The sequence below is a fragment of the Exiguobacterium sp. 9-2 genome (genome assembly GCF_036287235.1).
GTDB lineage: Bacteria > Bacillota > Bacilli > Exiguobacteriales > Exiguobacteriaceae > Exiguobacterium_A.
On record NZ_CP142850.1, the window covers coordinates 2,674,015 to 2,731,685 of the forward strand.

The following is a 57,671-nucleotide window of genomic DNA, read 5'->3' on the forward strand; positions in this document are numbered from 1 at the left end:
GACAAACTCTGCTTCCTTATAGGCTTCGAAGTTGTCCGTCGTCGCGTGTAAGTTCAATTCCTTATGTTGAAGGAATTTTTCGATTTCTGCGTCAACAATTGGTGACTTACGATTGTTAACCATTTCGACCCGTTCTTTAATGATATCAATCGATGTGACTTCATTATGTTGTGCGAGTAATACGGCCATCGATAGACCGACGTATCCTGTTCCTGCTACTGTGATTTTCATAGCACCATCACTCAATTTCTTGTTTGATTTTTTGTTTCTGCTTAAAACGTTCTAAGGCATCCTGCCAAGTCGGAATTTTATAACCTGTACTTTCAACAGAAGAGAGTGACAATATACTTTTCATCGGTCTTTTGGCTTTTTGCGGAAATGCATCAGAGTTACAAGCTAATACTTCCACAGCTTTCTCTTTAAGAATTTCTTGGGCAAAGGCGTGCCATGAACAAACACCTTCATTTGAGAATTGATAAATTCCGCCTACTACCTCTTGGTTTACGATAAACCACATGAAACGTGCTAAGTCTTCTGAAAAAGTAGGTCTTCCCAATTGGTCAGATACTACATTTAATTCACTTATTGATTCCGATAGCTTTAACATCGTGTATACAAAATTATGACCATGAATTCCAAACACCCACGATGTTCGAATAACAAGTCCATCTTCCGCTAAAATCTCTTGAACAGCTTTTTCTCCAGCTAATTTTGCTTTACCGTACTCATTTAGAGGATTAACAGCATCTGAAGTTTCATAAGACGTTTCTTTTGTACCATCAAAAACATAATCCGTACTTACATAAATCATTTTGGCATTGGCTTTTTTAGCAGCTTTTGCAATAATCTCAGTCCCTGTCTCGTTCACTAACCAGTTCTGTTTCTTGCCCTCATCTTCTGCCGCTTCAACATTCGTATATGCAGCAGCATGAAGAATCCAGTCTGGTTGAATCGAGTTCACGATGGTTTGGACTGCTCTTTCATTCGTGATATCAAGTTCTGATTTTGTAAAAGCAGTAACCTCAAAAGCTGAAGCGTCGATTAACTCAACAAGATCTTTTCCTAATTGCCCATTGGCACCTGTTATAATGACTTTCTTCATTTAACTAGTGTCGCTTTTTCTTTGAGTGGACGCCACCAAGCTTCGTTTGCTAGATACCAGTCGATAGTTTCGATAATTCCTGTATCAAATGTATATTTTGGTTTCCAACCGAGTTCTGTTTCTAATTTAGCTGGATCAATCGCATAACGACGATCATGTCCTAAACGATCTTCTACATACTTCACTAGGTCAGAAGAAACATTCAAACGTTCCACAATCAAGTCTACGATTTGGTTGTTTGTTCGTTCGTTATGTCCACCCACATTGTAAACTTCACCCGATTTTCCGTTATGGAAAACTAAATCGATTGCCGCACAATGATCGGTTACATGCAACCAATCACGGATATTTTCACCATCACCGTAAATCGGCAATTCTTTTTGATCCATTGCATTGGTAATCATCAATGGAATGAGTTTTTCAGGGAAATGGAATGGACCATAGTTATTCGAACAGCGTGTAATATTGACATCCATGCCGTATGTTTCAAAGTAAGACCGTACTAACATATCTGCTCCTGCTTTAGAGGCCGAGTAAGGGCTGTTTGGTGCAAGCGGCGTATCTTCAGTAAAGTATCCTTCTGCACCTAAAGAACCGTACACTTCGTCTGTCGATACTTGTACATATTTTTTTAGATTATGTTTCCGCGCAGCGTCGAGTAACGCAAGCGTTCCTTGAATATTTGTTTCAACAAAAACTTCTGGATTCAAAATACTGCGATCAACGTGCGACTCAGCTGCAAAGTTGATGATTCCATCTATATCATGCTCTTGAATTAATTGATCTAATAATTGACGATCAGTGATGTTTCCTTCTACAAACACATAATTTGGATTGTCCATAACATCAGCTAGGCTGTCTTTATTGCCTGCATATGTAAGCAAATCTAGGTTAATGATTTTATAAGTAGGATATGTATGTAACATATGACGGACAAAGTTACTTCCAATGAATCCAGCTCCACCTGTAACGATAATATTCATGATTATTTCCCACTCCATTCAAAGTTGTTTTCTGCTTGTTCAAACGTCGGATGTTTTGTATCTTTATCCGAAAGAATTGGATTAGAAATTGGCCAGTTAATATTTAGTGCTGGATCATTCCACTGAATTCCTCGGTCGTGTTCAGCTGAATATAATTCGTCAACTTTGTAGAAAACATTCACGTCCTCAGTCAACGTGCAAAAACCATGTGCAAATCCTTTCGGAACCAATAGTTGCCGTTTATTATGCTCGCTTAAAATAAAGCCTTCCCACTCGCCATAAGTAGGAGAATTTTTACGCATATCCACAACGACATCATAGATGGCCCCTGTACCTACACGAACTAATTTTGTTTGTGCTTTTGGGTTTAATTGATAGTGCATACCTCGCAAAACACCAGCCTCTTTCGATAACGAATGGTTATCTTGAATGAAATTATGTTTAATACCTGCCGCATGAAAAGTTTCTTCGTTATAACTTTCCATGAAAAAACCACGGTGATCACCAAATACTTTTGGTTCAAGTAATAATACGTCTTCTAATTTACTTTTAATTACTTTCATAATTGAATACCTTCTTCCTGAGTAAATCGGTCTTTCACAGTGTTAGCGACATGCAAAAGGTATTGCCCATATGCATTTTTCTTTAAAGGTTGTGCTAAATCAATCAATTGTTCTTTTGAAATGTAACCCATGCGATACGAAATTTCTTCTAAACAAGCAATCTTTAATTTTTGTCTACGCTCAATAGTTTCGATAAAAGTAGACGCTTCAAGTAACGACTCATGAGTTCCTGTATCAAGCCATGCGAAACCTCGACCGAGAAGCTCAACACGTAATGAATTGTCTTCTAAATAGCACTTATTCAAATCAGTAATTTCAAGTTCTCCTCGAGGAGAAGGTTTCAAGGATTTTGCAAATTCGACCACCCGATTATCATAGAAATAGAGCCCAGTAATGGCGTAATTACTTTTAGCGACTTTTGGCTTCTCTTCAATTGAAATAACATTTTGTTGCTGATCAAATTCAACAACACCAAAACGCTCTGGGTCGTGTACATGATATCCAAACACAGTAGATCCTGACTGTAAGGAAGAGGCTCTTTGTAGAAGTTCTGTGAAGCCATGACCATAATAAATGTTGTCGCCTAAAACAAGCGCCACTGAGTCACTTCCAATAAACTCATCGCCTATAATAAATGCTTGTGCTAAACCGTCAGGAGATTCTTGAACTTTATAAGATAGTGTTAACCCCAGTTCTTTCCCATCTCCAAGAAGTTGTTCAAATCGTGGAGTATCTTCTGGCGTAGATATAATCAAAATTTCTTTGATTCCAGCTAACATTAGTGTTGACATAGGATAGTAAATCATTGGCTTATCGTAAACAGGTAAAAGTTGTTTTGAAATTGATTTTGTTAACGGGTATAAACGAGTTCCACTTCCACCAGCAAGAATAATACCTTTCATTTCTAATCACCTCATATAATTAATAATCAGATTTCTTTTATTTAATACAAAATAAAATATGAATAAACACATCGCAATTATGATTATTTTAAATGTCATGCCAGTATAGAAAAGGTATAGTATCGAAATTAAAATTATTAACTCATAAAGATTCCTTTTCATCATGTTAATATTTAACATTATATCTAAATATACATCCGCAATTAATGATTTTAATATAACCGTCATACTTAAAGATAAAATTAATAACGTAATATTTGGATAAACAAATGAAAATAAATATGCAAAAACAATATTAACGATACTAGTAAAAAAGTTTATTATAAATAAAATTTTTTCTCTTCTATAAACCTTTAAATATGTTGAATATATTAAATTCATTTTTCCGTCATAAATTACAATTGGCAATAGCATGAGCAAAAAAGGAAGTCCATTTTTATATTGTGGTAACCATGAATTTACTAAACTATAAAATGGGATGTATAAAAATATAGAACTCAATAAAACTAAGCTTAACGTTTCTTTTAACTTCACAAAAATTTTTTTTGCATCTTCCTCTGCGACTCTTCTTAAAGCTGGAAATAACACTAAGCTAATTTGATTTATAAACATCAACAAAAAGCTTATAAAAACTAGTGAAAAAGAAATTATCCCAAATGTTTCTATACCCCATTTTTTATCAATAAAATATCGACTTGAGCCAATTATCAAAAGACCTGATAAATTTGAAAATAGCAATGTTATACCTACTTTTATATTGTTTAAGATCTCTTTTGATAAAATATAGTTATTAATATGTTTAATTGATTTTATTCTTATTTTTTGTTTATAAATATATATTAAATATAGTAAATTAAATATTTTACTAACGAAAAAACTTGCAATATAAAACAAAAAATTTGAATTCCCTATAAAAACCAAAATTAATATAAGTAACATTAAGATAACTTTTTCAAAAATTACTGATTTAGAATACTCTTTTATCATATTTGCAGTCTGTAATATATAAGTGAAGAATGAAACACTGTTAATTATAGGAATACTTGCAGCTACCAAATATAATACAAAAAGTCGATTAGAATCAGATTCCATAAATTCGAAAATAAAGAATAGAAATGTACTTGAAATTAATATTTGAGTAAAAATCATAATCCCAAATTGACTTTCAATATTTCTGGTATTTATCTGATTTATTTGTATTCCACCGTATCTCAAATAAATTCCATCAATTAATCCGAAATGAAATATTCCAACATAGCCTACGTAGAATAAAAACAATTGCCAATACCCAAAATTTTGAACATCAAGAAATTTTGGTAATAGTAAAATTAAAATCATATTTAGAATTAGAGAAAAGAGTTGAGAAGAAAATATATGGATTATTCCTACTTTTATGTTTTTAACATCAATCAATGTTTTTCACCATTTCAAATTCGAATTTTATTTTTCCCATTCTTGATTTCTTGTAATCTTTATGAGCCTTAAAAATTAACTTTATTTTCTTTATTTTCTGGTCTTCTAAAAAGATTATTTTTTGTAAGTGATTTATTATGCCAGCTATTAGTTTTAAATTTTCCAAGTTATTTTTTTTATTCTTCTTTTTATAAAAATATAATCTATTTCTATAAATATAATAATGCCTTAATGGCGAATGTTGAAAAAAAACCTTCCCCATTTTTTTCTTAGTTTCACCTAAATATTGATTCATTTTAGAATCACTAACTATTACAGTATCTATATTTTTATTTTTCAAACTAAAACAGTAATCAAAGTCTACTCTATCTATAAAATAGTTTATATCAAATCCACCTATAATTTTAAAAAACGATAGATTTATGAAACTTCCAGACGAAATTGTCCAATCTACCTTACGTATTTCCAAAATGTCATTGCTATCTTCTTTATTAGTAACTACATGATCATAATGTATTTCGGGCGAATAAACCCCTATTTTTAAATTTTTATTTTTCTCTATAGTCTCCATAATAATTTTGATATTTTCCTTTTCAAAAAAACTATCTTGATCTAACAAACATATATAATCCATTTTTAAGTCAATAGATAATTTGCACATTTCATTATACGCTTGAGATAATCCATCGTTACTCTGATTCCCTATATACTTCACGTTGTACAACATAATTTTGCTTTTTGTTTTTTTTATTGTTTCTAAGTCTTCTGTATTATCATATACAATAATTTCATCAAAAATCTGTTTATATATTTCTATCTTTTTATAATCCTCTTCTTTCGGATTATAAAAAACAACACCTGCAGCGTATTTCATATACTCATCCTTAATCAGAAGTAAATTTTTGAAATATTATCATTATAAATATCTGGAGTTTTTTTTGAATGGTTATACCATTTGTATGGCGCTATTATCGTCTTTTCTTTATTGTAAGATAGATAAGATCCCCACCACGAAAATGAACTATTTGAAATAATAAAATGATCGCAATTATACATTAATCTTAAATTTTCGTAATCGTTAAATCCTTCAACATATTCTACGTTCGAAGGAAGATTAAATTTCTCTTTTACTAAATTTACATCATCACTGAATATAAATAGTTGAGCCTTTGGAAACTTTTCTTTCATAACTTCTATGCTCTTTAAATAATATTCCTCTGTACAAATATTTAATAATTTGGAATTAGTATAGTCTGATCCGACTCTCATACTTACAGCTATAGATTGAGTTTTATTTATATTTTTTAAAACTTCCTCTTCTCTTTTAGACGGAGTTCTTTTAACCCTAAATGTTTCAAAAATTGTATCTTTCACTTCTTCAAAATACTTTTCACTTTGAAAATAACCGTATACCCACTTATTTTTTTCTTTATGAACTAGTTTAGATTCTTTATAAAAATAGCTATCAAAATTGTATAATAGGTTGAATTTTCCTAATAAATAAAACATTGTTATACCAATTTCATCATTCTTCTTTATTAATTTTATAGCTCTTTGAATATAACGATAAATATTTCTTGATAATACATATTTATATCGGTCTTTTTTAGGTATTAAATCCCAGTTTAAATTTTTAATGTATTTTGTAGCTTCAATATTATCAAATGAGAATGAACGAACTTTATATTTTTCGTAAGAAGACAAATCTACATATATCTCTTCGTCATATTTTTTTGATAATTTTATTGCATATGCCATTTGAAATAATTGATTTCCTAAACCACCTATTGATCTTAAAATGATCAATTAAAACACCTCAATACTGTTTTAAATTGTAGAAATAAAATCTTTAAATTTTTTACTGTAATCTCTTTTTAAAAGCTTTGAACTTATTTTAACTTCTATGTCTGTATTGAAATATTTAAATGCTTCTTTAATAACTAAATCTTTCTCAAAATCTTTTAACTCTCGATCTATATAGAAGATAAGATGTCCTCGCTTATTTTGTATTGCTTGATAATTTAATGTAAGATCTGAATTTAAAGCTAAATTTTTAAAAATATAATAAAAAGTAAGACTAGGATATTTGTTCTTAAAACCACTAATAGACTTACCAACTCTCCCTTGTACATCATCAATAATTGGGTGACTGACTCCACAGCTACATTTTTTTTCGTAATTTATTTTTACGCTATCACCCAATTTATATCTTATTATAGGAAAAGATTTAGAAAGTAAATTAGTTACTATAACTTCTCCTTTTTCCTCCTCTACTATTACATTTTCGCTAGTAATATGCATATTCCCATTTTTACATTCAAATGCAATTATTCCAGTTTCCGCTGCACCATACTCACTTATCATCTTTTTACCAAATGCTTTTTTTACTTCTTCTTGATAACTATCATAAATTTTTTCTGACGTTCCTTTTACCATCTTAAGATTAGTAACTTTAATATTTAGCGAATTTAATGTTTTAGCTACTTCGTAAATCATTGAGGAGTATCCCTCAAGATATTTTGCTTTTTTTAGTTTCAAAGAAAAATCAATGATTTCTTCTTTTTTATAAGAGAAAATCCTGAATCTGTTTAATAAAAAATCTAATAATTTTATTTTTCTAATTGATTTCCCAGAAAAATCATAACCCCAAAAATATCCGTTTTTCTCCCATGGTTTTACTCCATGCCATGAATATCCTCTAAGTTGAGCTGCTCTATGCCTAGCATCCCACTCCTTAGTTCTATAGAAAATTAATGGTTCTCCAGTACTACCAGATGTTTCAGAAAATATTAATTTTCCTACTCCCTGAGTAATCTGAATATCAGAATTATGTTCGAGCAACTCTTTTTTAGTAATTGCAGGTATTTTATCCAAATCTTTAATACTTTTAATTCTTACATCTATATTTTTATATTTCTCATTTAAATAACTTGAATTATTAATTGCAAATTGTATCAATTCATTGAATTTTTTTACCTGATATTCTTCTGTTTTTTTATTATCCCAGTATTGAGATTTTTTTAAAAAATCAAACGAATTAAACAGTAAGTTATTTCTAAAAGCCACACCCAATTTAAATATAATTTCATTTATTTTTCCCAAATAAATCATCCTTTTGTAAAAACTTTTTTTACAATCCAATAAAATGTTAGATAAACTGATTTCATAAAATTCAAATCTTCAATTTTTCTATATACATACCAGTGGTATTTCACCAGATCAATTTTGTTGCTTGAAATTGATCCTGACCTAATTCTATGGCTAGATAAAGTTTCTCCTACGTTGTGTAGTTTCCCTGATTTTTTAATGACTTTTAACCACATAACGTAATCATTTCTTTTTTTTATATCTTCAATATATGTTTTCCCTAAGGATTGACAGTCGTAGATTACAGTAGAATTACCACAATTGTTTTTTAATAGTTTTTCATAAGTCATAGAAGTTGGATAAAGAACTTCTTTATTTAAATCTATGTCATTTTCATCTATTTTATTATAGTTAGTACAAGTAAAAGTTAATTTATTCTCTCTCATATATTTCAATTGAATTTCTAGTTTGTCTTCAAACCAAACATCGTCACTATCTAAAAATGCTAAATATTTTCCTTCAGCTTTTTTTATTCCAGTATTGCGAGCAACGGCAGCACCGGAGTTCTTATCCAATAAAATATACTTTATTTCACTAAATTTTTTTTGGTAATTTTCGACTATTTTTTTTGTTTCATCTTGCGAACAATCATCTATTATTATTATTTGAAAATTTTGATATGTCTGTTTTAGTACAGAGTCAATTGTTCTTTTTAAGTATTTTGCTGAGTTATATGTTGGAATAATCACTGAAACCATTTCCTTGTTATTTGACAACTTTTTTTCACTCAAGACAGCTTTCACCTTCCGATTTATAAATTGATTGATCAAAATCTATAGTTTGATATTCAAAACTAACTTTCGAAAATTTTTTGTCATAAACTAAATCGCCAAATATTTTGTTGACAGTATTATTTTTTTTCATAATTTTAAATATTATCATATTAAAAATACTTGTTAAAATATATTTTTTCTTCTTAGATTTTCTTATTTTTTTATAAATATCTGTTGTACAAACATATTTAGTGTTTTGTGGATGGAAAATTCCACTGATTTCCTCTTCTACTATATTAAAAATAAAGTTATTCAAATTTTCTATATGAATCATACTTCTTTGGTTGTTTATATTTGGGAAAATAAATGTTTTACTAGATATTTTGGACAACTTAATGTAATTACCGCTGCAACCAAATCCATAAATCATAGGTGCTCTTATTATTGTAATTTTAAAATTTTCATCTTCCATATTACCTAGAACTTTTTCGGCATCAAGTTTTGATTTCCCATAATCATTAGTTGGATTCAAAGGAGTGTTACTATTAATTACACCTTGATCTACACCAAATACACTCATTGAACTAAAAAAAATAAAATGTCTTACTCCGGATTGTTTTGCTAAAGTAGCTATGTCTCGAGTTAAATTTACATTCACTTTATAATATTCTTCATAATGAACTTTTCTTTTATGCACTATTGCTGCTGTATGAATTACAGTATCGTATTTTCTAAAATCAATTTTTAAATATTCTTTATTTTTAATTGAAGCAGACTCTATATTTTTTTGCTTACTTTTAAAAAAACTCACTACCTCTTTAGATACATAGCCGTTTTTTCCAGTCACCAAAATATTTCTGTTTCTCATCTATTTATCCTCTTACCATTTACTTCGTTTAACGTCATCTTATTTGGACCACCTTCAACTACTCCATCACTTTTTATTACACTGAATATAGTTTCAATAAAACAACGTGTATCCATCACAATCCCCATTCGGCTCACATAATCTCCATCAAGTTTTGCCTTCACTTCAATCGGTAATTCGTCACGACCATTGATTTGGGCCCATCCTGTCAAGCCTGGCAATGTATCATTCGCTTTATATTTATCACGTTCGTCTATTAAGTCATATTGATTCCATAAAGCAGGTCGGGGTCCAACAAAACTCATCTCACCTTTTAAGATGTTAAACAATTGTGGTAATTCATCTAAGCTTGTTTTACGTAAGAACTTCCCGACGCGCGTAATATAAACATCCGGATCAGCAAGCAAATGAGTCGGTGTATCTTGTGGTGTTTCAATATACATAGTCCGGAACTTCAAAATGTTGAAATGACTTTTCTTCAACCCAACTCGTTTTTGTTTGAAGAAGACAGGTCCTCGTGATTCAATTTTTATCGCCCCCATGATGCATAAAAACACTGGTATCAATACGATACATGCCACAAGTGCTAGGATGAATCCTAACAATCGTTTCACTGTCATATAACTCATTTGCTTTAGCTCCTTATGTTCATACTGTTTTTTGTTTTTTTAGCGCAACATCGTTTGCAATATCAAGTAACGTATTGCGTAGTTGCAATGGATTCAGTTGATGATTTTCAACCATACGAAGTATTTCTTCAATCGGTTCAGCTTGCTTCGTTCGGCCTACAAAAATCTTTGGATAAATCGCTTCTGGATCGACTTCTCCATCTTTTAATAATTCCTCATACATTTTTTCTCCTGGTCGAATCCCTGAGAATACGATTGGCATCTCGTCTTCCGTAAAGCCACTTAACTCAATCATGTTTTTCGCAAGATCAACGATTTTGACTGGTTCACCCATATCAAGGACGAAAACTTCTCCACCGTCTGCTAGAATGCCTGCTTGAATGACCAAACGACTGGCTTCCGGAATCGTCATGAAGAATCGCGTCATCTCTGGATGGGTCACCGTGACTGGTCCCCCCGCTTCAATTTGTGATTTAAAGAGTGGAATGACGGACCCACGACTTCCAAGAACGTTTCCAAAACGAACGACAGCAAACTTTGTCTGACTCCGTTTCCCTAAGTCTTGAATGATCATCTCGGCAATTCGTTTCGTCGACCCCATGACGTTCGTCGGATTGACCGCTTTATCCGTTGAGATCATGACAAACCGCTCAACTTGATGACGATCGGCTACTTCTGCGACGTTTTTCGTACCATAGATATTGTTTTTTACCGACTCATACGGATTTACTTCCATTAACGGCACATGTTTATGAGCGGCTGCATGGAAGACAACATCCGGTCGGTGTTGTGCAAACACTTCGTCGAGACGCATTTGGTCTTGTACATCGGCAATGATTGGCACAAGATTGATTGCTGTCTGTAAACTGCGCAGTTCCCGTTCAATTAAATAGATACTGTTTTCGCCGTGACCGAGTAATATTAACGTCGTCGGATTAAATTGAATGATTTGGCGACAAATTTCTGATCCAATCGATCCACCGGCTCCTGTGACCAGGACCGTTCGTCCTTCAATTTCACTTCGAATCCCCGAGATGTTCAGTTCAACCGGTTCGCGTCCGAGTAAATCTTCAATCGATACATCGCGAATCGCGTTGACCGAGACTTTCCCCGTCACGAGTTCTTCAATCATCGGTAAGGTTTGAACGTTCTTACAGAGTGTCTTCGCTTCCGTGATCAGTTCGATTCGCCGTTGCTGTGACAACGAAGGAATCGCTAAGACGATGGCTTCAATTTTATGTCGCTCGATGACTGCCTTTAAATCCTCCGTCGTTCCTGCAACTTCAATTCCTTGAATCACGAAATGCATGTTTTTCGGATCATCATCGACAAAAGCAACTGGCTTCAATTCATGAAACGGTGAGGCATAGAGTTGACGAACCAATGCCCGCCCTGCACGCCCCGCACCAATGACCAACGTTCGTTTTCGTGACTTGATCATACGCCGTGGCAGAGCATATTTCCGCCAGTGCTGTCCGATTCCAAGCAAACGTAATGCTACGCGGATCGCTCCAAGTAACAGTAAAGAAATACAAAAACTTAATAGTGTGATACGTTCTAAGACTTGACCAAAGAATAGAACTTGGTACACTATTAAGCCGATTGAGCTGAGTGCCAGAGACAATGATAATGTCATTGCCTCCTGTACACTCGCATATTTCCAGTTAACACGGTACAGTTTCATAAGAAACGCGACTGTGATGAAGAGTAAAGCAAATACCGTCGCTGACTGAACTAAATCACGACTGTCGATCAATAAAAATAATTCCTTTGGATATAAGAAAAAATATGTAAAGCTCATCGCAACCATTAATGCACAGGCATCCATACATGCCAGTAAAATCGTTCGGTAATAGTAATACTTCTTCACGAACATTCACTCCTTTCAACTAATATTTGGAATGCTGATTTTCAGACAAGCGATCGTGTTTTGCGTGCTTGCAACAGTTCTTCCATCATTTCTGCTACGTCTGCTCCTAGGTCTTCTCGATTTAACGCAAATTCAAGTGTCGTTCGAATGAATCCTAATTTTTCACCAACATCATACCGTTTGCCATCAAATTCATAAGCAAAGACCCGTTGCATTTCATTGAGTCGCGTAATCGCGTCCGTCAATTGAATTTCGCCACCTGAACCAACTTGTTGTGTTTCAAGATATTTAAAGATTTCTGGTGTGAGTAGATAACGACCTAAGATCGCCAAGTTCGACGGAGCTGTTCCAGGCACTGGTTTTTCGACGAATGATTTCACTTTATGTAATTGCTCTGAGATGCTCGAGCTTGGATCGACGATGCCGTATCGGTGCGTATCTTTTTCAGGAACTGGCTGCACACCGATGATTGAACTATTCGTGATTTCATACTGTTCGATTAACTGTCGCGTACACGGAACTTCAGCCTGCACGATATCATCACCAAGCATGACAACGAATGGCTCATTGCCAACGAATGCTTTCGCTTGAAGAATCGCATCCCCAAGACCTTTTGGTTTCGATTGACGAATGAAATGAATATTAATCTTCGTTGTCTCTTCGACTAAGTAAAGTAATTCTGATTTATTCTTCGAAATCAGGTTCGCTTCCAGTTCCGGTACGGAATCAAAGTGATCTTCGATCGCGCGTTTCCCTTTACCAGTGATAATCAAGATATCTTCGATTCCTGATTCAATGGCTTCTTCAATGATGTATTGGATTGTTGGTTTATCAACGATCGGTAACATTTCCTTCGGCATCGCTTTTGTCGCTGGCAAGAAACGTGTTCCGAGTCCCGCTGCTGGAATAACTGCTTTTTTTACTTTAATCACATAATCATCTCCTATATATAATTTCGGTTTCCCAAATTATATCTAACATTCCATTCTTTATGTAAAATACAATAACACAGGAAACATGCTGTTTTCCATAAAGTTTTCCATAATTTCATAATGTAAGCGTTAACACAGAAAAAAGAGAGTGCCAATTCACTCTCTTTTCCTCACCCTGACAAAAAATGTTATACCCACTGCCCTTTCCAATTCTTCTCGACAGGACTCGGGGGATTGATTGTCACGAGTTGGTTCAAGAGAACGGCTTCATTGTTTTCATAAATTTCATCGATCAACCAATCTTCGAATGTTTTCTCAAGCATCCGTTCGCATTGTTTCCAATAGAATGGACGTTTCTCGAGATGATGCGCATCACTTGCAACAAGATGGGCTAATCCATTCTCAAGCAAGGCAATCGCAAACCGCTGGACATCCTTTCCGTATTTGCCGATCAGACTAGCACACGTCACCTGACTGATGGCACCGTTTGATATCAATTCAAACAGTAATGACGGATTCTGAATAATCGCCTTGTTCTTTTCCGGATGGGCAACAACGGGAATATAACCATCAGAAATCAATTCTGCAAAGACTTGGCGCGCATACGATGGAATCCCGCTTGACGGAAACTCGATCAAAATATAGCGTGAATCGTTGAGTGTCAGCGCTTGCCCTGCTTCTAACGCTTCCATCAACTCACCGATCAACCGGATCTCATGACCTGGATAGACGGTTAACGGAATATCACGTTGTTTCAACAAGACATTGAACTCATCAACCGTCAACTGAACATCGACATCTTCTGTTTCGAATTGTGGGTGATAGAGGTGTGGTGTCGCGATGATCCGCGACACCCCTTCTGCAACGGCTTGTTCGGCTAACTGTAACGCGTGTTCGACACTAGCCGGACCGTCATCGACGAGCGGCAAGATATGACAGTGGATATCAACCATATAAATGTCCCTCACTCATAGGAATAGTAGTATTGGTATGCTGAATCATCCGTCAGTTCACGACGGTTCAAGACGACACCGAGAATTTTTGCTTCGGCCAGTTCAAGCTGTTCTTTCGCTTTTAAGACGCGTTGACGATCAGATGTCGTACAACCGACGACAAGGACAACACCATCCGTTAGTTTTGAAGTAATCCGACTATCGGCGACTTGTAGTAATGGTGGTGCATCAAAGATGATGATGTCGAATTCTTCGCGTAGTTGTTCCGTTAGATGCTCCATTGCCCGTGACGACAAAAGCTCCGCTGGGTTCGGTGGAATCGGACCCGCTGTCAAAATCGATAGGTTATCGACTTTCGTCGGCAAGATCGCTTTTTCTTTTTCCGCTTGGCGTGTCAACAGACTCGAAAGTCCGAGACCATTTGCTACACGGAACGTATAATGGACCGTTGGACGACGCATATCGGTATCGATGATCAACACTTTTTTCCCTTGTTGCGCGTAAGCGACAGCCAAGTTTGATGACGTCGTTGATTTTCCTTCACCTTGTGTTGCTGACGTGACAAGAATCGCTTGAATCTCACGATCGACAGCCATGAATTCAATGTTCGTCCGAATAGTACGGTACTGCTCAGCGACAGGCGACTTCGGTTGCGTGACCGTAATCAGTTTTCGTGCGTCTTTATTCATTTTGCTCTTCTTAGCCATGTTGTTGGACCGCCTCTCGTTTTGCTGCTTTTGACGATGACTTGAATACTTTGCTATCGATATCCGGGATACTACCGAGAACTGGTAGATCAAGAATTTGTTGGACCTGGTCTTCTGTCCGGATGCGACGATCGAGTACTTCACGTAAGAATGCAAGACCGACACCGAGTAAGAATCCGACGACTGCAGCGATCGCTGTATTTAAAATGATATTCGGACTAACGGGTGACGTCGGGATGCCTGATTTCGATAAAACAGTAACGTTATCAACGCTCATTAATTTTTGAACATCTGAACTAAAGACCTCTGCAATCGAGTTAGCCATGTTTGATGCAAGTGCTGCATCCGTACTTTGGACCGAGACGTTAATGACCTGTGAGTTTTGTTCACTTTCGACCGTGACCATATTATTTAATGCAGCTACATTTGTCGGTGCGTTCGGAACTTCCTTCTGAACCTGTTCTAAAATCGCTGGGCTTTTGATGATGACCCGATATGTATTAACCAATGTGACAGACGACTGGACGGACTGTGCATCGATAACTTCGTTTTCTTGTTTTTTGGGAGTGACAAGAATCTGTGTTCCTGCTTGATACGTTGGCTTAATTAAAAAGCTACTGACGGCAAATGAGATGAGAGCGGCGACGATCGTCAACGCCAAGATGCGCCAGAACGATTTACGTAAAATCGAAAATAATTCCTGCAAGCTAATCGTTTCATTCATGGTCTAATTATTCTCCTTTATTTGTCTAATTCAGTGACTTTCCTACATCAACTAGGACTCAGTATAACAAATATTTGGGAAATGGTTGATGTTTTTTTAGGAAATGTCATACGTTTATTGAAAAACATTGCGTATAATAAAAGATGAATTGTTACTTTTTACATTCATTTCCGTATCTCGACATAGGAGGAATTTCTTTATGCATCGCTCGTTACAAGCGCTACAATTCTATACATCCCACTCGAAGGAGGATATCGCACGACTTCATGAACGAATTCGTTCGAGTCTGGCTTCGACCGAATCCTTGACGGATACAATGATCCGAATCACCGGTCAACCGCCACTAATTCCTTATGACGAAGATATCGTCACGGTCGACGAATGGAATGCCTTCCTCGCCGGAAAACATCATGCGACATTAGCTGACTTTTACGGTACATTAGTTGCTCGTCCAATTTTGGACGAAGATGGTCCACTTCCGAACAAGGAAGAAGAACCACTTCCAACTCTTTCACGAAGTCAACGTGAACCGGAACCAAAACGCCGTAAAAAAGAGAAAGAAATCAAGCATGCTGGAACAAAACGACCATTACCTTGGGGCTGGATCGCGCTATTGATTCTTTGTTTCTTACTTGGCGCAAGTGGAACTTACGTCTACTCGACTTACTTTGCAGGTTCTGCAGATACGACACCAAAAGCCACTGTCGAAAAACCAATCACAGTTGAGAAGACAAAGGAAAAGAAATCAAAAGTAACAAAAGAGACTGCCGCTGTTGATGATGTTCTATACGTCAAAACACGCTCGAGCAACATCTACCGAGAAGAAGGAATGACGACATTACTCTACGAAGCGGACTTCGGTGATGGATATCGTATCGTCAAGAAAAATGACGGTGTGACTGAAATTGAATTATCGGATGATTTAACTGGTTATATTAAAACGTCCGATACAACAAAAAGACTCGAGGGTGAGCCACTCGCTGACGAAACACTTTTGACGTGGGCAAACGATAACCTCGATACGAGTTTTGTGACGGGTACACTCATTGACCTTATCGGCAAAAGTGGTGAAGAACTGAATAGTCTTTATGGACCGGCTAATCGGACCTTCAACGATGAATTGCATGACTACCTGTTTTACGGAAAGCATTTCTTTGTCTTGAAGGACAACAAAGTCATCGCGATTGATTGGACGGAGACGACTATTACGAATGAGCAATTAGCCTCACTCGCACCACTTCAACTAGAGACTGACACGACAGGACTCGTCACGAGTAACTCCTATCGTCTTCAGCGTTTTGCAAAAGATGGGACAATCAGCCGGATTCGTCTAGCGGAACAATCGTTCTAAACAAAAGCACCGAATCTCACGGATTCGGTGCTTTTGTTCATTCCATATCAAGTGAATAACGTAATGCCGTTTGTGTTTCTTTTAATGAATCTTCTGTCGGGTGCCAGTAATAAATTCCGTCGCCTTCTTTTCCACCCGTTCCTTCGAGTTTCAAGTTCTTTTGGTTACGGAAGGCATCCATGTAGTCAAAAGCAAGTGTCCGCATCGGCTTGAACGAAACGTTTGTTTGAGCGTTCTTCCCGACGACGTCCATGATCGCATTGAATTTACTGACTGAAACGTCGGACGACAACTTGTTTGCGACTTGGGCGATGACTTCGCGTTGTCGCAACTGACGACCAAAGTCACCACGTGGATCTTCATAACGCATCCGTGTGAACTTCAATGCTGATTTTCCATCTAAGTTGACTTTACCGACCGGGAAATGTGTCCCGCTGACCGTAAAGTCCAAATCATTATTGACCGTCACCCCACCGACAGCATCAACCAGCGACGTAAATCCTTCCATGTTAATTTCCGCATAATAGTTGATTGGGATATTGAGGAATTTTTCGACCGTCTTGATTGTCATCTCTGGTCCACCAAATGCGTACGCGTGGTTGATTTTATCGTTCGTACCATGACCGACGATATCAACCTTCGTATCCCGGGGAATACTGATCAAGCGACTTTCATTTCGTGTCGGGTTCAGTGTCATGACCATGATTGAGTCACTGCGTCCGCGCTCGCCTGGTCGTTGATCGACACCGAGTAATAGTACCGAAACCGGCTTTTGATCTTCGACGACTTTATCTCCCGTATTCTTGACGGGTGACTGAATTTTTTTGACCGTCTGGTCGACTTGATAATATGTATAGCCAATGAATCCGCCGACACCGACGACGAGAACCAGTGCAATCAATAGCATGATTTTCAGTGGCGTCCAGCGTTTTTTCACCTTACGTTTTTTCTTTACTCGTTCCAACTGCGTCCATTCCCTTCTGTGTTTTGCTTCTCGTTAATATCGGTTGTGTATGACAAGACTTACAGCCTGAGTATAACGAAATTTGAGATCGATTTGTCAAAAACGGGAAAAGATGAAAAAAAGAGCCTACTACAAAATAGACTCTTTACCTCTGAAAAGACTTAATAGAGTGGTGAATTAGCCGAAACCTTTTCAAAATCGAATACTTCAAAAACTTTTTTCTTACTGTTATAGTCGAGATTCACAACCATTCGTTTTTTAGGATCCGTTGTTTGGAAGACGTAGGCTTTTATCGATTCCGGACCCGCTATGCCGTCTTTAATTTCTTTCTTCGTAGCAATACTTGTGAAATCGAATGTCATCAAAGTCATCCAGTCTCCGAGACCCTTTCCTGTCAGAACAGCATCTAACTGTTTTTCTGTCATGCCTTCTTTTAGTTTCGCGCCTTTTACAAGTTGCATCTTACTTTCACGAGCCTCAAGCTTTGTATCTGCCGTGATATTGATGATCTTCATCGTCAAGCGATAAACGGGATCCTTCTTTTTTGTCACAAACGTCAAATCCGTCGTCACTGGTGGCACTTTTGCTTTTGTATCAAAAAACTGATAGTTAGCGATTTTCTGTCCTTCTCCATTTGAACTCGTTGTTGCTTTTTTCTTCAGCATCGTGGAACCATTTTTTTTGATGAGTTGTTTTTTATAACTTTTTCCATACAAGACCTTTGCTGCTTGCTCCATCGTCATACCCGTTTTAAGTGCTGTATATTGATTCGTTGCTGTTGTCTCGACTTTCGTTGCAGCTGATGCCGTTCCACTAAAAAGTGTCGATCCTGCGATGACTGCTGCTACAGCCAATTTCGTAAATGTCGTTTTCATCTTCCTATCCCCTTTTTAGAATGTCTCGTGATTTTCAATAACGTAGGTTTTCTTTTTCGTGTCATAGCTCATCTCAACGTAAACGCGTGATTTCGTCGATTTTTGGAAGACATACAGTTTTCCTTTAAACGCTTCAATCTCATAGGCTTTGATTTCTTTTGCACTGAAGGCGCTTCGTGCGTCTTCCTCAAGCAATCCAGCCCATTCACCAAGACCAGAACCCGAGAGCACACCATCGAGTTGTTTCTCCGTCATTCCCGTTTTGATTTTAGCGCCTGCGTTTAACTTCCGTGTACTCTCGCGATACTCGGAATATGTATTCCGTCCCATTTCGACTTGTTTTGAAATAAGACGATATACGGAATCATTCTTTTTCGTCATGAAACCGAGTGATATTACCGTCGGAGGAATTTTTGCCTTCCGATCATAGATTTCGTAATAAATTTCCTTACGTTTATCTTCAACGTCTTTTAACTCTTCTTTTGTCTTCAATACTTGTGAACCATTTTTCGTCGTTAATTGCTTTTTGTAATCTTTACCGTATAAGACTTTTGCGACTTGCTCCATCGTCATACCCGCTTTGAGTGCTTTGTATTGATTCGTTGCCGCTGTCTCGACTTTCGACGCAGCAGATGCTGTTCCACTAAAGAGTGTTGATCCCGCGATGATTGTCGCTACCGTGATTTTCATGAATGTCGTGTTCATATTCCAAGCTCCTTTTTAATACCGATCGTGACTTTCGACACGATACGTTTTCTTTTTGGCGTCATAGATGAAAAAGACATACTGCCACTGATTCGTTGCTGTTGGAAAAACGTATGATTTCGTATGAATGATTGTCGCTTTCCCTGCTTTAACTTCTGTTTTCCCAAGAACAGATGTCGTATCAGCTTGACCAAGTGTTCCGAATGCTCCGAGTCCTTTCCCAGTCAATAATCGATCCACTTGTTGTTCTGTCAATCCGTTCTTGATTTTCGCACCTTTGACCAGTTTACGATCACTCGTCCGGAAGCCTGCTGCCGTGTCACGTTTGAACTCCATCTGTTTCATCGTCAGCCGGTACTTTGTTCCACCCGTCTCCGTCATGAACATCAGGACACCGATTGCTGACGGGAATTCAACTTTTCGATTCACGAGATCATAGAGAAGAACGTTCCGATCCCATTCCTCCATTTCGATTTCTGTGTTCAATCGTAAAACTTGTGAACCGTTTTTCATCTTCAGTTGCTTTTTATACGTCTTGCCATAGAGGACTTTAGCGACTTGTTCTACCGTCATCCCCGGTTTTAAAGCACGATATTGTTTTGTCGCAATCGCCTCGGCTTTCGTCGCTGCGGATACTGTTCTTGGAACAAACAAACCAAGCAGTAATACTAAACAGAATGACCACGTGATGATGCGCTTCATACCTGCTTCCTTCTCTCTTTGATGACTCTATGAATCATCATTATTCATTTTTCGTACTTCAATGAAATCCCGATTTCTGTGTCAACCTCATATCGCTTTTTCTTCGTGTTATATGACAAGGTGACGACCTGCATTTTTTTCGAATGTGGTCGATGGAATTGATAGATTTTATAGCGTCCATTCTTCATCGGACTTTTTTTTATGACGGATGAAACGTTCCAGCTCAGATACATCGACACCTGTCCGAGCTTTTTACCTGTCACCAGTTGATTAAGCTGTTTCTCTGTCATTCCATGGCGGAGTGCCGACGGTTTCACAACGGTCCGGCTATTTTCGTACAAGCCATTCTCCGTATCGCCTTGATAGTACAGAGCTTTTTGTGTCAGGTAATATGTCTTCTGATGCTGTTTCGTACTAAATTCAAGAAGTGTTGTTGTTGGAAGGTTTTTAGAGGGACGATCCAATACATATCCGAGGGACCGATAACCTTGTTCGTTACCGGTCGTGCCCGGTTTTTTCGTAAAGACGACTCTCCCATCTTTTTTCTTGATGTACTTTCGGTACTCTTTTCCGTACATCGTCTTCGCGACTTCCGTCAGCGTCATGCCGAATTTGAGTGTTTTGTACTCTTGCTTGATTTGCAGTGATTCTTTGGATGCTGCCGATGTCATATTCGGAATCAAGACCGACATCGGCATGATTACGAGAACGATCAGTTTTACGAGTACTTTCATTTTGATGTTTCCTTTCTCCTTGTTCCTTCATGATGACTATTAGACATGATTGTCTGCTTATTTTGTTTTAGGGACTTCAATCGGAATGAGTCTATAGTTGTTGACCTTATATTGTTTCTGCTGATCATCGAACTTCATCGTCATATCGATTTGCTTCTTTGGATTAGAGCTTTGGAAGATATAAATCTTGATCCGTCCCTTATACTTATACTCTTTTCGTTCCTGTTTCGTCTGAACGGATGTAAAGTCCCATGACCAGCGCATTCCAACCTGACCTAACCCTTTTCCTGACAACAGTGCGTCGAGCTCTTCTTCTGTCTCATCTCCCTGAACATACATCACATGCTTCAGTGTCCGCGTGCTCTCCCGAAGTCCTGTATTCGTATCCGCTAAAAATTGAATCGTTTTTTGTGCGAGATAATACGTTTTTCCATTTTTCTTCGTATAGAACTCAAGTGTCGTCCGACTCGGAAGGGTCTTCGACTGATCCACGAATGAATACGACCGGGACCGGTATCCTTTATCCTGCTTCGCCCAATTCGCTTTTTGCTTCAAGACCGTTGCACCATTCTTTTGTATTAGATGTTCCTTGTATGATGAACCGTAGACGACTTTTGCGATTTGTGTCAGTGTCAGTCCGAACTTCAACTTCCGATAATCGTTTAATGTTTGCTGTTCTTCTTTTGATGCTGCCTGTCCTTCGAGTGTTCCGCTTATACAGAGGACACCAATCAGAAGGACACATAGGATACGTTTCATCGTTTAACCTACTTTCCTTATTTCACGAGCTGGACGGCGCGATCGGCATTCAAGCGCCCATACCCGTACGTCGTATCGCGACCTTTTTTGCCGAGGTCCTTCGCTGACTTACGAAGAATCGATTCGACGTCCGTCACTTTGATACTTGGCTTCAAGCTATAGAGGACACTCGCTACACCCGCGACATGCGGTGTCGCCATCGATGTCCCGCTCCAGAAGATGGATTCGCCGTCTTGTAAGTAGCTCGCGATGTCTTGCCCTGGTGCGACGAGATCCAGTCCTTCGCCGTAGTTCGAGAACGATGCTCGTTTATCGAATCGATTCGTCGCCCCGACTGAGAAAACATATTTCGAGCGTGCCGGATAGGACAGTTTTGGTGCACCTTCATTGCCAGTTGCTGCTGCGACGAAGATTCCTTTCTTACGCGCTTCCGCTAGAGCATCTTCAATCGCTAAGGAAACGCCGCCACCACCAAGACTCAAGTTGATGACTTTTGCTTTTTGTTTCACAGCAAACAGAATGCCTTTGGCGATATTCGAGTTCGAAGCGTAGTTATTGCGTGAGATGACTTTAATCGGAATAATGCTCGCCCGATCATTGATTCCCGTCATCCCGTAACCATTGTTCGATGCTGCGGCAATGACACCGGCGACGTGTGTACCGTGTCCATGATCGTCATAAGCGAGCTGGCGCTTATGAACGAAATCGTATCCGAGATCCATCCGGACACGTCCAGCGAAATCCGCATAGGTCGGATTGATGCCCGTGTCGACGACCGCCACGCGAACGGTTGAACGTGATTTGTTGGCAATCCGCTTGACCATCGCGTGATAACCGATGTCCGCTCCCTTAACTCCTCCACGCTGCCCGGTGTTTTTTAATGCCCACTGGACGGACTGGAACGGATCGGTACTGAGTAACTTCATCGGTTGATCGAGTTCGACGTACCGGACGCCCTTCGTTTGTTCAAGTTGGCGTTTCGCAGCTACGGCTTGAATGAAGCTGTTGTAGGAGAACTTCTCGATTTGTAGCGTACTGTCGATCGTTTCATGATGAGCGGCGCGCGACGTCCGTGATAACGTGCTCGCTTTCGTCGCCCCGTTCAGACGGACGACGAGACTCGTCGCTCGTCCAGTTGTTGCCGATTTTGTCGCATATTCCCGAATTGGTTCGAGGCGTTCGAGCTTATAGGGAATCGTGAACGCCTTATTCTTCGCTCCCGTCACTTCGATGTATTGTCGCCCACTCCACGTCAGTGGGAAAAAGAGTGTCTTTTTACTGTTCGCATACCGCGCATACGGATCTTTTTGTTTGTATTCCGTCTGCGACGTATAAACGGTCGCTTTTTTGGAAGCATCAAAGGCGAACTTCAAGTGTGTTCCACCTGACAGATACGTCTTCGTATCAAAATAGAACAACGCTTTCCCACTCGCGTCGAACTTTCCTTTGATATAGCCTTTTTTCGTTTTTGCTTCGATGGCTGGCACTTTTTTAGCCGTTGTCACCGCTTCCGTTGTATCCAACGTATATGTATTAAACGCACTCACGAGGAGAGCGCTGACGATGATCTTTTTCATATGATTTCACTCCTTCATTCATGTATCCTTTTTCATTATAATGGAAAAAATTGATTTTTCTAGTTCTTTTTACCTCCATCAATCAATGAATGGACCGAAAAAAAGAAGCCCTGTCAGCACAGGACTTCTTTAATGATTTAAGGAATCAGTTTGACGGCGCTATTGGCGTTCAACCGACCAGCACCATAGCTCGTATCATAGCCTTTTTTCCCAAGATCTTTTGCCGATTTCTTGAGGATGCTTTCGACACTGCTTGCCTTCAAAGACGGCTTCAAACTGATCAAGAGACTCGCGACACCAGCGACGTGTGGCGTCGCCATCGAGGTTCCGCTACCGTACAGCAACTCCCCATCCGCGAGGTAGCTTGGAATCGAGACACCCGGTGCGACAAGGTCGAGTCCCGTCCCGTAGTTCGAGAACGAGGCTTTCGTATCTTTTCGTCCTGTCGCCCCGACCGACAAGACATATTTCGAACGAGCCGGATAAGCAATCGTTCCACGCCCTTCGTTCCCGGAAGCTGCAACGATCAGGACATTCTTCTTGACTGCTGCTGCTAACGCCGACTCAATCGATTTCGAAGAGTAACTCCCACCGAGACTCATGTTGATGACCCGAGCACCTTGTTTCGTCGCATGCTGGATGCCTTTGACGAGTCCTGACACTGAACCAGCGCCTGAGTCATCGAGGACCTTAATCGGAATCAACGTCGCCATCGGATTGATGCCTGTCATCCCATATGTGTTATTTCCACCCGCGGCAATGATTCCCGCGACATGTGAACCATGTCCGTTATCATCCCAGGCGCTCTTATCGCCATTGATGAAATCATAGCCGAGATCCATCCGGATTTTGCCCGCGAAGTCGGCGTAACTCGGATTGATACCAGAATCAAGGACTGCGACTTTGGTTGCAGATAACTTTTTACCTTTGATCCGTTTTTGCATGGCGACGAAACCGATATCCGCCCCTTTGAGACCTTTCTTTTGCCCCGTATTCTGCAGAGACCATTGATATTTCTGATAGGCATCGACTCCGAATGCTTGAATTGGTGCATCGAACTCCGCGAACGCGACAGCTGATGAGCGTTCGAATTTCTGTTGCGCTGCTTTCGCTTCTGCATAGGAAGCATAGACGAGTCGCTCGATTCGAAGCTCGGACGTGACCGACTCTACTTTTAAGGCGCCGAAGGCTTGCGCTCGCATTGCACCAGGACGCGTCTGCACAAGTAACGCCGGTTTGACTGCTTTGACGGCAGCTGTCATCGATTCCTCGATGGGTTCATAACGTGAGATATAGGCAGGAACGGAGTAGCGGTCGCCCGGGTACCCTTCGAGCACTAAGTACTGTCGTCCACTCCAACTGAGCGGGAAGTAGAGCGTATCATCCGTGACTTGGTAATAGCGATTGTAGACCCGTCCCGCTTCCGCGTCCGCTTTGCTGGCGAACATCGTCCCGTACGTGTTGTAATCAAGCTCGAACTCGAAGTGTGTACCTTTCGCGACAAAATCCTTCGCGTCAAAATACCAGACTGCTAATCCTTTTGAATCAAAGCGTCCGGTTAAGGCACTCCCCGCTTGTTTCGAGAAGGCTGGTACTTCTTTTGCTTTCGCCAATGTCGCAGGACGAATCGCCTCTTTTTTCTCGATCGCATTGACCGGTACCGTACTAAAGATCAAACCAAGTGCTAGACTCCCTGCTATCCATGTGCGCATCATCGTTCCTCCCTCTAGGTCTTTCTTACTAATACCCGGATTAGATGGAATTATGTGGAATATATTGAAACAGTGACGCAAATCATAAAAAATACCACTCTCGTGTTGAGAGTGGCGCTTGATGTTACTTGACTGTGACTGTAAATGTTTTGACGACTTTATAGTTTCCAACTGTCGTGTACGTGACACGGATCGTCGTCTTGCCTGCTTTAATGCCTTTGACATTACCGCGTGACGAGACTTGCGCGACTTTTTTGTTCGCAGATGTATACTGAACGGATTTGATTTTATCCGTTGCTGAAGTATAGGCAATCCGTGTCGTCTGGTTCTTCTTCAGTGTTGCTTTTGTTGCTTTCAGCGTGACACTGTTTGCTTTTGTTTCGATCGGCAAGACCGTCTTCAAGACAAAACCGTCTTTTAACGTAATCGTTGCTTCAACCGTCGTTTTCCCTGTTGCTTTACCTGTCAGGCGACTTTTTGAATCGACTGTCGCTTTTTTTGTATCGAGGACACGGTAGCGAGTCGAAGCGATTGCTGCTTTTGAGTTTGCGATCGTCGTTTTCAAGTTCAACGCTTTCCCTTGATAGACTGCACCGGCTTTGATCGTTGCGACTGGTGCTTTTGTTGCTTGCGGAACGAAGACGCCGACGTAACCGTTCACTTCAGCCGTCTTGATCCCTTTGACTGGAACCGTCAAGATACCGTTCTTATCTGTAACGAGTTTCGTGTTCGTGACACCACTAGCATCGACGAAGACTTGGTTCGCGTGTGTTTTACCCATGTTGACTGGAATCGTCGTATTTAGACCTGCATTTTTCCCGATGACGGTCGCGACACCCGTGTTCCGGTTCTTCCCGAAGCGAACGCTTGAGATCAAATCTTTCCCAGCTTCTTTTGATGTGTTCGATGTATGGTAAGCTACGAACTGTTTACCGTACGCGTATTTTTTACGTACTTTTAAGAGATTCGTGATTTCGTCATAGTACGGTGTCGTTTTTGACATGTACGATGCATCGGTCTGGTAGAGATCACCGTAGTAGACGGTCGGAACTGTATTTTTGTTCGAAAGAAGGAACGCATACTGCGCAATGATGTTTTCCGTTGAGTATTTCTTCGTCGGACTAGCAAGCTCTTGATTATAAATCGCAAGTGCCTTGGCTTCGTCTTTTTTGTTGTAGAGTCTCTCAAACGACTTCGGCTGATCCGTTTTACTGTACTGAGCACCCGCCTTGATGCCGTACATATCAAGCATGATTTGATTGACACGATTTTTCTCTTGGTCGTGGTTATTGACGAACGACCAGTTCGGTTGAACATCCGTCGCTCCATAACCTTCACGATCGACGACTGAAAGTTTCGCAAGATCACGAAGTGGACGTTTTTGCGAAGTTTTTAGCGCCGAACGTAATGTGAAGTACAAATCAGAGTCCATGATGAGTTGTTCGTTGTTGTTTGCTTTCATGTACGAACGTTGAGATGCTTTATAGCTTTCGATATAGCTCAAGTAATCTTGTTTTCCGAAATGCGCTTTCGAGATTTCTGCTTCTGCTTTTAGAATCGCTTTATCGTAGTGAGACGCCGCATCGATTCGGAATCCGTCAAACTTATACGTTTCAAGCATCCACTTCATCCAGTTCTTCTGTTCTTTGATGACTTCTGGGTTCGAGTTCGCGAGGTCAACGCCGACGAGGAATTCATCATTTCTTGCCATCGTGTTGTTGATCGTCTTCGTCGGCGTGCCCTTTTCGTCGACGAAGAGGAACTGATCTTCTGTGTCGATACCAGAGTTATCGTTTTGGAACGAACGTTCTTCTGAACCATAACCATATTCCGCTTTTGTATTCATGTATTGAGTTGTTAAGTCGGCAATTTTTTTATCTTCACTAGACGTCAACAAAGCTTCTTTTGATGCAAAACCATTCTTGAGCATGAACGGCAGATAACCTGTGTCTTTTGTATATTGCGTCAACATCGGTTTCCAGTTACCCTCTGAGACTTCATACCAGCCATCTGTCGCCAGATACGAATCGACCGTATTGATATGTCCCGTTTTTGCCGCTTCAAGCAACCATTCTGGCAAGTAGTTATCTGCGTGATCGACACCAAAGAAACGATACGCTTTCCCGTCTTGGTCCGTCATGATCCGTCCAAGTCCCTGCCCTTGAAGAGATGTTCCGTTGAGATATGATTTGTTCCATTCTTTGATATAGCCGTATTTCGCTTGCCCCATACCGCCACCTTTTGTGTAGGCGAGGTAAGGCGTCACAAGTGTCTTCGTCTGTTCGCCACCTGTGAATGGATTTGCGAATGGTTTACCTGAACCTGTCGCACGACGCACGTAGACCGCTTCTCGTTGACTTAGACCAAGCATTTGGTTCGGTACGAGATCCATCTGGACTTTGATGTGATCGTCATGTAGCATGTCGACCATCATCTCGAGTTGTGTGGCTTTTCCGTATTTTGTCGGAATCGTATCGTCCGGTCCTTGCGGGAACTCACCGAGATCGTATCGATCGGCAATCGCATAGCCTTCTAAATAACGAGCCATGTCAAATGAACGATAGGCAGGTGGAAGCCAGACATCCGTCACGCCCCATGTGTTCAATAAATCTCCTTTTTTCGCAAGCGTCCGGTACATGTTGCTTTCATACGGTTGGAAGAGGCTAAAGCTTTGGAAGATGACACGGTTGTCGAGTTTCTCACCTGCTGTGAATGCTTGTGCGCGTTCTGGTGCATAAGTGAGTCCACTTGTTGCGACGACTGCTGCTAACAATCCAACAGATACTTTTTTCGTTCTTCTCATGGATTAAATCTCCTTTATTTCTATATGTTTTTTAATATTTCCACCTGAATTTCCAAATAACATCACATAATTTAACATTTTATTACGATGAATATAAGCCTGATTTTTCAAATTAAGTAAATAGATTTTTCAAAATGCAATCGATTGCGCTAATTCCTCGAAAAAACCTCCTTCTACCGAAGTAGAAAGAGGTTCACATTCCTTAGTTCAATCCGAGAAGAACAGCTTTCTCGTAACCACCAGTCAAGACAGAGTTGTCATACGACTGAAGATCTTTGTTGACGACGATGACGTTCGACAACGTTTTCAGCGTACCAGCTGGGACTTTGATCTTCACGATGTCAAGTCCGTTCGATACGATGTCATCTGAGTCAGCAAGCGAAATCGTTGTTCCGACCGGAAGTGCTTTTCCGTTCAGGACATAATTCGCTGTACTTGTCGCATCGTACATACCAGAGTACTGAACGCCCTCTGTGAATTTGATGCGAATGACATCTTTCTCGTTTTTCTCATTAGCAGTGACCTTAAGGATTTCAAATGGTGATAAGACTGGTGTTGGTGGTGTTTTCATGAGTTTGAAATCATGTGTCGCTGTCGCAACTGTGTTGCCGACATCATCCGAAAGTGATTTGACGACGACTTTCCACTCTTCACCGTAACCTTCCATGTCAACAAGCTTTTGTAGATTCTCGTTTGCTGCGACGCGGAAGTTTTTGTCTGTTGTATCCGTGTAATTAAGGACCGAACCATCGATTGTAACGATTTTTCCGTCTTTGTTTTTACCAATGAATTCAACAGTTGTCTTCGGAGGTAAGACTACACCATCACTATTAATGAGTGGAGTGTTGTACTCATCGAGATCGCGGATTTTAACAGGCTCACTCATCATAACAACGAAATCATTACTTGGTGCTAAGCGATCAATCGTGTTAATCTCAGCACTCTTCAGATCTGGTGAATTAAGAGGAGACCCATCATAGTTCAAATCAAGCACGAGTGCGTCATTTTTCTCTCCATTCGCTTCAGCCTGAATCGCATCTTTCGCGAGTGTGATGCGGAATTTATCGTTGTAGTAGTTTTCTTTCGTGTTGACGGTATCATAGATTTCCGTCCAGTCCTTCATCAACTCGATGACTGCTTCGCCCGTCTCTTTGTTATACGACGTGACGTCGACATATTTGCTGAAGTCTTCATATTTCTTCGTATTCGAGTTGTAACGCTCAAACTTCAATTCATTATCAAGCAATGCTAAGATGTTCGCTTTTTTAAGACCTTTACTGAACATGATACGGAATTGTTCAGGCGACTCAACTACAACACCAGCTGTCGGTTTAACCGTGTCTGCTGCAACAGTGAAGTCAAGGTTTTGAGTCGTACCGATATTCGTTTCATCAGAAAGCGCTGCATAGTCGTAAATGCTTGATACTTGAAGTGAGTGTTTACCCGCTGCGAAGTAACCTTGTTTAAGACCTGGATAGTTATCTTTTAAAGTGATTTTGACTGTATCGCGGCGATCAACACCCATTTTATTATCAAATCCATAATGGAGGACGTCGAAGTACTTCTCGCCGTACTGACCGTCGATTTTGAAATCAGCCGTAGCAACAGATTCAGAGAATTTCACTTCGAGTTGATTCAACCCTACAGCCTTAACAGAAGTGACTTCAGGCTGACGAGCATCTGTTAACTTGAAGCTTGCTTTTGATTTGACTTCTGTATCCGTGTTGCTCGTGATTTTCGCTGTCAGCTTAACGACTGCGTTATCTTGGAGTGGTGTTTCTTTGTCCAAGATCAACTCGAATGCTTTTGGATTCGAAGGAACTGCTTTGACACCGATGACACGTTTTGTTCCCTCGAATTGTTCGATTTGGATGTTATCGTTTGCGAGGTAATCTTCTTCATGAAGACCTTGCATGACTTTATCGAGTCCAAATGATTTAAGAAGAAGTTCACGTGAGACGGCTTTATCGAGGAAGATCGTCACGCGATCTGCTTGGTTCGACTCAGCTGCAAGAACATTGATCATCTCAATTGGAGCAGGCGTCACAGCGATCGTGCTGAATTTGACTTTCGTTTCTCCAGCAATCTTACCGATTAGGTTTTTGTAATCGCCAGCTGCCGTTTCAATGATTTCTGCTTTGATGATTGCTTCGATATCTGTATTACTGAATTCAGACGTCAACAGAACCGTCGCTTTACCGTCCTGGATCGTGACACGATCTTTCGCGAGAGCACCGAATGATGTCGACAATTTCAAGACGATATCATCTGCATTTTTATCGACTTCACCAGTCGATTTGTTTTTAAGAGCGAATGTCACTTCCGTGTTATCTGCTCCGTTCGCAACGATTGTCGAAGCTTTTGGTGATACTTCTAGCATCCAAATATCTTCAACACTTTGTGTCATGAAGCTGAGCGAACCGAGATCCTTCGCGACGCCACCGACCATGATCCCTTTCGCGTCAACTGAATAGTCTTTGCCATACTCGAGTCCTTCCACTTCAAGAACTGCTGATTTCTTGTCTGGGCTAAGTGTCGCGGATTTAACTGTCGCACCTGCGATTTTGAAGTTGTCTGCTGTGACAGAGTCAACGGCACGCGAGAATGAAACTTCGACTCTCTCTTTGCCGATTGCTTTTGCTGAAGCGAGGACTGTTTTTGCAATCGTGAAGTCCATCGGAGCTGATTTGACAGCGCCGACTTTGACGACATAGCTGTGTGTTCCTTCTGGAATACCACCTTGCGATGCCATGAACTTCCCTTTCGAGAGCGTTCCTTTCGCTACGATTGGTGTAGCTGACATGTCTTTGCCTGGGTAGATCAAGAGTTCTGCCTTCGCGCCCACTGCTGGGTACATGACGTCTGCTTTGACTGAAAGCTTCTGATCATCAACGCTTCCCATGACGTTCGAGATGTTTGCTGCCTTAACTTCGTAGTTGATGTAACCTGTTACGACAGAGTTAGCACCTTTGTACGTGTAAGCTAATTTATATTTTCCTGCTTTTGAAGTCGATGGAGTTTTGAGGTTGAACTTGCTAATTGGGCGCTTGACGATGATACCTGATTTGTATTGAACGTTGATTGTGCTTGGCAATTGAACTTTTCCGCCAACAGCAACCGGTTCGAGGACTGGTTCGATGATATCTACGACATAGTTTTGAAGTTCGACTTTAAGAACTGCTTTCTTCGTCGTACCGGCTACCTTACCGTAGAGAACTTGGTATTTGTTGATGTATTTCTTTTCGAATTTGACAGAACCGCTCCACTTGACTGAGCGCATCTCATACTTGCCGTTTGAAAGTTTGACTTTGACTTTCGTCGGAAGCGTCAATTTCTTGACTGCGTATTTCGAACCACCTGCATGTTTCATCAAGATTGGAGAGATGTATTTAACCGAGACCTTCGATGCTGCATCAGCAGCAACCGGAGCTACGACAGACGCCGTGACTGCAAGCGCAGCTGCAGCAGCGTACAATTTGTTCGTTTTCTTCGAATAACCCATGTTTACTATTCCTCCTCTTTTCTAACAAATCAAAAGCGAAAATCCCAATTTTAAATCTACAATATAAGTAAAATATAGCAATATTTTACTTTAAAGCAGTCAAAAAATTCTTTAGTCGTCTTAGGAGGAATACGTTCTGTTTCACGTGCGATCATTCGTCTATCATCAAGACGATCTATCCGTGATTCATATGTATCCGATTGGGATGAACTAAAGACACTGCCAAAACCGCTTCAAAAAGCCATTTTTATTGTAGATTCGTGCACACCACCGTTTCGTTTTTGAGAATCGGTAAGAATGCTACACGTCAAATATACAAAACTAGAAAAGACGCCACAATAGATTTTTTGTAAAAAATAGGGGAATAGTAGTAAGATAAAATATATTTATATGGGCTGTGCATGGAAATTAATTTTTGGATTTACCCCTTTAAAGAAAACGCTTACATAGTATTAAGTTTTTGTCTTGTTTTCGTTTTACTAAAATAAAGTTTGGTTTCATGAAATGAAATGATCCGCTTTTTCGATTGCCCGAAGAAATGATTCACGATGTAGACGATGCACATCATCGGCCCACATCTCGATTTTTGATCCACGTCGTTTGAGTTCAATCGGTAATCCACGACCAATCCAATCAAGTTGACGTTGCAAGACATGACGCTTTCGTCCGTCCTGTCGCTCCGCTTCCGTAAACTGGCGCAAGTACTGGAGGACATAACCGAATCCAAACTCAATCGGAATCCGTAGCTCCGCTCCCTTGTCTCGTATCCGGATGATGCCCGCCCCGTAATGAATTGCCCGGAACAACTCCTCATTGATACGCTGATACCAGGTACCTTGCGTCAGACAATGCGGCTCTAGCGCTCCTTTTTTACCACTCGGTAAGACTGCGAAATAATCAATGACCATTCGTCTGCTCCTTTTCATCAAAAAATAGGTGAGTCCGCGTGGGGCTCACTTATCATGACAGGTCAAATGGTTCGATTGTTCGAAACTGATCCGAATCATTTCACATCATTCAACATCGAAAAAGCTTTCCGAATACGCTATACTGGATTACGGGAATGGGAGGAATGCTCGTGGCTATCATTATCTTTTGCCTCGTCTGTCTCATTGCGTATCGGATCCGCAAGCTTCCCGAAGCACTACGGACGATTTTACTCATCCTCGGTTTACTCAGTGGATGGTTCGCGCTCTTTGAGATGATCGGCTTCATCGAAGCCAATCCGTATCTGGCTGCAATCCCGATTGGACTGGGACTTGCTTACTGGTACTGGCAACGAAAAAAGAAACAAACAAACGACAAAACCCCTTCCGCCTCGTGAAGTGGGTTTTTCTTGTAGCGAAACGAAAAAAGCGATGTCTCCTATATCGGGAACATCGCTTTTTGTCTTTACGATTGAACTTTCCGTTCAACCGCCGCAATTTTTTCTTCAATCTCTAGTAACTTCAGTTCATGCTCGAGTTCAAGACGACGTTTTTTCCGTTTCAGGCGATCGAGTTCTTCTGCGAGTGACTCTGTCGACGCTTCCGGTTTCGGTGGTGCCTGTTCCATCGATTGACGGAGTGGATCGAACAGGTTCGATTTTGCGAACTGCGCTGCTTCCGGTCCGAACATGTCTTGGATGAGCGGGAGAATCTTATTCATCGCTGTACCTGGAATTTGCGACTTCTGATCAACGAGACGTTTCAGTGCCAACTCATCGACAAGGTACCCTTTTCCGTCCTGTTCAGCATGTAATTCACCTGTCCGGATCCAGCGACGGACCGTTTCTTCTGAGACGCGTAACAATTCACTAATCTGTTTTGTCGTTAACATCGTCATCCCTCTTTCCTTTTAGTAATACCTTTACTATACACACATGTGTGCGTGTGTGTCAAAGAATACACACATCAAAAAAGAGACCTCCTTGTAGAAGGTCCCCCTGTAATGATTAAGCTCCACGACGAACGAGTAACCAAAGACCTACGACAGCAAGACCTGCTCCTGTTGCTGCATATGGGAATGGCTTGTCTTCCCCAGCTTGTGGTAATGTTCCCGTTGCTGTTGTCGTCGACTGTTTTGCCGCAGCATCGACTGCTTTGACTGGCGTTTTTGTTGACGTTGGTGTTGGTTTTGGTTTTGGCGTCGGCTTCGCGACCGGTTCTACTTTCGCAATTTCTGCGAGCAAGATCGTACCGAGGCTACCTTCTTCGATCGTCACACCCGCTTCCGGTGATTTCCGCTCAAAGTACTTCAACAACTCATCGACCATTTCTTGTTCTTCTGGCGTCAAGGCTTCTTCATCGTTCGCCATCAATTTCATCGCTTTTGCTTGCTGAGCGAATGACTCATAATCTTCATACATTTCTTCATCCATATCCATCATTAAGTCATCCATGTCAAGGTGGTGCATCGCTTTGACCGTGTAGCCTTCTGCGACTTCCGTCTTAACTGTGTATGTTCCTGGATCGAGTTGGATCATCATTAGATCATCTTTCGAAATCTTCTCTTGATAGACGTCTTTTCCTGTGATTGCATCCGTCACCGTATATGTCGCAGGAACTGTTCCTTCGTCATAATCTGGCTTTTGGTTGCCGTTCGCATCAAAGAAGTTGACGACAGCTAACCAATGCTCGAACATACCGTCAAGCTCTTCGTCGCCGTAGATTCCTGCATCAATCACTTCCGTTTGTCCTGCGACGAGACGGACTTTCTTCGTTCCCATGTCTTCGTCGACATCGGAATCGATCGTCCGGTCGTCACCGACGTTTTGCTCGGAATAGAAGTAGTAACCCATATCATATCCGTCGACTTCCACTTCATACGTTCCTGGCTTCAAATTCTTGAAGCTGTATGTGCCGTTCTTCGTGTAGGCTTCATCGATGACATCTTCGTTCCGATTCATCAAAGAGACGAGGATATCATCGAGACGTGTTTCCTTCTCTTGACGGATCCCGTCCTCGTTCTCATCGTACCAGATCGTTCCTTCGATCGTTGCCGTCGTCGGTGTTTCGACTGGTGTCGGTGTCGCGTCATCACCTGTCTCCGGTTTTTCGGTCGTTGGTTCTTCCGATGTCGGCTCTTCCTTGACCGGGTCTTCTTTCACAGGCTCTTCCGGTGTTGGTTCTTCCTTGACGGGTTCGTCTGTCGCTGGATCTTCTGTGACTGGCTCATCCGTCTTTGGTGTCTCTGTCGTCGGTTCGTCTGTCGTTGGTTCGTCTGTCGTCGGCTCATCTGGTGTAACGACTTTACCGAACTGGACGAGAACCGTCCGCTGTCCATCTGCTGAGACGACCTTGACGACAGGTGCCGTCTCTGCCGTGAACGTCACGACCGGTGTCTCTTCGATGTTGACGTCTTTTCCTGTCACGCCCTCTTCAAAGACAAGTGCCGTCTCAGACGTGATATCGACGATGCCTGTGCCTTCAAACGTCAACGTATACGGACCTGTGCCCGTTCCTGTGACGTCCCACTCGACTGTTTCCGCATAGACCGGTAACTTCAGACCAAATGCAACAACGAGTGCCATCAAAAGTAAGCTAAGTTTTTTCATAAGTGTATGTATGCTCCTATCTTGATTTATTATTACCTCCCTAAATAGTAAACAAATCAGCCAAAAATAACCAGAAGAAATCTTGAATTCCTGCTATTTTTTTATAATAAAAAAACCTCGTCCAAGGACAAGGTATTAGATAAGCTGGCGACACGCTTCTGCACATTCCGTACATGCTTGCGCACAAGCTTGGCAGTGGTCATGATCGTGTTTGCTACATTCAGTCGCACATGCTTCACAGATTTCTTGGCATGCCTTTGCAAGGACCGCGACATTTGCGCTGTTTCGAGCGATCGCTTGCAGCAATAAGCTACAGATATCGGCACAATCGCGGTCGAGTCGAATACAATCTGACATATGTCCGACATGTTCCTCGTTCAGGCAGGCATCAAAACAATGATTACAGGCGAGAATACAATCCGTCAGTCGTTGCTGTACTGCATGATCCATATTGATTCCTCCTTTGTATAGGTTTTGATTACCCTGATGACTTGAAACAAAACAAAAATAAGACAGCATTTGGAGCAAAATGCTCACCCTGCTGTCTTATTTAACGATCTCAAGCGGAATCTCGATCCCACGCCCTGCTCCTGCATCAATGATGAGGACCGGAAGACGCTGGTCATCGAAGACTTCTTTTTCAATCGTCGTATCGGACGTATAGGTCCGGATTTCCCCCATCTTCTTTGCTTGGAAGGAGACGAACGGAAACGGAATCGATTGATTGGCGACATCGAGGCGGATATCGACCTGTTGGTCATCGAGACGAATGTCATTTGCTGTCCGGATGACGAGACGCATCCGGTCATTTTCCGTCAGCGTGACCTGTGCGGAAATGTTCTCGGTCTGCCCCGCACGCTTAACGGGATCTACGATGACCGTCGGGGAAGCGGTCTTCGCTTGTTCCGCGCGCTGACAACCCGGAATGACAAGTAAGGAAATCGCAAGAGGGATCAGCCAGCGTTTCATGTTGGCTTCACTTCATAGCAAACGTCAGTTCAGCGACACAGGCGACTTCCCCATCGACTGTGGCTGTGGCACGACCTTTACCGATTGGTCCACGGACCTTCGTCAATTCGACTTCGAGGCGGAGCTGATCCCCGGGAACGACTTGACGTTTGAAGCGACATCCTTCAATTCCTGCGAAGAAGGCAAGCTTCCCTTGGTTTTCTTCCATCTTCAGCACAGCGAAGGCACCAACTTGTGCGAGTGCTTCGACGATCAAGACGCCAGGCATGACATTGTATTCTGGGAAATGGCCATTGAAGAATTCTTCGTTCGCCGTCACGTTCTTGATTCCAACGGCACGTTTTCCCTCTTCGACTTCTAAAATGCGGTCAACGAGTAAAAACGGATACCGGTGCGGAATGACTTCCTTGATTTGTTCGATTGTATACATATTCGACAGCTCCCATCACTGATTAAAATTAAGATTTCATCCAAAAATCGGTGATGCGGGTCCATGTGTCGAGCTTTAACACATCCATTGCCTCGCCACCACCAAACGTCGCATAACCCACCATTGCACCGACGATCAGTGCTACGACGATGAGAACGAGAACGATCAGTACGCGTACGATGATCGGAACTCGGCGTGTCGAGTACGCACGAAAACGTCGCTCTGATTTGTGCTCTGGATTGCCGGTTTCCTGGTTCGAAGGCTGTTGCTTCTTCAGGCGTTCACGCGTTGGCTGATCCGTGCCTGTTTGGTTTTGTACCATCTTGATCACCTTTCATTGATTCAGTCTGAGAACAGTATAGCATATTAGTACCTGGTATTAAATAGTTCCAAATTCGCTACAAAACGTGTTCCGCAATTAGTGTAACACGACCAGACAGGCAATTTCTCTAAAAAATTTTAGTTTATGTATATAAGGAAGCAGAAAAACAGTTTCCCACGATCTGCGGTTTTTTGCGATTTTTTTAAATCCAAAATGAACTGCTCGGCGTAAGCTTTCCAGAACGACGCAACAACGGTCCACCGGATGGCATGAAACATCACTTCGACAGTCTTTTGAAAAAATAAAACTTTATGCAATCCAAATCGACCAGTGATGCGTAAGCTATTCAGAACAGGCAAGAAACACCTACCAAATAAACCAAAAAATGAGAGGAATGATTTCAGATGAAACACACGAAAAAATTCGCAGCATCAGCAATGGCAGCAGCACTCGTACTACCAGGAACGGCAGCATTCGCTTCCGGTGGCGGAGAAGACATGAAACAAGATGCACCGAAAAACGTCACGGTCAAAACGAAAGCCGCTGACCTTCGTGCCACACTCGATCAATTACTCTCTGAGCACTTCGTTCTTGCCGTCATGGACATGAAGAAACAATATGACGGTTCAAAAGACGCACAGTACTACGAAGCAGCACTTAAACAAAACGCACTCGACATGACACCAGCAATCGCTTCTGTCTACGGTGACGAAGGCGCGAAACAATTCGAGAAAATCTTCGTTGCTCACAACAAATATACGACTGACCTCGTCAAAGCCGTAAAAGCGGACGACCAAGACGGTATCAACGCTTCGAAGAAAGAAACAGAAGAGTTCGTACAAGATCTCTCAAGCTTCCTCGATACAGCAACGGAAGGTAAACTCCCGAAAGCAGCAGCTGAAGAAGTCCTTCGTGCTCATGAGGCAGACGTCTACAAGACTTTCCAACAATACGCAGCGGGTGACTACGAAGGATCGTACAACACGTTCCGCGAAGGATACAGCCGTATGTATGACATCTCAAAAGCACTCTCTGTTGCGATCACAACACAGATGCCTGAGAAATTCGACAACACGAAAGCTGACTCAAAAGCAGCAGATCTTCGTTCAACACTCAACAGCCTCGCCGCTGAACACGTCGCACTTGCAAACCTCAGCATGACAGCTGGTGTGGATAAAGCAAAAGACTACGATGCAGCAAACTGGGCTGAAGACATGCACACAGCTGACTTCAAAGCAGCCATCAAATCGATCTACGGTCAAGCCGGTGCCGATCAATTCGAACAAGTTTGGACGAAAAACCACATCGAAGCCCAAGCGAACCTCGTCACAGCAGCTGTCAATGACGATAAGAAATTGATGGGTGACGCGCAAGACATGCTCAAAATGTTCTCGAACGACTTCGGTGCATTCCTTGGTGCGGCTACAGAAGAAAACCTTCCAACAAAAGCAGCACAAGAAGCCGTATCCGGTCACGAGACGTACGTCCAAGACACATTCATGCAGTATGTGGAAGGCGACTACAAAGGTTCTGTCGACACATTCCGTGAGTCTTACGCTTACATGTACGGCGTAGGAGCTAACCTCGGTGATGCCATCGTCAAACAATCACCAGAGAAATTCATGGATGGTACGCCAGGATCAATGCCGAACACAGGTAACGGTGGTATGAGCGATAACAACAATACAGCTGCAACAACTGGTGCGATCGCAGTATTCGGTCTTGCACTCGGAGCAGTTGGTCTTGTCCTCGCACGTAAACGTCAAAACGCCTAAGAAATTGGGTATACTCCATAACAGGATAGCGATCCGCTATCCTGTTTTTTTACATAGAGGGAACACCTTCTCTCGGAAAGGAGCTACGCGCACATGAAACGTTGGTTATTACCGGCGAGCATCCTCTTGATGGTCGCATCGGTCGGAACATTGCTGTTCCTCTTGTTCGGTCAATCAAAGCCGGACACATCGAACATCACGCAAGGTGATGCTAAAACAGAATCCGCGGCCTCTTCCGAGACGAAGGAAGATCCGCTCAAGCCGTCAGAAATCTTTAAGAAGGAGTTCAAGGATCTCTCGACTCCGGAGGTCGAGCTCCCAAAACAACTCTTCATTCCGAAACATGACATCAAGACGAAGGTCGAACAAGTCGGACTCGATCAAGACGGCGCCATGGCAACACCTAAAAATGAACAACAAGCCGGCTGGTATAAGTTCGGTCCGCGTCCGGGTGATGTCGGGAACGCCGTCATTGACGGGCATACCGATACGAAGACCGGTCCAGCTATCTTCTATAAACTGCATGAACTAAAAAAGGGCGATCCGGTCGAAGTGACGGACGCTTCCGGGCGTAAGCTCGTCTTTCGTGTCAAAGAGCTCATCCAGTACGATCACTTAAAAGCACCACTCAAAAAAATCTTCGGTCCAGCTGATACGCGGAATTTGAACTTAATCACGTGTATCGGAACATACGATGAGAATCAAGGAACGTATGATAACCGCCTCGTCGTTTTCACGGAATTAGACGAAAAGGCATCAGATCCCGTCAAGACACCACCAAAACCTGTGACGAATATTCGGGTTAGCGGTGGATTCATCAACTGGTATGCCTCAACAGATGAGGATGTCGTCAAATACAACATCTATCAAGAGAAGGACGGAAAACGCAAAAAACTCGGTACAACGGAATCAATCGAGCGTAAAGCATTCCCGCTCCCTAAAGATGCAACAGGTCGTTTCGTCATCACGGCAGTCAGTAAAGCCGGAATCGAATCAGAGGATGCGTTCAGCGCCGTCCAAAAATGATAGCAGAGCAGGAACCAACGGATGATTTGGTTCCTGCTTTACTTTTATCTACTACACTTCAAGTTCGTTCACTCGTTCAGAAGCATTGAAGAAGACATGCATCGCCTTGTTTTGACCCGGTTCTTTCCTGCGCATGCCATTTTTTTAGGAGGATTGCTTCAAAAAACGCAAAAAAGACCTCTGAGCAGCTGCTCGGAGGTCTAGAATCCTGCTGTTTAATATCGGATGTGCTGTTTACTCCACCGGATCGATTCCGTGAATTGTCGAACGAGGTCTTCTGCCGGTGCCGTCAAATAATAGGCCAGTCCATGCACTTTTTCAGACATCTGCTGGATGACGAGTCCGTCTTCAATCAGCTCCTGCAGTTGCTCGAGGATTTGCCCGTGTGACTGATCAATTCGTTGCTCGAGTTCCCCGATCGTCAACGCTCCATCACGCAAGAGATAAATGATGCTCGACTTCAAACTGTTCTCGAAGTTGTGTTGAAATTTTTGCAACGCCAGTAGATCGGCTTGTTCTTCGGTATGACGTGAATCCATCTGATTCTTGCCCCCTTCTCTTAGCTACCTCTTCAGTATGACGCACTTTTACATGAATTTCAAAACTCAATCGCGCTCAGTGATGATCGTATCGAACGTCTTTTCTTCCTCCGTGATGACCATCTTCTTCTGCGATCGGAGGTGATAGAGACGACGGATGTTTAGAATGACGACCTTCATGACAGCGTAGAACGGTACACCTAGCAAGACTCCGAAGAAACCAGCGATGTTCCCCGCGACAAGCAAGACGATGATGATCGTCAACGGATGGACATCGAGTGTCTTCCCTTGCACGAGTGGTGACATGATGTGCGAATCGATCTGTTGCGCGACCGTCATGACGATGATCGCATAAATCGCAAGGATCGGATCCTGGATGAACCCGACGATCAGTGCTGGAATGACACCGAGGACCGGACCGAGAAACGGAATGATGTTCGTCAGTGTCGCAAACAAGGCGAGTAACAACGCATAATCAATTCCGATGATGAGATATCCGATATAGGCGATGACCCCGACACCGATACTGACGATGACTTGCCCGCGGATGTAGCTCATGATCGTCACGTGGACGTCCCCGAGGATTTTTTGCGTTTCCTTATGGTACTCATACGGCATCAGCTTAACGAGATTGCCTTTAAGCTTATCGCCGTCAAGCAGCATATAGATCAACATGATCGGAATGATGATGATCGTCACGACCGCTGTCGTCAGGACACTGACGAACCCACCGACACCCGTACCGATGTTCTTCAGGAACGTCGATGCATATTCCGAGATGTTCCCTGAGAACTTATTGAACAAGTTATCTGGTCCTGATAGGAAGCGTGAAAAGGCTGCACTGTTTTCGAGTTGGTCCCGGACGTCAATCAATTGACGCTGGAACTGTGTCGCGAGCGTCGGTATCGAATTGACGAACTGTGTGACCTGCTCCGACAACATCGGACCAAAGATGAAGCCGAGTGTCGTTAAAATACCAATTAAACCGACGAGCACGATTAAGACAGCAGGTCGCCGCTTCATCTTTTTCTCGAGCAACTCGACGATTGGCAACAGGACATAGTAGAGAATCCCAGCGATTGCAAGGGGTGGTACGACCATTTGAAGCAGAATTGCGATCGGTCGGAACAAGAACGTAACATGATCGCCAATCCAGACGATGATGAGCAATGTCATGACCCACCATGCGAATCGATACCATTTGTTTTCAAACATTTTTTGCATCTAACCACTTCCCTACTTAAAATGATGAAGTTCAATATCTTCTATGGTTTTTCCTTAAAACATTGCTTCTTAATCCTTATTCTTAAAAAATGTATCATTTAATATCAATTAACAAATATATGATATATTTGTTTTAGTGGTTTTTGCAGATTCAAATTTGCCGAGACCTTTAAAACTACGTAAGATGAATATATTCGGCATTTAAGCAATCTTTTTCATACATGTAAAACAGAATACGGAGGATACCCCAGTGAAATGGATTAATCGTACCATCGGTCGTCAATTGATGTTCGCCTTCTATATGGTGTTCGTCGCGCTTAGCATCACGTCTGCGATCGTCTATTTCTATACGGAACAGAAGATCGATCAAGCCAATGCAACATTTGATGATTTACGTGAACGGCGGACGAATGCGAATGCACTCGCTAACGAATGGACCGTCGCGCAAAGTAACGTCAAATCCTACTTATTGACTGGCTCACAGCAAACGTTCGATGCCGTCAAGACCAATCAACAGGAGATCAATCGTCTGACGACGTGGTTCGAAAAGTATGCAATTTATGAGCAAGGGAAAGAATATGCGACAGCGACTCGTCGCATTTATGACGATTATTTCGGCACATCTCTTCCACTTCTCAACGAATACGTCGAAGGAAAAAAGGACGGGAAGATCAATGAAGACTTTGTGACTCCTGACACGCTCGCTGCTCTTTCCAACGGGAAAGACTTGTTCACCAAAAATGGGACGTTACGCGGATCGGTCAGCTTATCAGAAGCAGACGTCGACATGACACGGATTGATACGTTGCTTTCAGATTATCTGACGTTGATCGAAAAGAAGGAAGTGGACGCGAAAAACGATCTTTTAAGTGAGATGCGTGTCGCGCAGTTCATCTGGCTGTCGAATCTCGTCGTCTTGATTCTCGTCCTCTTATCTCTCGTTCGCCCATTCATCAGCCGCGTCACGAAACAGGTCAATACGCTATCCCACGACAGTGCGCTACTTGCATCAGGGGAAGACATCCAAGCAATTCCGTTACCGAAACGTAAGGACGAATTGCATACGCTAACGGCATCGTTCAATCAGATGGCGGCTTCGATCGCGGATAACAAGGTCCATATGCTCGCGAAGAACGAAGAACTCCAAGCGCAACAGGAAGAACTCGTCGCGCAGCAAGAAGAATTGCAAGCGCAGCAGGAAGAACTCGAGGAAGCACTTGATATCACGCTTCGGAGCGAACAACACCTCAAGTATCGTAACGAACTGACTGAGACGCTTGCATCCCGTGAGACACTAACGGCTTATCCGGAAATCATCGAGAAACTCGTCTCGATCACGCATTCTGAAATCGGTGCCCTCTTGTTCCTCGATCAACAGGAAGTCCGCTCGACGATCGATTACGGGATGACAGAAGAGATGGTCGGTCGTCTCGTCTCTGATGATCAGTCACTCCTGCACCGGGCACGTCTTCTGAAGCGTCCTGTGCACTCATCGAAACAGGTAGCGCACGAAAGCCCGCTTCCGTACCCGTACTATATGTATGAAGTCGCGGTTCCGGTCCTTGATCCGTCAAAAGAGCATATGATCGCCTGCATCTATCTCGTTCGTTATCGTGATGCCTTCACGACCGAGCAGATGAGCGACATCTTGTCGTTCTCGCATCAATTGTCGCTCTCCCTCCTACGGATGGGGATCTATGAAGAAATGATTCGCGAGAAGAACAAGACGACGCAACTATTGAACTCGATTCGGGAAGCTGTCGTCTACATCGAACATGAGACGGATGAGTTGCTCGTCAACGAACCCCTCATGACGTTGTTTCCGGAAGTCCCGACAACGTTCGAAGACGAAGAACGCTCTGCCTTCGAACAAGCGATGCAGGCACTCGCTGACATCATTGACGAACCGGCAGCGTTCGAACGTTACATTGAACAGATCGTCGAACTCGATTTACCGAAAGACAGCTTGATCGTCTCGATCCGCAAGCATAGTACTTACATCCAGATCTACGCTGAGAAAATCGAGGTCGATGGCCTGTGGGTCGGTACGATGCTCGTTCTCCGCGACGTGACGAAAGAAACGGAAGCCGAGCGGATGAAGGAAGAGTTCGTCTCGACCGTCTCGCATGAGTTACGGACACCGCTCTCTTCGATCTATGGCTTCACGGAGCTGATGCTCAACAAACGGTTCGAGGAGGAACGGCAACGGAAGTACCTCCAAACGATCCACTCCGAGACTGGTCGCCTGACGACACTCGTCAACGACTTCCTCGACGTCCAGCGCATGGAGTCGAGTGAACACCGTTATGAGATGACGACGTTTGATGTCGTCGAACTCGCTCAGGACTTGATCGAGTTCTATGATGTCTCGCATGAGACGCATACGATTGATTTTGAGGCCCGTGGACCGATCATGATCGACGGGGATGCGGAAAAGATGAAACAGTTGCTGAACAACCTGCTCAGCAACGCCGTTAAGTACTCGCCGAGCGGTGGTACAGTCTTGATACGGATTACAAATGAACTTGGTTTCGCTCAAATCCGTATCCAAGATGAAGGCATCGGGATTCCGCAAGATGCCCTTCCAAAATTGTTCGATAAGTTCTATCGTGTCGATAACTCCGAGACACGCAAAATTGGCGGAACCGGTCTTGGTTTATCAATCTGTAAGGAGATCGTCAAGCACCACAACGGAACGATTGATGTCGAATCTGTCGTTGGTGTCGGATCGACCTTTACGATTCGTTTCCCAATCGCCGTCATCTCGACCATCCTCACGTATGAAGATTAATCACGCGACCGTTCACATCATGTGGACGGTCTTTTTTTCGTTAGATTTGGCGAAGCGCGGGGTATAGTCAAAAGCGCATCATGATAAGGAGGAATCGACATGCAACTCGGATGGATTGGCTTAGGACATATGGGTGTACCGATGGCAAAACGTTTAATTGATGGCGGTCATGATTTGCTCGTCTATAACCGGACGTATGAAAAGACTGCTCCGTTGACAGAATTAGGAGCAACAGCTGTCAAAGAAATACAGGACGTGGTACGTCAGAGCGACATTCTCTTCGTCATGTTAGCGGACGGACCTGCCGTCGCGTCCGTTCTCGAAAGTATCCAAGAGAACCTCACAGGTAAGACGATCGTTAACTTAAGTACAATCTCACCGGAAGAAACGAAGGAGATGGCTCGTCTCGTCGAAAAGAATGACGGCACGTATCTGGAATCGCCTGTCTCGGGCTCCGTTCCGGTCGCAGAAAACGGTCAGCTCGTCCTGCTTGCCGGTGGTGACGCGAACGTCGTCGCGACTTGTCAGCCGTATCTCGAGCTACTTGGCAAGGAAACGATTCATTTTGGACCACATGGCTCAGGCAGTGCGGCGAAGCTCGCCATCAATTTATTGCTCGCAGTCGTCGGTCAAGGAGTAGCGGAAACATTGCTGCTTGGGGAAGGTGCCGGGCTCGAGAAAGAGAAGCTGATCCAGATGATCAGTGCTTCCGGGATGAACACTCCGCTCTTCAGTGGTAAACGTGACATGTACCGGAAGAACGACTTCCCGTCTGCTTTCCCGCTCCGCCTGATGGCAAAGGATCTCGGACTGATTACGGCAGAAGCGAGACGCCAACAGCTTGAGCTACCACTTGCGCAAGCAACGGACGCTAGCTACACTGATGCGAAACCCGCTTACGGCGACGCGGACATGGCTGCGATCTATCTTGCGTTACAGGAAAAATAATGAAAAGGGTGATACCTCTCTTGCGAGAAGCGTCACCCTTTTGTGATGTTTTATTTCAGTGACGTGACGATCCCCATCATCTGATCACTCGTCATCAACGCTTTCGAGTTAAACTGATACGCCCGCTGGAGCTGCGTCAAGTTCGTCATCTCAAGCGCCATATCGACGTTCGATGTCTCAAGCCGACCGACCGTCAACGGATTCCCTGTCGCATTCTGGTATTGTCCGGTTGCTGTGAACAAGCCACCCCCGACTTCCGTCAGCTCTCCGTAGTTCGGGATGTTCGCGACACCCACTCGAGCGAGGACACGACGATCCCCGTTTAAGATGCCGGTGATGTTGCCGTCCTTGTTCAGTTCAATCTCGGTCGCGTTCGCCGGTAAGACGATTGGATCATTCGCCTGGTTGATGACGGAGCGCCCGGCATCGTCCGTCAACAGAATTTGTCCGTTCGCTTGCGGCGACAACTGGAAGTTTCCGTCCCGCGTAAACTTCGTCACGCCATCCGTATCGATGACACCGAAGAAATGGTGCGGGTTTCCGAGTGCCGCATCGAGTTTTCGATCCGTCGTCCGGAATGTTCCGACGCCAAAACGTGTCGCTTCGTTCGCGACATAACCACCAACGCCGAGTCGAAGACCCTCTGGCGTCGTCAAGGGACCTGGTGTGAAGCCTGTCGCTTGGTTATTGATGTTACGGACGAGCAGTTCATTGAACTGAGCATCCCGCCGTTTATAGCCGTTCGTATCCACATTGGCAAGGTTTTGCCCGGTCGTATCAAGCTGTTTTTGCAGTTGTCCCATCGTACTTGCGGATGTATAGATTGATTGCATCATATCCTCCTATTAGCGAACGCGTCCGATTTCGGAAACAGCTTTTTCCGCTGTCCGGTCGTACGCTTGAATGACTTTTTGATTGGCTTCGAACTGACGCAGACCAGCATTCATCTCCGCCATCGTCTGTTCAATCTCGACATTTCCGAGTTCGAGTACACCTTGATCGACTCGGACGTTTCCGGCATTCAATGGATTGGTTGACCGGAATAGACCATTCCCTGTCCGTTCGAGCGTCTCCGGTTGATCCGTTACGACGAGACCGAGATTGCCGATCGCTTGACCATTTCCATCCGTGACGGCTCCGTCCGCATCGACTTTGAAGTCCTCATTGACGACGTCGAGTGGTTGCCCGTTCGTATCAAGAACGAGATCATTCTCTGTCGTCCGGAGTAGACCGTCTTGTCCGACGGCAAACTGTCCGTTCGTCGTATAAAGCGTCTCTTCCTCTTCTGTCAACGGATCCCGGTGACGAATCGTGAACAGCGGTGCTCCTTCAAGTGAACTGATTTGCAGATCGGTCGCATTGCCTGTCTCCGTGATCGAACCTTGCGTGAAGTTCGGGGTCGCTGCCTGCATGAAGACACCGGTCGCGAGTTTCCCGACCGTCGCGACTCCTCGCACACCCGTCCGTTCATTGTTTGCTGTCTGCTGGATCAGCATCTCCGGAAACGTCCGGAGTGACGCTTGATCAGCGCGGAAGCCCGGCGTCCGCGCATTCGCCAAGTTGTTACTGAGCATTTCCTGTTGACGTTGTAATGCCTGCATCGCATTCGACGCCGTGTACATTCCTCGTAGCATGCGTTCATCTCCTCATTGACTTCATGTTCAATTCTTTCCTTTCAGTATATCGGTCGACCGAATAGGAATTATGAGCTTTTTTGAACAAAACGGTAATATCCAGCAGAGATGCATCGAAAGACCTACCTCAATTCCATAATCCGCTTTTCAATAGTTTGTATATTAAAAATTGACAAATATTGTTATACTTTAGATACTAATCTAAAGATACCTAAGGTGAATCTTATGAAAAAAGCTTCCGTTCCCCAAACATAGTCTAGGAAATGGAAGCTTCTCATTAGTTATTCGGATTTTTCTTCAAGACAGCCGTTTGTGATCGTTCTAGCACCGCATTCGTGATGACGATCAAGCCAGTAAAGAGGAACAGCGCTTCAAAACCAAAGTGACCGGCAATCTGTCCACCTGCGAGTGGTCCCATGAAGTTCCCCATGAACTGCGCGGACTGGTTATATCCAAAGATCCGTCCCGATGCATTCGCTGGCGTATTCTTCCGTAACAAGGTTTGAACAGATGGCAGCAGTGCTGCTGTCGCAAAACCGATTCCCATCCGTAAGACGATCAATTGACTTGTATCCGTGACGAATGCTTGCGGAATCAAGAAAGCTGCAAAGACGAGTAATGCAAAGAATAAGACACGCTCAGCGCCAATCTTATCGGATAGACGACCCAGCCGTTGTGCAGCGATCAGTGCCGCAATCCCTGGTGCCGAGGCAACAATCCCAGATAACAAGGCGAGTCGTTCGGTACCTGGACTGAGTTCCCGGACATACAGCGACAGAATTGGACTAATCGATTGTGCCGCGAACTGAATCAGGAACGTCGTCAAGAAGAGACTTAAAATAAGCTCCGGATGGCGAAGTGACTGGATGATTTCTTTCGCAGACGCCATCTTTTTGACTTCCAGTGGGACGAATTCTTCTTTGACGAAGAAGTAGGTCACGAGGAAGGTCATGAAGAGCGGAACGCTCGTAAAGAGAAAAACGGGTCGAAGCCCAACAACGTCGGCGAGGAATCCTCCGATAAGAGGTCCTAGCAATCCACCGGCAATCCCGCCGGTCGACAGGGTGCCGAGCGCCCAGCCACTTTTCTCTTTTGGGGTTTGGGAAGCAATCATTGTAATCCCGGCTGAGATGAATCCGGATACGGCTCCCATGACAAGACGTAGGAATACGAGTTGATAGACGTCTTGAACGAAACTGATTAAGAACATGACGATCGACATACCAAGACTTGCTCGGAGTAGCATGAGCTTACGCCCTTTTCGATCGGCAAGACGTCCCCAAATGGGTGAGACGATCGCAGCGACGAGGAAGGTTGCACCAAAGGCGATACCAGACCAGGTCGTAATATCTTGTCGGCTGTCGACACCGAGTTCTTCAATGAATAAAGGCAAAAACGGTAATACAAGACTGAGGGCGGCAGCGGTCAAAAAACTACCGAACCAGACGACTACTAAATTTCTTTTCCACAATGGCATTGTGGCATCACTTCCTTTTATTTGACAAATCGCTTCAATACAACAACTTTTAATATACACTTCACATTGTGAAATGTCTAGGATTTGAACTGTCAAAGTGTAGAACAGGACCTTTGATGCATATAAGTGAATGCGCAACGACCGATAGTAAGGTAATCCACACGAAGGAGTGAAATTGAAATGAAACGCTTTTTGATTGGCGTAGTCTGCCTGTCGTTGCTTCAATTCGGACTACCGCTCAAGAGTTCAGCTGCCGTTTCCGTCACTCGTCACACGGTCATCTGGACCATCCCAGAGGTCAAATCCATTTCAACGAAGATCAATCAGCTGGCAAACAGACAGATGAAACGTGTCTATCTGCATGTCGCTGTCGAGGGTGACCGTACTCTCTACCGAACATTCGTTGAAAAAGCGCATGCTGTCGGCATCGAAGTGTACTTTCTATTCGGACAGCCGCGCTGGATCACAAACGAAGGAACGACAGCTCGACCAAACGTTGAAGATCCACTCGCCTGGATCTCGACCTATCAGCAGGAGACGATCAGTCATCCGGACGGCATCAGTGTCGATCTCGAACCGTACGCCTTACCGGAATGGGAGACGGACCAGCCAGGAGTCATCGCCTCCTACGAACGCATCTTACTCGCCTTCCGCGAAAAAGCATCTGCTGAAGGATTACCGCTGCAACTGTTCCTCCCGTTCTGGTTCCATACCGTACAGGATGCAGGTGGGCGTTCCATCAGCGAATGGGCGATGGATCTCGCTGACGAAGTCACATTGATGAGTTACCGGACCGTTTACGGTGGCGGCAACGGACTTGGCGCCATCACGATGACGGATGCATTGTATGCGGCGAGTAACGGATATCGTTTATCGTATGCTATTGAATTCACGGAGCTTCCGGAAACACCAGACATTACGTTCTACGGCAAAACACGGACGCAACTAAATCAGCTCGTTAATCAGACGATGGCAAGTTCGTTGCCACCAAGTGCCATTGTCTATCATGATTTTGAAGCCTACCAGACTTTCATGCGTAGTACGCAGTAAGTCATCTTTATGCCCCTTTGCTTTTCATCCGCTTTCCTCAGGCGAGACACAAGCCAGTCTTCACTGTTCGTATAACAGTGAACCCGGGTCTTGTTTGTCTCTGACAGCGCAAAAATTTGCGCTTTTTCCTGTAGGAGTCGGATGAAGCACAAGGAGGCACATAATCATTTAGTACCATGACATTATGGACTAAGCATTATGTTTAAAACAAGGGGAGTCCAGTTTCCGATACGTACTTCGGAAACCGGACTCCCTATTGGTTTGATTCATATCGAACGAACTTGTCCATTCTCGACTCCTGCAGGAAAAGAAAGTGCAAGCAGCACTTTCGTCAGGGATAGGTAAGACCCGACAACTCGCATGAAATGCGCGCTGTCGCGGCTTACCTCCCGCCTGTGGAAAGCGAGAAGGACAAGACGGTCGTTATAGGAATGAATTTTTACGAAAAATCATATCCTTTACGCTGACACGCTCTTACTTACCAAGATTGTCGAGCATGATCCCTGTACCGCGTGCGACACATAACATCGGATCTTCTGCAATCAGAACCGGTAGGCCGAGTTCTTTTGCAAGTAACTGGTCGATTCCGTCAAGAAGTGCGCCCCCACCCGTCAGGATGATGCCACGGTCGATGATGTCCGCTGCAAGCTCTGGTGGTGTCTTCTCGAGCACGCGCTTCGTTGCTTCGACGATCTCCATCGCTGCTTCTGCAAGTGCATCATGCATCTCTTCTGATGTCACCGTGATGTTGTGCGGTAAGCCCGTCACGAGATTACGTCCGCGAATATCCATCTGTTCACGACGTCCGTCTTCTGAGACCGTCGCGACCGTCGTCTTGACGGCTTGTGCTGTTCGTTCCCCGATGATCAACTTATGCGTATCCTTGATCGAGCGGATGATGTCGTGATCAAACCGGTCACCTGCGACTTTGATCGTTTCACCACAAACGATATCACCCATTGAAAGTACGGCAACATCCGTCGTTCCGCCACCGATATCAATGACCATGTGCCCTGCTGGCATCCAAATGTCCATACCGGCACCGACTGCTGCGACCTTCGGCTCGACTTCGAGGAAGACCGTCTTCGCGCCTGATTTTTCACCAGCTTGGCGAATCGCTTTTGCTTCGACCGTTGTGATGCTTGCTGGTGTACAAATCAACATGCGGACTCCACCGAACATCTTACGGACCTCAATCTTATCGATGAAATGGCGTAGCATCGCTTCTGTCATTTCGAAATCAGCAATGACGCCGTCTTGAAGCGGTCGAATGGCCACGATGTTTCCCGGTGTTCGGCCCACCATCAAGTGTGCTTCTGTCCCTACCGCATGAATCTTGCCTGTCGCCTTATCGATCGCGACGACCGATGGCTCATCGAGGACAATGCCTCTACCTTTTACATGAATGACGACATTCGCCGTCCCTAAGTCGATTCCGATATCTCTTGAAAACATCTCGTGTGCTCTCCTTTACCCACTGGCTATTCTTCCAAAATATAGAACGTCGTTTGGACGTCTAACCCATTTATGTATACATACCTTTCAATTCTAGCATATGCCTCATCGTGAAACGACTTTCTTTTTCGGCTTTTCTGATTTCATTGTCATCTTTTTGAAAAGACGACAAAAAGAGCATCCTCCCGGAAACGAGAGAATGCTCTTGAATGAGTGCTTAAAGTTTTGTTGCAGCTGTTTCTTCAACGACTGCCGCTTCTTCTGTCACACGTTCTACGTCTGCACCAAGTGCTTGTAACTTCAAGTGGAAGTCGACGTATCCACGGTCGATGTGGTGAAGTGCGCCAACGCGCGTTTCGCCTTCAGCGATCAATCCTGCTGTGACGAGTGCCGCACCTGAGCGAAGGTCTGTTGAGAGCACTTCTGCACCTTGTAATTGAACGCCACCATTGATGATCGATGAACGACCTTCGATTTTGATGTCCGCGTTCATACGACGGAATTCTTCAACGTGCATGAAGCGGTTCTCGAAAACAGTTTCTGTGATGACCGATGTGCCACCTGCTTTGAGAACAAGCGCCATCATTTGTGCTTGAACGTCTGTCGGGAACCCTGGGTGTGGCATCGTCTTGACGTCGACTGCTTCGAGTTTCGCTGGACCGACGACACGGAGACCTTCTTCTGTATCCGTGATCTTAACGCCCATCTCTTCCATCTTCGAGATGAGTGGACGAAGGTGTTCACGTTCTGCACCGATGACTTCGACGTCACCTTCTGTGATTGCTGCTGCGATCATGAACGTACCTGCTTCAATCCGGTCCGGAATGACGTAGTGTGTTGCACCATGTAACTTCTCGACGCCTTCGATGCGGATCGTTTCTGTACCTGCACCGCGGACTTTTGCGCCCATTGCGTTCAAGAAGTTCGCAAGATCAACGATTTCTGGTTCTTTTGCGACGTTCTCAATCACTGTCGTTCCTTCTGCGAGTGTCGCAGCCATCATGATGTTTTCTGTCGCACCGACTGATGGGAAGTCGAGGTAGATTTTCGCACCTTTGAGACGACCGTCAACATGTGCTTCAACGAATCCGTTTCCGATGATCGTCTTCGCGCCCATCGCTTCGAAGCCTTTTAAGTGAAGATCGATTGGACGTGAACCAATCGCACAGCCACCTGGCATCGCGACACGTGCGCGACCGAGACGTGCAAGTAATGGACCCATGACGAGGATCGAAGCCCGCATCTTACGGACGTATTCGAGTGGCGCTTCATCTTTAAGATTCGGTTCGGCATTGACCGTCACCGTGTTTGCTTCAGCGTCGAACTCGACTTCCGCATTCAAGTTGCGTAAGACGTTATTGATTGTATAGACGTCTGCTAGACGTGGTACGTTTTGAAGAACCGATTGGCCCTCTGATGCAAGCAATGTCGCGACGAGTGTTTTTAAGACCGCGTTCTTTGCACCTTCTACTTTGACTGTTCCAGCTAATTTACGTCCGCCACGGACAACGATTTTTTCCATTCTCCCTACTCCTCTGCTTCGTTTCTGTTCTAGTATGTTCAATTCGTGATTGGTGAGGATCATAGTTGGAATTCAACGAATGTTAGAAAAGAAACTTCCCTATAGTTGATCTCTTACTCCAAAGCCAATACGACGTTTCGATTGTAATGTTAGATGATTGCTAAATGACTGTGTTCCTTCATTGAAAGAGCAGTGTCCTGTTCCATGTTAAAACAAATTACCATTTCAGGGTTTACAATGCAGTTACAAGTTCACCCAATTAAAAACTGAAGACGCTGTGCAAAACCGGCATAATCCAATAAAAAGCGAGCGACGATCGATCCGAGTGCAATGGCTAGAATCGTTCGCAAGGCTACCGCATGCGGTCCTTTAGGATGTTGCAGGATTTTCTCCCATTTGACTGGTAATAAGGACCACCAAGCGAGTAGAATCGCTACGATGTAGACCAGCATACTAACTAACGCACTCACACCAATAGATGTCACTTTCGTTGCACCTCTTCTTCATAGTTTCTCCAACTTTACTATGATTTCATAAAATGAATGATTGCGCAAACAAAAAAGAACACGCTGAATTAATTTTAGCGTATAAAATATATTTATTGAAGATAAATTTAGTCTTCCAAAGAAAAAATGTTGAAGAAATTGTGAAGACGAGGCATATAATGTACTTTTACATTTTTACGGCGTTTTAAACCTGTATCGTTCTCCCTCTTGCGAAAACGTTTGTCTTTAGAAAAATCATTGACGTATCGTACAAAAAAAGACCCGATTCCGCAAAGGAATTCGGGTCTTTGGTCGAATCAATCGCGACCGTAGTCTTTCAAGCTGAGACGGTTAACTGCTCGTTTCAGTGAAAGTTCAGCACGCTTGAATTCGAGTTCTGATAATTTCGTGTCCTGGAGACGACGTTCTGCACGAACCTTCGCAGCTGCAGCACGGTCATAGTCGACCTTGTCTGCTTGCTCCGCAGTTTCCGCAAGAACCGTTACAGTATCCTGGCGCACTTCCATAAAGCCACCGCTGATAGCGATCAACGTGCGTCCGCCATCTTCGTGGCGCAACTTCAAGATGCTGATATCGAGTGGTGTCACGAGTGGGACGTGGTGCGGGAGAACCCCGATCTCACCAGAAATCGTCTTCGCAACGACCATACGGATATCGCCATCATACACTTCGCCATCCGGGGTGACGATATTGACATGAAGTGTGTTCATCTCAAGTCCCCCTTATGCTTTGTCACTTAGACAAGCGCCTTCGCTTTTTCAATCGCATCTTCGATCGGACCGACGAGACGGAATGCTTCTTCCGTTAGATCATCGTGTTTACCTTCGAGGATTTCTTTGAAGCCGCGGATCGTGTCCTTAACTGGGACGTACGATCCTTTTTGTCCTGTGAACTGCTCAGCTACGTGGAAGTTCTGCGACAAGAAGAACTGGATACGACGCGCACGGTGTACAGTCAATTTGTCGTCTTCTGACAACTCGTCCATACCGAGGATCGCGATGATATCTTGAAGTTCTTTATAACGCTGAAGTGTTTCCTGAACTTGACGTGCAACACCGTAGTGCTCTTCGCCGACGATTTCCGGTGAAAGGGCGCGTGATGTCGATGCAAGTGGATCCACGGCAGGATAGATCCCCATCTCAGAGAGACGGCGCTCAAGGTTCGTCGTTGCATCTAAGTGAGCAAACGTCGTTGCAGGAGCCGGGTCAGTATAGTCATCGGCTGGTACATAAACCGCTTGGATCGATGTAACCGAACCTTTGTTTGTTGATGTGATTCGCTCTTGGAGCATACCCATCTCTGTTGCGAGTGTCGGCTGGTAACCAACGGCAGATGGCATACGACCGAGAAGGGCCGATACCTCAGAACCCGCTTGTGTGTAACGGAAGATGTTATCAACGAAGAGAAGAACGTCTTGTCCTTGCTCATCACGGAAGTATTCTGCCATCGTCAAACCAGTCAAGGCAACACGGAGACGTGCACCCGGTGGTTCGTTCATCTGACCGAAGACCATCGCTGTTTGTTTGATAACGCCTGAATCCGTCATCTCGTGGAACAAGTCATTTCCTTCACGCGTCCGCTCACCAACACCTGCGAATACCGAGATACCGCTGTGCTCTTGCGCGATGTTGTTGATCAATTCCTGGATGAGGACGGTCTTACCTACACCGGCACCACCGAAGAGACCGATCTTACCACCCTTGATGTAAGGAGCGAGCAAGTCGACGACTTTAATTCCAGTTTCGAGGATTTCAACTTTCGTTGAAAGGTTATCGAAAGTCGGTGCTTTTTTGTGGATTGGAAGACGTTCCACGTCAGCAGCGATTTCTTTTTCATCAATTGGGTTACCGAGTACGTTGAAGACGCGACCAAGTGTCGCTTCTCCGACGGGTACCGAGATTGGAGCATTCGTATCGATTACTTCCATTCCACGGCGTACTCCATCCGTTGAGTCCATCGCAATGGTACGGACGACGTCGTCACCAAGGTGCAGGGCGACCTCAAGCGTCAAGTCGATAGCCACTTCTTCTACAGTTTGCGGCGTATATTGAATACGAAGCGCGTTGTAGATGTTCGGTAAGTGTCCTTCGAACTTAACGTCGATGACAGGTCCCATGACCGCGACGACGCGGCCTTTTAAACCGAGTTCGTTCATCGTGTTTCCTCCTACCTATCGTTACGCCAGTCGGGATTACTGCTGCGCAGCAGCCCCACTGACGATCTCTGTGATTTCTTGCGTGATCGCAGCTTGTCGAGCTCGGTTGTAGACGAGAGTCAATCGACCGATCAAGTCATCTGCGTTATCTGTCGCACTTTGCATTGCTGTCATACGTGACGCATGTTCTGCTACTTTCGCGTCAAGAAGCGCACCGAAGATCAAGCTCTCCGCATAACGCGGGAGGAGTTCCGCAAGGATTTGTTCCTCGCTTGGCTCGTACTCATAAGTCGTCGAAGATGAAGCTTCGATTTCTCCGAGTGGGAGAAGGGTTTCGACTTTCACTTCCTGGCTGATGACAGATAAGAAGTGGTTGTAGCACAGCTTGAGCTCGTCGATTTCGCCGATCGTGAACGCACTCACTGTGCGCTTCACGATCTCAGCGACGTCGACATACGAAGGAGAATCGTTCAAGCCTGTGATCGCATCCGTGACCGTGATTCCGCGTGAACGGAAGAACTGGACACCGACTTTACCGACCACGAAGAGAACGTAACTGTCCGTAGTATGCTTTTCTTTGATTTCCCGGTAGACTTCACGCAGCACGTTGGCGTTATATGCACCAGCTAAGCCGCGATCCGATGTGATGACGATATATCCTGTCTTTTTGACGGGACGTTTCTCGAGCATCGGATGGCTCGCACCTGTCGTGCCATTCGCAATGGTTCCGAGTACCTCTTGCATTTTCAGCATGTAAGGTTGGAACTTCGCGCTATGTGCTTGAGCGCGGTTCAGTTTCGACGCCGAAACCATGTTCATCGCTTTCGTGATCTGTTTCGTACTTTTCGTCGAGTTGATCCGCGTTTGTATCTCGCGCAACGATGCCATTTCGATTCACCACCTTGTTAGTATCAAGAGCGTTCCGCCGGATTAAACCGTCGCTTGGAACGTTTTCTTAAATTCTGAGATTGCTGCTACGATCTCTTCGTCTGCTGGAAGGTTACCTGTCTTACGGATCTCATCGCAAAGTTGTTTGCGGTTTTGATCGAGCCAGAGGTTGAGTTCCTTTTCAAAACGACGAATATCCGTTACAGCAACATCATCAAGGTGACCACGAGTCAAGGCATAGATGATGATGACTTGCTTATCGACAGTAAGGGGTTGGTTCAAGTCTTGTTTCAAGACTTCAACTGTCCGCTCACCACGGTTAAGCTTCGATTGAGTCGCTTTATCAAGGTCAGATCCGAACTGTGCGAATGCTTCAAGCTCACGGTAAGATGCGAGATCAAGACGGAGCGTACCCGCTACCTTCTTCATCGCTTTAACTTGAGCCGAACCACCTACACGCGATACCGAGAGACCCGGGTTGATCGCGGGACGGACACCTGAGAAGAAGAGATCCGATTGAAGGAAGATTTGACCATCCGTGATCGAGATAACGTTTGTCGGGATATAAGCTGAGATATCCGACGCTTGCGTCTCGATGAACGGAAGGGCAGTCAAGCTACCTGCGCCAAGCTCGTCGTTCAACTTCGCTGCACGCTCAAGAAGGCGTGAGTGAAGGTAGAAGACATCCCCTGGGTAAGCTTCGCGGCCTGGTGGGCGTTTCAAGAGAAGTGAAAGCTCACGGTAAGCAGCTGCTTGTTTTGAAAGATCATCATAGATGACAAGAACGTGTTTGCCTTGGTCCATGAAGTGTTCACCCATCGCGACACCTGCGAATGGTGCGAGGTAAAGAAGTGGAGCTGGCTGTGAAGCCGCTGCCGAAACGACGATCGTGTAATCGAGGGCACCGTTTTTACGGAGCGTCTCAACGACGCCACGGACTGTTGATTCTTTTTGTCCGATTGCGACGTAGATACAGATCATGTTTTCTTCTTTTTGGTTGATGATCGTATCGATTGCGATCGACGTCTTACCCGTCTGACGGTCACCGATGATCAACTCACGCTGTCCACGACCGATTGGAACGAGGGCATCGATTGCCTTGATTCCTGTCTGAAGTGGTTCGTGTACCGATTTACGCGCCATAACGCCAGACGCCTTACGCTCGATCGGGTTGTAGTGTTCTGTTTCGATTGGACCAAGACCATCGATTGGCATACCGAGTGGGTTAACGACACGTCCGAGGAGTGCGTCTCCAGTTGGTACTTCCATGATGCGGCCCGTACGGCGAACAGAGTCGCCTTCTTTGATTTCAAGGTAGTCACCGAGGATGATGATACCGACGTTGCCTTCTTCTAAGTTTTGCGCCAAGCCCATTGTGCCGTTAGCGAATTCTACGAGCTCTCCCGACATGACGTTGTCGAGTCCGTGTGCACGAGCGATACCATCACCGATTTGGATGACCGTACCTGTCTCGTTCACTTCCATCGTAGAACCGTACTGCGCGATACGCGCTTTAAGCAGGGCGCTGATTTCTTCAGCTCTAATGCTCATGCGTTTCACCCCTATTTTCTTACGCTTTTAACAGCTCACGCTCAAGGCGCGTTAGTTTAGTTTCGATCGTACCGTCATATGTCGTGTAACCGATTTGAACGCGAAGTCCTCCGATGACACTCGTGTCGACGACGTTCTCGACTTCAAGCGTTTTACCTGATTTTTGGCCAAACGTCTCTTTCACTTTCGTGAGTTCCTCGTCTGACAATTTGTATGCACTCGTGACGATTGCCGTCGCGACATTGCGGTGTTCATTCAACAATGCAATGAAGTGTTCCGGTAACGTGACAATTTCTGCCGCCCGGTCGTTTTCGACCATGACGAGCAACGTGTTCAAGACGATCGAGTTGAAGCCAGTGAAGCTTGTTTGAAGAACTTGCTTGAGCTCTTCAGCAGAAATCGATGGGTTATCTAAAACCGAAGCGAGCTCTGGTGTTGCGTGGAGCACTTCGCCGAGCGTCCGCACATCAGCTTCTGCTTGCTCGAGCACATGGTGCTCAAGCGCAAGATCGAAGAGCGCTTTTGCGTAGCGTCCCGCTACGTGATCACGCATTAGTTCGTGCCCTTAGTATCAGCAAGGAATTGATCGACGAGTGCCTTTTGAGCGGCTTCGTCCGTCGCAAGCTGTGTTTTCATGACGTGGCGTGCTGCAGCGATTGCTTGAAGAGCGACATCGTTCTTCAA

Annotated in this window: 55 protein-coding genes (2 of these 55 only partly in view); 7 read left to right on the top strand and 48 right to left on the bottom strand. The window is 43.9% G+C overall.

Going from position 1 to position 57,671, the window contains the following annotated elements:
* The 17 genes from VJ374_RS13950 to VJ374_RS14030 all read right to left on the bottom strand — a co-directional run.
* Positions 1 to 231 carry the 5' end (the start) of a nucleotide sugar dehydrogenase gene (locus VJ374_RS13950; protein WP_329469253.1) on the bottom strand. 936 nt of this gene lie to the left of the window's left edge, so only the first 231 of its 1,167 coding nucleotides appear in the window; the start codon lies at positions 229 to 231; the stop codon falls past the left edge of the window.
* Positions 232 to 238: 7 nt separating this feature from the next.
* Entirely contained in the window at positions 239 to 1,102 is an 864-nt protein-coding gene (rfbD, locus tag VJ374_RS13955; RefSeq protein WP_329469255.1) for a dTDP-4-dehydrorhamnose reductase, read from the bottom strand.
* Positions 1,099 to 2,085 carry a dTDP-glucose 4,6-dehydratase gene (gene rfbB, locus VJ374_RS13960; RefSeq protein WP_329469257.1) on the bottom strand — a complete coding sequence of 329 codons (987 nt, stop codon included), beginning with the start codon at positions 2,083 to 2,085 and terminating at the stop codon, positions 1,099 to 1,101. Before rfbB ends, rfbD begins: the two co-directional genes overlap by 4 nt.
* Before the next feature lie 2 nt (positions 2,086 to 2,087).
* Positions 2,088 to 2,648, bottom strand: coding sequence for a dTDP-4-dehydrorhamnose 3,5-epimerase (rfbC, locus tag VJ374_RS13965; RefSeq protein ID WP_329469261.1), 561 nt, complete (start codon positions 2,646 to 2,648; stop codon positions 2,088 to 2,090).
* On the bottom strand, positions 2,645 to 3,550 hold the full coding sequence (gene rfbA / locus VJ374_RS13970) for a glucose-1-phosphate thymidylyltransferase RfbA (RefSeq protein ID WP_329469262.1): 906 nt from the start codon (positions 3,548 to 3,550) through the stop codon (positions 2,645 to 2,647). The genes rfbC and rfbA overlap by 4 nt, the downstream gene beginning before the upstream one ends.
* A gap of 6 nt (positions 3,551 to 3,556) precedes the next feature.
* Complete coding sequence (locus VJ374_RS13975; protein WP_329469264.1) at positions 3,557 to 4,963, bottom strand: oligosaccharide flippase family protein; 1,407 nt, start codon at positions 4,961 to 4,963, stop codon at positions 3,557 to 3,559.
* Positions 4,956 to 5,837, bottom strand: a complete 882-nt coding sequence (locus VJ374_RS13980) for a glycosyltransferase (RefSeq protein WP_329469266.1) — start codon at positions 5,835 to 5,837, stop codon at positions 4,956 to 4,958. Before VJ374_RS13980 ends, VJ374_RS13975 begins: the two co-directional genes overlap by 8 nt.
* A 14-nt stretch (positions 5,838 to 5,851) precedes the next feature.
* The gene (locus VJ374_RS13985) at positions 5,852 to 6,769 is read right to left on the bottom strand and encodes an alpha-1,2-fucosyltransferase (protein ID WP_329469268.1); all 918 of its coding nucleotides are present in this window, start codon (positions 6,767 to 6,769) and stop codon (positions 5,852 to 5,854) included.
* 21 nt (positions 6,770 to 6,790) lie between these two features.
* Positions 6,791 to 8,065, bottom strand: a complete 1,275-nt coding sequence (locus VJ374_RS13990; RefSeq protein ID WP_329469269.1) for a phenylacetate--CoA ligase family protein — start codon at positions 8,063 to 8,065, stop codon at positions 6,791 to 6,793.
* Positions 8,066 to 8,070: 5 nt separating this feature from the next.
* Positions 8,071 to 8,808: a glycosyltransferase family 2 protein gene (locus tag VJ374_RS13995; protein ID WP_329471062.1), complete on the bottom strand. Its 738-nt coding sequence runs from the start codon at positions 8,806 to 8,808 to the stop codon at positions 8,071 to 8,073.
* A gap of 25 nt (positions 8,809 to 8,833) precedes the next feature.
* Complete coding sequence (locus VJ374_RS14000) at positions 8,834 to 9,691, bottom strand: NAD-dependent epimerase/dehydratase family protein (RefSeq protein ID WP_329469271.1); 858 nt, start codon at positions 9,689 to 9,691, stop codon at positions 8,834 to 8,836.
* The gene (locus VJ374_RS14005) at positions 9,688 to 10,320 is read right to left on the bottom strand and encodes a sugar transferase (RefSeq protein WP_329469273.1); all 633 of its coding nucleotides are present in this window, start codon (positions 10,318 to 10,320) and stop codon (positions 9,688 to 9,690) included. The genes VJ374_RS14000 and VJ374_RS14005 overlap by 4 nt, the downstream gene beginning before the upstream one ends.
* Positions 10,321 to 10,339: 19 nt before the next feature.
* A complete protein-coding gene (locus tag VJ374_RS14010; RefSeq protein ID WP_329469274.1) occupies positions 10,340 to 12,190 on the bottom strand; it encodes a polysaccharide biosynthesis protein in 1,851 nt (616 codons plus the stop codon).
* A 41-nt stretch (positions 12,191 to 12,231) separates the two neighbouring features.
* Positions 12,232 to 13,119 (bottom strand): UTP--glucose-1-phosphate uridylyltransferase GalU, encoded by an 888-nt coding sequence (galU, locus tag VJ374_RS14015; protein WP_329471064.1) that lies wholly within the window; start codon positions 13,117 to 13,119, stop codon positions 12,232 to 12,234.
* 191 nt (positions 13,120 to 13,310) lie between these two features.
* On the bottom strand, positions 13,311 to 14,090 hold the full coding sequence (locus tag VJ374_RS14020; RefSeq protein WP_244290065.1) for a tyrosine-protein phosphatase: 780 nt from the start codon (positions 14,088 to 14,090) through the stop codon (positions 13,311 to 13,313).
* Positions 14,087 to 14,782: a CpsD/CapB family tyrosine-protein kinase gene (locus VJ374_RS14025; RefSeq protein WP_050678204.1), complete on the bottom strand. Its 696-nt coding sequence runs from the start codon at positions 14,780 to 14,782 to the stop codon at positions 14,087 to 14,089. The genes VJ374_RS14020 and VJ374_RS14025 overlap by 4 nt, the downstream gene beginning before the upstream one ends.
* Entirely contained in the window at positions 14,775 to 15,506 is a 732-nt protein-coding gene (locus VJ374_RS14030; RefSeq protein ID WP_290788605.1) for a YveK family protein, read from the bottom strand. Before VJ374_RS14030 ends, VJ374_RS14025 begins: the two co-directional genes overlap by 8 nt.
* A 199-nt stretch (positions 15,507 to 15,705) precedes the next feature.
* Here VJ374_RS14030 and VJ374_RS14035 point away from each other — a divergent pair, with 199 nt between their 5' ends.
* Positions 15,706 to 16,857, top strand: coding sequence for a hypothetical protein (locus tag VJ374_RS14035; RefSeq protein WP_329469280.1), 1,152 nt, complete (start codon positions 15,706 to 15,708; stop codon positions 16,855 to 16,857).
* Between the two features lie 37 nt (positions 16,858 to 16,894).
* On the opposite strand, the gene VJ374_RS14040 is transcribed toward VJ374_RS14035, so the two are convergent.
* The 11 genes from VJ374_RS14040 to VJ374_RS14090 all read right to left on the bottom strand — a co-directional run bounded on the left by VJ374_RS14040 (position 16,895) and on the right by VJ374_RS14090 (position 32,098).
* Positions 16,895 to 17,821, bottom strand: a complete 927-nt coding sequence (locus tag VJ374_RS14040) for an LCP family glycopolymer transferase (RefSeq protein ID WP_329469281.1) — start codon at positions 17,819 to 17,821, stop codon at positions 16,895 to 16,897.
* A gap of 161 nt (positions 17,822 to 17,982) precedes the next feature.
* Entirely contained in the window at positions 17,983 to 18,696 is a 714-nt protein-coding gene (locus VJ374_RS14045; RefSeq protein ID WP_329469282.1) for a hypothetical protein, read from the bottom strand.
* A gap of 15 nt (positions 18,697 to 18,711) precedes the next feature.
* Positions 18,712 to 19,401 carry a hypothetical protein gene (locus VJ374_RS14050; RefSeq protein ID WP_329469284.1) on the bottom strand — a complete coding sequence of 230 codons (690 nt, stop codon included), beginning with the start codon at positions 19,399 to 19,401 and terminating at the stop codon, positions 18,712 to 18,714.
* 15 nt (positions 19,402 to 19,416) lie between these two features.
* On the bottom strand, positions 19,417 to 20,103 hold the full coding sequence (locus VJ374_RS14055) for a hypothetical protein (RefSeq protein WP_290752890.1): 687 nt from the start codon (positions 20,101 to 20,103) through the stop codon (positions 19,417 to 19,419).
* A 44-nt stretch (positions 20,104 to 20,147) separates the two neighbouring features.
* On the bottom strand, positions 20,148 to 20,837 hold the full coding sequence (locus VJ374_RS14060) for a hypothetical protein (protein ID WP_329469287.1): 690 nt from the start codon (positions 20,835 to 20,837) through the stop codon (positions 20,148 to 20,150).
* A gap of 57 nt (positions 20,838 to 20,894) precedes the next feature.
* A complete protein-coding gene (locus VJ374_RS14065; protein WP_329469288.1) occupies positions 20,895 to 21,596 on the bottom strand; it encodes a hypothetical protein in 702 nt (233 codons plus the stop codon).
* Positions 21,597 to 21,613: 17 nt separating this feature from the next.
* Positions 21,614 to 23,173 (bottom strand): S8 family peptidase, encoded by a 1,560-nt coding sequence (locus tag VJ374_RS14070; RefSeq protein ID WP_329469290.1) that lies wholly within the window; start codon positions 23,171 to 23,173, stop codon positions 21,614 to 21,616.
* 137 nt (positions 23,174 to 23,310) lie between these two features.
* Positions 23,311 to 24,885 (bottom strand): S8 family peptidase, encoded by a 1,575-nt coding sequence (locus VJ374_RS14075; RefSeq protein ID WP_329469292.1) that lies wholly within the window; start codon positions 24,883 to 24,885, stop codon positions 23,311 to 23,313.
* 124 nt (positions 24,886 to 25,009) lie between these two features.
* Positions 25,010 to 27,688: a glycoside hydrolase family 70 protein gene (locus VJ374_RS14080; RefSeq protein WP_329469294.1), complete on the bottom strand. Its 2,679-nt coding sequence runs from the start codon at positions 27,686 to 27,688 to the stop codon at positions 25,010 to 25,012.
* Between the two features lie 202 nt (positions 27,689 to 27,890).
* Positions 27,891 to 31,190 carry a hypothetical protein gene (locus VJ374_RS14085; protein WP_290788640.1) on the bottom strand — a complete coding sequence of 1,100 codons (3,300 nt, stop codon included), beginning with the start codon at positions 31,188 to 31,190 and terminating at the stop codon, positions 27,891 to 27,893.
* A 497-nt stretch (positions 31,191 to 31,687) separates the two neighbouring features.
* The gene (locus tag VJ374_RS14090) at positions 31,688 to 32,098 is read right to left on the bottom strand and encodes a hypothetical protein (RefSeq protein ID WP_056064263.1); all 411 of its coding nucleotides are present in this window, start codon (positions 32,096 to 32,098) and stop codon (positions 31,688 to 31,690) included.
* A gap of 164 nt (positions 32,099 to 32,262) precedes the next feature.
* Between VJ374_RS14090 and VJ374_RS14095 the strand changes: the two genes are divergently transcribed.
* On the top strand, positions 32,263 to 32,514 hold the full coding sequence (locus tag VJ374_RS14095; protein ID WP_231496907.1) for a hypothetical protein: 252 nt from the start codon (positions 32,263 to 32,265) through the stop codon (positions 32,512 to 32,514).
* Positions 32,515 to 32,582: 68 nt separating this feature from the next.
* Here the strand turns inward: VJ374_RS14095 and VJ374_RS14100 are convergent, their stop codons facing one another.
* The 6 genes from VJ374_RS14100 to VJ374_RS14125 all read right to left on the bottom strand — a co-directional run bounded on the left by VJ374_RS14100 (position 32,583) and on the right by VJ374_RS14125 (position 36,446).
* The gene (locus VJ374_RS14100; RefSeq protein ID WP_035410570.1) at positions 32,583 to 33,008 is read right to left on the bottom strand and encodes a helix-turn-helix domain-containing protein; all 426 of its coding nucleotides are present in this window, start codon (positions 33,006 to 33,008) and stop codon (positions 32,583 to 32,585) included.
* A 115-nt stretch (positions 33,009 to 33,123) separates the two neighbouring features.
* Positions 33,124 to 34,725, bottom strand: a complete 1,602-nt coding sequence (locus tag VJ374_RS14105) for an SdrD B-like domain-containing protein (RefSeq protein WP_329469301.1) — start codon at positions 34,723 to 34,725, stop codon at positions 33,124 to 33,126.
* Positions 34,726 to 34,860: 135 nt separating this feature from the next.
* Positions 34,861 to 35,175, bottom strand: a complete 315-nt coding sequence (locus tag VJ374_RS14110) for a four-helix bundle copper-binding protein (protein ID WP_290775128.1) — start codon at positions 35,173 to 35,175, stop codon at positions 34,861 to 34,863.
* 96 nt (positions 35,176 to 35,271) lie between these two features.
* On the bottom strand, positions 35,272 to 35,694 hold the full coding sequence (locus tag VJ374_RS14115) for a hypothetical protein (RefSeq protein ID WP_035410579.1): 423 nt from the start codon (positions 35,692 to 35,694) through the stop codon (positions 35,272 to 35,274).
* Between the two features lie 7 nt (positions 35,695 to 35,701).
* The gene (fabZ, locus tag VJ374_RS14120) at positions 35,702 to 36,124 is read right to left on the bottom strand and encodes a 3-hydroxyacyl-ACP dehydratase FabZ (RefSeq protein ID WP_029342716.1); all 423 of its coding nucleotides are present in this window, start codon (positions 36,122 to 36,124) and stop codon (positions 35,702 to 35,704) included.
* A gap of 28 nt (positions 36,125 to 36,152) precedes the next feature.
* Positions 36,153 to 36,446: a DNA-directed RNA polymerase subunit beta gene (locus VJ374_RS14125; RefSeq protein ID WP_329469306.1), complete on the bottom strand. Its 294-nt coding sequence runs from the start codon at positions 36,444 to 36,446 to the stop codon at positions 36,153 to 36,155.
* Positions 36,447 to 36,850: 404 nt separating this feature from the next.
* On the opposite strand from VJ374_RS14125, the gene VJ374_RS14130 reads away from it, so the two are divergent.
* The gene (locus VJ374_RS14130; protein WP_329469308.1) at positions 36,851 to 38,221 is read left to right on the top strand and encodes a copper amine oxidase; all 1,371 of its coding nucleotides are present in this window, start codon (positions 36,851 to 36,853) and stop codon (positions 38,219 to 38,221) included.
* A gap of 93 nt (positions 38,222 to 38,314) precedes the next feature.
* Positions 38,315 to 39,247, top strand: coding sequence for a class F sortase (locus VJ374_RS14135; RefSeq protein WP_329469310.1), 933 nt, complete (start codon positions 38,315 to 38,317; stop codon positions 39,245 to 39,247).
* A 215-nt stretch (positions 39,248 to 39,462) separates the two neighbouring features.
* Here the strand turns inward: VJ374_RS14135 and VJ374_RS14140 are convergent, their stop codons facing one another.
* Positions 39,463 to 39,786 carry a winged helix-turn-helix transcriptional regulator gene (locus VJ374_RS14140; RefSeq protein ID WP_035410591.1) on the bottom strand — a complete coding sequence of 108 codons (324 nt, stop codon included), beginning with the start codon at positions 39,784 to 39,786 and terminating at the stop codon, positions 39,463 to 39,465.
* A 66-nt stretch (positions 39,787 to 39,852) separates the two neighbouring features.
* The gene (locus tag VJ374_RS14145) at positions 39,853 to 41,010 is read right to left on the bottom strand and encodes an AI-2E family transporter (RefSeq protein ID WP_290752931.1); all 1,158 of its coding nucleotides are present in this window, start codon (positions 41,008 to 41,010) and stop codon (positions 39,853 to 39,855) included.
* Between the two features lie 250 nt (positions 41,011 to 41,260).
* On the opposite strand from VJ374_RS14145, the gene VJ374_RS14150 reads away from it, so the two are divergent.
* The gene (locus VJ374_RS14150; RefSeq protein ID WP_329469313.1) at positions 41,261 to 43,801 is read left to right on the top strand and encodes a HAMP domain-containing sensor histidine kinase; all 2,541 of its coding nucleotides are present in this window, start codon (positions 41,261 to 41,263) and stop codon (positions 43,799 to 43,801) included.
* Between the two features lie 99 nt (positions 43,802 to 43,900).
* A complete protein-coding gene (locus VJ374_RS14155) occupies positions 43,901 to 44,749 on the top strand; it encodes an NAD(P)-dependent oxidoreductase (protein WP_290788655.1) in 849 nt (282 codons plus the stop codon).
* A 50-nt stretch (positions 44,750 to 44,799) separates the two neighbouring features.
* On the opposite strand, the gene VJ374_RS14160 is transcribed toward VJ374_RS14155, so the two are convergent.
* The 3 genes from VJ374_RS14160 to VJ374_RS14170 all read right to left on the bottom strand — a co-directional run bounded on the left by VJ374_RS14160 (position 44,800) and on the right by VJ374_RS14170 (position 47,860).
* The gene (locus VJ374_RS14160) at positions 44,800 to 45,582 is read right to left on the bottom strand and encodes a flagellar hook-basal body protein (protein ID WP_329469315.1); all 783 of its coding nucleotides are present in this window, start codon (positions 45,580 to 45,582) and stop codon (positions 44,800 to 44,802) included.
* A 12-nt stretch (positions 45,583 to 45,594) separates the two neighbouring features.
* Positions 45,595 to 46,383: a flagellar hook-basal body protein gene (locus tag VJ374_RS14165; RefSeq protein ID WP_035410606.1), complete on the bottom strand. Its 789-nt coding sequence runs from the start codon at positions 46,381 to 46,383 to the stop codon at positions 45,595 to 45,597.
* A 277-nt stretch (positions 46,384 to 46,660) separates the two neighbouring features.
* Positions 46,661 to 47,860, bottom strand: coding sequence for a multidrug efflux MFS transporter (locus VJ374_RS14170; protein ID WP_329469317.1), 1,200 nt, complete (start codon positions 47,858 to 47,860; stop codon positions 46,661 to 46,663).
* A gap of 180 nt (positions 47,861 to 48,040) precedes the next feature.
* Between VJ374_RS14170 and VJ374_RS14175 the strand changes: the two genes are divergently transcribed.
* A complete protein-coding gene (locus tag VJ374_RS14175) occupies positions 48,041 to 48,910 on the top strand; it encodes a hypothetical protein (protein ID WP_329469319.1) in 870 nt (289 codons plus the stop codon).
* A gap of 474 nt (positions 48,911 to 49,384) precedes the next feature.
* Here the strand turns inward: VJ374_RS14175 and mreB are convergent, their stop codons facing one another.
* From mreB to atpF, 9 genes are all read right to left on the bottom strand, one after another.
* Entirely contained in the window at positions 49,385 to 50,365 is a 981-nt protein-coding gene (mreB, locus tag VJ374_RS14180) for a rod shape-determining protein MreB (protein WP_050676945.1), read from the bottom strand.
* Positions 50,366 to 50,582: 217 nt separating this feature from the next.
* Positions 50,583 to 51,887, bottom strand: coding sequence for a UDP-N-acetylglucosamine 1-carboxyvinyltransferase (murA, locus tag VJ374_RS14185; RefSeq protein WP_290752951.1), 1,305 nt, complete (start codon positions 51,885 to 51,887; stop codon positions 50,583 to 50,585).
* A 251-nt stretch (positions 51,888 to 52,138) separates the two neighbouring features.
* Positions 52,139 to 52,339, bottom strand: coding sequence for a DUF1146 domain-containing protein (locus tag VJ374_RS14190; RefSeq protein ID WP_230088486.1), 201 nt, complete (start codon positions 52,337 to 52,339; stop codon positions 52,139 to 52,141).
* A 350-nt stretch (positions 52,340 to 52,689) separates the two neighbouring features.
* On the bottom strand, positions 52,690 to 53,103 hold the full coding sequence (locus VJ374_RS14195) for a F0F1 ATP synthase subunit epsilon (protein WP_023469493.1): 414 nt from the start codon (positions 53,101 to 53,103) through the stop codon (positions 52,690 to 52,692).
* A 26-nt stretch (positions 53,104 to 53,129) separates the two neighbouring features.
* Entirely contained in the window at positions 53,130 to 54,548 is a 1,419-nt protein-coding gene (gene atpD, locus VJ374_RS14200; protein ID WP_064299243.1) for a F0F1 ATP synthase subunit beta, read from the bottom strand.
* A 36-nt stretch (positions 54,549 to 54,584) separates the two neighbouring features.
* Positions 54,585 to 55,436, bottom strand: a complete 852-nt coding sequence (gene atpG, locus VJ374_RS14205) for an ATP synthase F1 subunit gamma (protein ID WP_058704130.1) — start codon at positions 55,434 to 55,436, stop codon at positions 54,585 to 54,587.
* Between the two features lie 42 nt (positions 55,437 to 55,478).
* Entirely contained in the window at positions 55,479 to 56,987 is a 1,509-nt protein-coding gene (gene atpA / locus VJ374_RS14210; RefSeq protein ID WP_023469496.1) for a F0F1 ATP synthase subunit alpha, read from the bottom strand.
* A gap of 19 nt (positions 56,988 to 57,006) precedes the next feature.
* On the bottom strand, positions 57,007 to 57,540 hold the full coding sequence (locus tag VJ374_RS14215; protein ID WP_023469497.1) for a F0F1 ATP synthase subunit delta: 534 nt from the start codon (positions 57,538 to 57,540) through the stop codon (positions 57,007 to 57,009).
* Positions 57,540 to 57,671: the 3' portion of a F0F1 ATP synthase subunit B gene (gene atpF / locus VJ374_RS14220; protein ID WP_035410626.1), read on the bottom strand. It continues 402 nt past the right edge of the window; only the last 132 of its 534 coding nucleotides appear in the window; the start codon falls outside the window, past its right edge; it ends in the stop codon at positions 57,540 to 57,542. Before atpF ends, VJ374_RS14215 begins: the two co-directional genes overlap by 1 nt.

Coding starts and splice junctions, on each gene's coding strand:
- VJ374_RS14060 (WP_329469287.1), bottom strand. CDS start 20,837: ATGAAAGTACTCGTAAAACTGATCGTTCTCGTAATCATGCCGATGTCG.
- rfbC (WP_329469261.1), bottom strand. CDS start 2,648: ATGAAAGTAATTAAAAGTAAATTAGAAGACGTATTATTACTTGAACCA.
- atpD (WP_064299243.1), bottom strand. CDS start 54,548: ATGAACGAACTCGGTTTAAAAGGCCGCGTCGTCGCGGTCATGGGACCT.
- VJ374_RS14095 (WP_231496907.1), top strand. CDS start 32,263: ATGCTCGTGGCTATCATTATCTTTTGCCTCGTCTGTCTCATTGCGTAT.
- VJ374_RS14055 (WP_290752890.1), bottom strand. CDS start 20,103: ATGAAGCGCATCATCACGTGGTCATTCTGTTTAGTATTACTGCTTGGT.
- VJ374_RS14190 (WP_230088486.1), bottom strand. CDS start 52,339: ATGCTGGTCTACATCGTAGCGATTCTACTCGCTTGGTGGTCCTTATTA.
- VJ374_RS14170 (WP_329469317.1), bottom strand. CDS start 47,860: ATGCCATTGTGGAAAAGAAATTTAGTAGTCGTCTGGTTCGGTAGTTTT.
- VJ374_RS14115 (WP_035410579.1), bottom strand. CDS start 35,694: ATGAAACGCTGGCTGATCCCTCTTGCGATTTCCTTACTTGTCATTCCG.
- rfbD (WP_329469255.1), bottom strand. CDS start 1,102: ATGAAGAAAGTCATTATAACAGGTGCCAATGGGCAATTAGGAAAAGAT.
- VJ374_RS13980 (WP_329469266.1), bottom strand. CDS start 5,837: ATGAAATACGCTGCAGGTGTTGTTTTTTATAATCCGAAAGAAGAGGAT.
- VJ374_RS14045 (WP_329469282.1), bottom strand. CDS start 18,696: ATGAAAACGACATTTACGAAATTGGCTGTAGCAGCAGTCATCGCAGGA.
- VJ374_RS14030 (WP_290788605.1), bottom strand. CDS start 15,506: ATGAATGAAACGATTAGCTTGCAGGAATTATTTTCGATTTTACGTAAA.
- VJ374_RS14100 (WP_035410570.1), bottom strand. CDS start 33,008: ATGTTAACGACAAAACAGATTAGTGAATTGTTACGCGTCTCAGAAGAA.
- VJ374_RS14070 (WP_329469290.1), bottom strand. CDS start 23,173: ATGAAAAAGATCATCGTCAGCGCTCTCCTCGTGAGTGCGTTTAATACA.
- VJ374_RS14090 (WP_056064263.1), bottom strand. CDS start 32,098: ATGGTCATTGATTATTTCGCAGTCTTACCGAGTGGTAAAAAAGGAGCG.
- VJ374_RS14085 (WP_290788640.1), bottom strand. CDS start 31,190: ATGGGTTATTCGAAGAAAACGAACAAATTGTACGCTGCTGCAGCTGCG.
- VJ374_RS14195 (WP_023469493.1), bottom strand. CDS start 53,103: ATGAACACACTTCATGTCAATATCGTCACCCCGGATGGCGAAGTGTAT.
- mreB (WP_050676945.1), bottom strand. CDS start 50,365: ATGTTTTCAAGAGATATCGGAATCGACTTAGGGACGGCGAATGTCGTC.
- rfbA (WP_329469262.1), bottom strand. CDS start 3,550: ATGAAAGGTATTATTCTTGCTGGTGGAAGTGGAACTCGTTTATACCCG.
- VJ374_RS14165 (WP_035410606.1), bottom strand. CDS start 46,383: ATGCTACGAGGAATGTACACGGCGTCGAATGCGATGCAGGCATTACAA.
- VJ374_RS14140 (WP_035410591.1), bottom strand. CDS start 39,786: ATGGATTCACGTCATACCGAAGAACAAGCCGATCTACTGGCGTTGCAA.
- fabZ (WP_029342716.1), bottom strand. CDS start 36,124: ATGTATACAATCGAACAAATCAAGGAAGTCATTCCGCACCGGTATCCG.
- VJ374_RS14005 (WP_329469273.1), bottom strand. CDS start 10,320: ATGAGTTATATGACAGTGAAACGATTGTTAGGATTCATCCTAGCACTT.
- VJ374_RS14110 (WP_290775128.1), bottom strand. CDS start 35,175: ATGGATCATGCAGTACAGCAACGACTGACGGATTGTATTCTCGCCTGT.
- VJ374_RS14145 (WP_290752931.1), bottom strand. CDS start 41,010: ATGCAAAAAATGTTTGAAAACAAATGGTATCGATTCGCATGGTGGGTC.
- VJ374_RS14160 (WP_329469315.1), bottom strand. CDS start 45,582: ATGCAATCAATCTATACATCCGCAAGTACGATGGGACAACTGCAAAAA.
- murA (WP_290752951.1), bottom strand. CDS start 51,887: ATGGAAAAAATCGTTGTCCGTGGCGGACGTAAATTAGCTGGAACAGTC.
- VJ374_RS14155 (WP_290788655.1), top strand. CDS start 43,901: ATGCAACTCGGATGGATTGGCTTAGGACATATGGGTGTACCGATGGCA.
- VJ374_RS14130 (WP_329469308.1), top strand. CDS start 36,851: ATGAAACACACGAAAAAATTCGCAGCATCAGCAATGGCAGCAGCACTC.
- VJ374_RS13995 (WP_329471062.1), bottom strand. CDS start 8,808: ATGGTTTCAGTGATTATTCCAACATATAACTCAGCAAAATACTTAAAA.
- VJ374_RS14075 (WP_329469292.1), bottom strand. CDS start 24,885: ATGCGCACATGGATAGCAGGGAGTCTAGCACTTGGTTTGATCTTTAGT.
- VJ374_RS14175 (WP_329469319.1), top strand. CDS start 48,041: ATGAAACGCTTTTTGATTGGCGTAGTCTGCCTGTCGTTGCTTCAATTC.
- VJ374_RS14080 (WP_329469294.1), bottom strand. CDS start 27,688: ATGAGAAGAACGAAAAAAGTATCTGTTGGATTGTTAGCAGCAGTCGTC.
- VJ374_RS14050 (WP_329469284.1), bottom strand. CDS start 19,401: ATGAACACGACATTCATGAAAATCACGGTAGCGACAATCATCGCGGGA.
- VJ374_RS14105 (WP_329469301.1), bottom strand. CDS start 34,725: ATGAAAAAACTTAGCTTACTTTTGATGGCACTCGTTGTTGCATTTGGT.
- VJ374_RS14035 (WP_329469280.1), top strand. CDS start 15,706: ATGCATCGCTCGTTACAAGCGCTACAATTCTATACATCCCACTCGAAG.
- atpG (WP_058704130.1), bottom strand. CDS start 55,436: ATGGCATCGTTGCGCGAGATACAAACGCGGATCAACTCGACGAAAAGT.
- VJ374_RS14215 (WP_023469497.1), bottom strand. CDS start 57,540: ATGCGTGATCACGTAGCGGGACGCTACGCAAAAGCGCTCTTCGATCTT.
- atpA (WP_023469496.1), bottom strand. CDS start 56,987: ATGAGCATTAGAGCTGAAGAAATCAGCGCCCTGCTTAAAGCGCGTATC.
- VJ374_RS14125 (WP_329469306.1), bottom strand. CDS start 36,446: ATGGTACAAAACCAAACAGGCACGGATCAGCCAACGCGTGAACGCCTG.
- VJ374_RS14065 (WP_329469288.1), bottom strand. CDS start 21,596: ATGAAACGTATCCTATGTGTCCTTCTGATTGGTGTCCTCTGTATAAGC.
- VJ374_RS14135 (WP_329469310.1), top strand. CDS start 38,315: ATGAAACGTTGGTTATTACCGGCGAGCATCCTCTTGATGGTCGCATCG.
- VJ374_RS14025 (WP_050678204.1), bottom strand. CDS start 14,782: ATGGCTAAGAAGAGCAAAATGAATAAAGACGCACGAAAACTGATTACG.
- VJ374_RS14000 (WP_329469271.1), bottom strand. CDS start 9,691: ATGAGAAACAGAAATATTTTGGTGACTGGAAAAAACGGCTATGTATCT.
- rfbB (WP_329469257.1), bottom strand. CDS start 2,085: ATGAATATTATCGTTACAGGTGGAGCTGGATTCATTGGAAGTAACTTT.